Source organism: Micromonospora sp. NPDC050795, from assembly GCF_044456785.1.
Lineage (GTDB): Bacteria > Actinomycetota > Actinomycetes > Mycobacteriales > Micromonosporaceae > Micromonospora.
Genome location: NZ_JBITGE010000044.1, coordinates 1 through 48,609 on the forward strand (window position 1 = coordinate 1; position 48,609 = coordinate 48,609).

Annotated in this window: 40 protein-coding genes; 14 read left to right on the forward strand and 26 right to left on the reverse strand. The window is 70.9% G+C overall.

Translation table 11 applies throughout. The features are described from left to right. Positions 1-90 precede the first annotated feature (90 nt). Positions 91-1,467: an FAD-dependent oxidoreductase gene (locus ACIBEF_RS28510; RefSeq protein WP_396796328.1), complete on the reverse strand. Its 1,377-nt coding sequence runs from the start codon at positions 1,465-1,467 to the stop codon at positions 91-93. A 237-nt stretch (positions 1,468-1,704) separates the two neighbouring features. On the opposite strand from ACIBEF_RS28510, the gene ACIBEF_RS28515 reads away from it, so the two are divergent. Beyond that, positions 1,705-3,081 (forward strand): serine hydrolase domain-containing protein, encoded by a 1,377-nt coding sequence (locus tag ACIBEF_RS28515; protein ID WP_396796329.1) that lies wholly within the window; start codon positions 1,705-1,707, stop codon positions 3,079-3,081. A gap of 86 nt (positions 3,082-3,167) precedes the next feature. Further along, positions 3,168-4,496, forward strand: a complete 1,329-nt coding sequence (locus ACIBEF_RS28520) for an alpha/beta hydrolase (RefSeq protein WP_396796330.1) — start codon at positions 3,168-3,170, stop codon at positions 4,494-4,496. Positions 4,497-4,556: 60 nt separating this feature from the next. On the opposite strand, the gene ACIBEF_RS28525 is transcribed toward ACIBEF_RS28520, so the two are convergent. Next, the gene (locus ACIBEF_RS28525; protein WP_396796331.1) at positions 4,557-5,777 is read right to left on the reverse strand and encodes an MFS transporter; all 1,221 of its coding nucleotides are present in this window, start codon (positions 5,775-5,777) and stop codon (positions 4,557-4,559) included. A gap of 41 nt (positions 5,778-5,818) precedes the next feature. Between ACIBEF_RS28525 and ACIBEF_RS28530 the strand changes: the two genes are divergently transcribed. Further along, entirely contained in the window at positions 5,819-6,928 is a 1,110-nt protein-coding gene (locus ACIBEF_RS28530) for an ROK family protein (protein WP_396796332.1), read from the forward strand. A gap of 97 nt (positions 6,929-7,025) precedes the next feature. Here ACIBEF_RS28530 and ACIBEF_RS28535 read toward each other — a convergent pair whose 3' ends face one another. The 3 genes from ACIBEF_RS28535 to ACIBEF_RS28545 form a co-directional block, all read right to left on the reverse strand. After that, on the reverse strand, positions 7,026-7,409 hold the full coding sequence (locus ACIBEF_RS28535; RefSeq protein ID WP_396796374.1) for a MerR family transcriptional regulator: 384 nt from the start codon (positions 7,407-7,409) through the stop codon (positions 7,026-7,028). A gap of 110 nt (positions 7,410-7,519) precedes the next feature. Continuing rightward, positions 7,520-7,972 (reverse strand): hypothetical protein, encoded by a 453-nt coding sequence (locus ACIBEF_RS28540; RefSeq protein WP_396796334.1) that lies wholly within the window; start codon positions 7,970-7,972, stop codon positions 7,520-7,522. 57 nt (positions 7,973-8,029) lie between these two features. Beyond that, the gene (locus tag ACIBEF_RS28545) at positions 8,030-9,280 is read right to left on the reverse strand and encodes an Ig-like domain-containing protein (protein ID WP_396796335.1); all 1,251 of its coding nucleotides are present in this window, start codon (positions 9,278-9,280) and stop codon (positions 8,030-8,032) included. A 212-nt stretch (positions 9,281-9,492) separates the two neighbouring features. Here ACIBEF_RS28545 and ACIBEF_RS28550 point away from each other — a divergent pair, with 212 nt between their 5' ends. Beyond that, positions 9,493-10,017, forward strand: a complete 525-nt coding sequence (locus ACIBEF_RS28550; protein ID WP_396796336.1) for a hypothetical protein — start codon at positions 9,493-9,495, stop codon at positions 10,015-10,017. A gap of 226 nt (positions 10,018-10,243) precedes the next feature. Beyond that, a complete protein-coding gene (locus tag ACIBEF_RS28555; protein WP_396796337.1) occupies positions 10,244-11,377 on the forward strand; it encodes a DUF1996 domain-containing protein in 1,134 nt (377 codons plus the stop codon). A gap of 75 nt (positions 11,378-11,452) precedes the next feature. Here ACIBEF_RS28555 and ACIBEF_RS28560 read toward each other — a convergent pair whose 3' ends face one another. The 8 genes from ACIBEF_RS28560 to ACIBEF_RS28595 all read right to left on the reverse strand — a co-directional run bounded on the left by ACIBEF_RS28560 (position 11,453) and on the right by ACIBEF_RS28595 (position 22,661). Next, entirely contained in the window at positions 11,453-12,430 is a 978-nt protein-coding gene (locus ACIBEF_RS28560) for a hypothetical protein (protein ID WP_396796339.1), read from the reverse strand. Between the two features lie 32 nt (positions 12,431-12,462). Then, on the reverse strand, positions 12,463-13,992 hold the full coding sequence (locus tag ACIBEF_RS28565) for an OmpL47-type beta-barrel domain-containing protein (RefSeq protein ID WP_396796340.1): 1,530 nt from the start codon (positions 13,990-13,992) through the stop codon (positions 12,463-12,465). An 8-nt stretch (positions 13,993-14,000) separates the two neighbouring features. Next, positions 14,001-17,939 carry a ThuA domain-containing protein gene (locus ACIBEF_RS28570; protein WP_396796341.1) on the reverse strand — a complete coding sequence of 1,313 codons (3,939 nt, stop codon included), beginning with the start codon at positions 17,937-17,939 and terminating at the stop codon, positions 14,001-14,003. Positions 17,940-17,962: 23 nt separating this feature from the next. Continuing rightward, a complete protein-coding gene (locus ACIBEF_RS28575; RefSeq protein ID WP_396796343.1) occupies positions 17,963-18,967 on the reverse strand; it encodes a multicopper oxidase domain-containing protein in 1,005 nt (334 codons plus the stop codon). Positions 18,968-19,271: 304 nt separating this feature from the next. Next, positions 19,272-20,111, reverse strand: a complete 840-nt coding sequence (locus ACIBEF_RS28580) for an amino acid ABC transporter ATP-binding protein (RefSeq protein ID WP_396796344.1) — start codon at positions 20,109-20,111, stop codon at positions 19,272-19,274. Positions 20,112-20,116: 5 nt separating this feature from the next. After that, entirely contained in the window at positions 20,117-20,911 is a 795-nt protein-coding gene (locus ACIBEF_RS28585; RefSeq protein WP_396796345.1) for an amino acid ABC transporter permease, read from the reverse strand. Positions 20,912-20,988: 77 nt separating this feature from the next. Further along, positions 20,989-21,807 carry a basic amino acid ABC transporter substrate-binding protein gene (locus ACIBEF_RS28590; RefSeq protein WP_357224121.1) on the reverse strand — a complete coding sequence of 273 codons (819 nt, stop codon included), beginning with the start codon at positions 21,805-21,807 and terminating at the stop codon, positions 20,989-20,991. A gap of 176 nt (positions 21,808-21,983) precedes the next feature. After that, positions 21,984-22,661 carry a hypothetical protein gene (locus ACIBEF_RS28595; RefSeq protein WP_396796347.1) on the reverse strand — a complete coding sequence of 226 codons (678 nt, stop codon included), beginning with the start codon at positions 22,659-22,661 and terminating at the stop codon, positions 21,984-21,986. Between the two features lie 214 nt (positions 22,662-22,875). Here ACIBEF_RS28595 and ACIBEF_RS28600 point away from each other — a divergent pair, with 214 nt between their 5' ends. The 3 genes from ACIBEF_RS28600 to ACIBEF_RS28610 are packed head-to-tail and all read left to right on the forward strand — an operon-like array spanning position 22,876 to position 25,850. Further along, a complete protein-coding gene (locus tag ACIBEF_RS28600; protein ID WP_396796348.1) occupies positions 22,876-23,511 on the forward strand; it encodes a SipW-dependent-type signal peptide-containing protein in 636 nt (211 codons plus the stop codon). Positions 23,512-23,520: 9 nt separating this feature from the next. Beyond that, on the forward strand, positions 23,521-24,153 hold the full coding sequence (locus ACIBEF_RS28605) for a SipW-dependent-type signal peptide-containing protein (RefSeq protein ID WP_357198983.1): 633 nt from the start codon (positions 23,521-23,523) through the stop codon (positions 24,151-24,153). Positions 24,154-24,164: 11 nt separating this feature from the next. Then, on the forward strand, positions 24,165-25,850 hold the full coding sequence (locus ACIBEF_RS28610) for a signal peptidase I (protein ID WP_396796349.1): 1,686 nt from the start codon (positions 24,165-24,167) through the stop codon (positions 25,848-25,850). On the opposite strand, the gene ACIBEF_RS28615 is transcribed toward ACIBEF_RS28610, so the two are convergent. Genes ACIBEF_RS28615 through ACIBEF_RS28625 form a run of 3 tightly spaced genes read right to left on the reverse strand, consistent with a single transcriptional unit; the run spans position 25,829 to position 29,049 of the window. Further along, a complete protein-coding gene (locus tag ACIBEF_RS28615) occupies positions 25,829-26,758 on the reverse strand; it encodes a sulfotransferase family protein (protein WP_396796351.1) in 930 nt (309 codons plus the stop codon). The two genes, ACIBEF_RS28610 and ACIBEF_RS28615, sit on opposite strands and share 22 nt — an antisense overlap. Before the next feature lie 3 nt (positions 26,759-26,761). Beyond that, the gene (locus tag ACIBEF_RS28620) at positions 26,762-27,781 is read right to left on the reverse strand and encodes a sulfotransferase (RefSeq protein WP_396796352.1); all 1,020 of its coding nucleotides are present in this window, start codon (positions 27,779-27,781) and stop codon (positions 26,762-26,764) included. After that, a complete protein-coding gene (locus ACIBEF_RS28625) occupies positions 27,778-29,049 on the reverse strand; it encodes a glycosyltransferase family 4 protein (protein ID WP_396796354.1) in 1,272 nt (423 codons plus the stop codon). Before ACIBEF_RS28625 ends, ACIBEF_RS28620 begins: the two co-directional genes overlap by 4 nt. 258 nt (positions 29,050-29,307) lie before the next feature. Here ACIBEF_RS28625 and ACIBEF_RS28630 point away from each other — a divergent pair, with 258 nt between their 5' ends. Genes ACIBEF_RS28630 through ACIBEF_RS28640 form a run of 3 tightly spaced genes read left to right on the forward strand, consistent with a single transcriptional unit; the run spans position 29,308 to position 32,520 of the window. Then, on the forward strand, positions 29,308-30,270 hold the full coding sequence (locus ACIBEF_RS28630) for a hypothetical protein (protein WP_396796355.1): 963 nt from the start codon (positions 29,308-29,310) through the stop codon (positions 30,268-30,270). Beyond that, positions 30,263-31,042, forward strand: coding sequence for a sulfotransferase family protein (locus ACIBEF_RS28635; protein WP_396796356.1), 780 nt, complete (start codon positions 30,263-30,265; stop codon positions 31,040-31,042). The genes ACIBEF_RS28630 and ACIBEF_RS28635 overlap by 8 nt, the downstream gene beginning before the upstream one ends. Continuing rightward, positions 31,039-32,520 (forward strand): hypothetical protein, encoded by a 1,482-nt coding sequence (locus ACIBEF_RS28640; RefSeq protein WP_396796358.1) that lies wholly within the window; start codon positions 31,039-31,041, stop codon positions 32,518-32,520. Before ACIBEF_RS28635 ends, ACIBEF_RS28640 begins: the two co-directional genes overlap by 4 nt. A gap of 18 nt (positions 32,521-32,538) precedes the next feature. Here the strand turns inward: ACIBEF_RS28640 and ACIBEF_RS28645 are convergent, their stop codons facing one another. From ACIBEF_RS28645 to ACIBEF_RS28675, 7 genes are all read right to left on the reverse strand, one after another. Then, positions 32,539-33,390, reverse strand: coding sequence for a sulfotransferase family protein (locus ACIBEF_RS28645; RefSeq protein ID WP_396796360.1), 852 nt, complete (start codon positions 33,388-33,390; stop codon positions 32,539-32,541). Further along, complete coding sequence (locus ACIBEF_RS28650; RefSeq protein ID WP_396796361.1) at positions 33,387-34,943, reverse strand: oligosaccharide flippase family protein; 1,557 nt, start codon at positions 34,941-34,943, stop codon at positions 33,387-33,389. Before ACIBEF_RS28650 ends, ACIBEF_RS28645 begins: the two co-directional genes overlap by 4 nt. 31 nt (positions 34,944-34,974) lie before the next feature. After that, the gene (locus ACIBEF_RS28655) at positions 34,975-35,988 is read right to left on the reverse strand and encodes a Wzz/FepE/Etk N-terminal domain-containing protein (RefSeq protein ID WP_396796362.1); all 1,014 of its coding nucleotides are present in this window, start codon (positions 35,986-35,988) and stop codon (positions 34,975-34,977) included. Between the two features lie 24 nt (positions 35,989-36,012). Continuing rightward, positions 36,013-37,437 (reverse strand): O-antigen ligase family protein, encoded by a 1,425-nt coding sequence (locus tag ACIBEF_RS28660; RefSeq protein WP_396796364.1) that lies wholly within the window; start codon positions 37,435-37,437, stop codon positions 36,013-36,015. A gap of 213 nt (positions 37,438-37,650) precedes the next feature. Continuing rightward, a complete protein-coding gene (locus ACIBEF_RS28665; RefSeq protein WP_396796365.1) occupies positions 37,651-38,943 on the reverse strand; it encodes a glycosyltransferase family 4 protein in 1,293 nt (430 codons plus the stop codon). A gap of 247 nt (positions 38,944-39,190) precedes the next feature. Next, on the reverse strand, positions 39,191-41,467 hold the full coding sequence (katG, locus tag ACIBEF_RS28670; protein WP_396796366.1) for a catalase/peroxidase HPI: 2,277 nt from the start codon (positions 41,465-41,467) through the stop codon (positions 39,191-39,193). Beyond that, positions 41,464-41,919, reverse strand: a complete 456-nt coding sequence (locus ACIBEF_RS28675; RefSeq protein WP_354969622.1) for a Fur family transcriptional regulator — start codon at positions 41,917-41,919, stop codon at positions 41,464-41,466. The genes katG and ACIBEF_RS28675 overlap by 4 nt, the downstream gene beginning before the upstream one ends. Positions 41,920-42,117: 198 nt before the next feature. Between ACIBEF_RS28675 and ACIBEF_RS28680 the strand changes: the two genes are divergently transcribed. The 3 genes from ACIBEF_RS28680 to ACIBEF_RS28690 all read left to right on the forward strand — a co-directional run bounded on the left by ACIBEF_RS28680 (position 42,118) and on the right by ACIBEF_RS28690 (position 45,136). Further along, entirely contained in the window at positions 42,118-42,525 is a 408-nt protein-coding gene (locus ACIBEF_RS28680) for a YciI family protein (protein WP_396796367.1), read from the forward strand. An 8-nt stretch (positions 42,526-42,533) separates the two neighbouring features. Further along, a complete protein-coding gene (locus ACIBEF_RS28685) occupies positions 42,534-43,679 on the forward strand; it encodes an RNA polymerase sigma factor (RefSeq protein WP_396796376.1) in 1,146 nt (381 codons plus the stop codon). A gap of 431 nt (positions 43,680-44,110) precedes the next feature. Beyond that, positions 44,111-45,136 (forward strand): glycoside hydrolase family 11 protein, encoded by a 1,026-nt coding sequence (locus ACIBEF_RS28690; protein WP_396796368.1) that lies wholly within the window; start codon positions 44,111-44,113, stop codon positions 45,134-45,136. A gap of 64 nt (positions 45,137-45,200) precedes the next feature. On the opposite strand, the gene ACIBEF_RS28695 is transcribed toward ACIBEF_RS28690, so the two are convergent. The 3 genes from ACIBEF_RS28695 to ACIBEF_RS28705 all read right to left on the reverse strand — a co-directional run bounded on the left by ACIBEF_RS28695 (position 45,201) and on the right by ACIBEF_RS28705 (position 48,438). Next, positions 45,201-46,625: a protein kinase gene (locus ACIBEF_RS28695; RefSeq protein ID WP_396796369.1), complete on the reverse strand. Its 1,425-nt coding sequence runs from the start codon at positions 46,623-46,625 to the stop codon at positions 45,201-45,203. Positions 46,626-46,745: 120 nt separating this feature from the next. Then, on the reverse strand, positions 46,746-47,639 hold the full coding sequence (locus ACIBEF_RS28700) for an SGNH/GDSL hydrolase family protein (RefSeq protein ID WP_396796371.1): 894 nt from the start codon (positions 47,637-47,639) through the stop codon (positions 46,746-46,748). 124 nt (positions 47,640-47,763) lie between these two features. Continuing rightward, a complete protein-coding gene (locus tag ACIBEF_RS28705; RefSeq protein ID WP_396796372.1) occupies positions 47,764-48,438 on the reverse strand; it encodes a DUF6891 domain-containing protein in 675 nt (224 codons plus the stop codon). Positions 48,439-48,609: the final 171 nt, after the last annotated feature.

Here is a 48,609-nt window from a genome sequence, read left to right on the forward strand (position 1 = left end):
TGCGGAACCTTCGACAAGCTCCACCTCACCCGGAGGTCCTCACCCATTTCAAGATCTACGCCCCGTCACCAACGTCCATGGACAGAACACCTAGCGTGCGCGCCGGTTGGCGCGCAGGGCCCCCAGGAGCACGCCGGGGCGGGCCAGGGAGTGCGGGTGTTCGCGCATGGAGACGACGTCGTTGAACCGCCGCGCGGTCACCACGTCCGTGACGGTCGCGGCGATGACCTGGCCGCTGGCCCAGCGGGAGAACCGGTAGCCGCGCGGGTAGGGCCCGTCGACGTGGGGCAACGCCAGGTCCGCTGAGGTGGAGAGCGACCAGGCCGCGTCCACCACGACCTTCTGGAGCGCGAGATAGTGGCGCGCGGGCGCCCGCAGATCCGGGCCGGACCGAAGGTACGTCGACAGGCAGGCCGCGTGCAGGGCCGCCGCCGTCATGCCCTGCCCGTACACCGGGTTGAACGACGCGACGGCGTCACCGACGCTGATCAGGCCGGCCGGGAACCGCTTGAGCGCGTGGAAGTCCCGTCGTCGACTGTCGGCATGGTGGTAGGTCTGGACGTCGCCGATCATCTCCTGGTCGGCGACCTCGCCGAACTCCGGTGGGAACTGCTCGCGCAGGCGGCGGACGAAGTCATCCGCGGTACGCCCCGGGCGGTCGTTGCCGTAACCGGCCATCATGGCCATCCACCGGCCGTCCTCGATGGCGAAGAACGCGGCCCCGGCCACGTCCATCCCCGATTTCGGCGTGTTCAAAGCCAGGACGACAGTCGAGGCCGGGGTGACCTCCGGGCGGCGGAACAGGGCGGTCGCGTAGTTGAGGTGCACTGTCATCCGCCGGGTGACCGGCCGGTCCCAGTCGGCCTGCTCCAGCCAGTCCGAGAGTCGGCTGGACCGCCCCATGGCGTCCACCACGAGGTCGGCGCGTTCGACCCCGGGCACCCCACCGACCTCGCAGCGGACCCCGGTGACCGCGGTGCCGTCGAACACGAGGCCGGTGGCGCGGGCGGTGATCGTCTTGACGTTGGGCAGCCGGAGCACCTGCTGGCGGATCAGGCCTTCCAGCAGCGGCCGACTGCCCGCCAGACTGTCGGCGTCGTCGGGGACGACGACCTTCAGGCGCCCGTCGAGGTAGTTGCGCCGGGCCTCGGGCGGCGCCTCGACCGCTCCGCGCGCCACTGCGTCGTCGCGGAATCCGGGGAACAGCCGCTCCAGTTGGAAGAGGCCGCCGGGCAGCAGCGCGTGCAGCTGTGTCCCCTGGGGTACGCCGGGCCGCGCGCCGGTCACCTGCGGGTCGTCCCGGTCGATGATGACGACGGTGTCGGCGTGGTCGGACAGCACCCGGGCGGCCAGCAGACCGGCGACACTGCCGCCGACCACAACGGCCGTGCCCATCGTCGGGGTCAGCTGGTCAGGGGGTCGCGGCGCGTTCAGTTCCGCGAAGACCCGGGACGGGGAGAGGGACATCGTGCTCTCCAAGGGGGTAGCGGGGGTGTGTGCCCTCCCCGGCCACTGTCAGCGACTGTGCGCGGACAGACCGGTGGACGGTCGTTCGACGTATTGCCCGCCGATCGTCGCACAACCACCTGAAAGGCAACCGGCTGTGTCCGCCAGATGACCGCCTGTTGGCCGATCGGCCGGACGGGTCCGACGTTCGGGCGGGTCAGGTGGCGCGTCCTCCGGCCGGCTGTCACGATCTCCGGCATGTCCGTCGCACGTCGAACTCTGCTCGGGGCCGGCCTTGCCGCCGCGACCTCCGCCCTCACCGGTTGCGGTGCCACCGGCGCGCCGGACTCCGGCTCGGCCGGGCCTGGCGAGGCGGCGACCGCGAAGGGCGCCACCGGCAGCCGGGTCGGATTCGGAGCGGCGGGCGACGCCGGGCCGCCGCTCAGGGCACCGGACGCACCGGTCGGGGGCAACCCGCCGGTGCGTCAGGCCCCCTACGCCCAGGACGTGACCGCACTGCTCCGGCGACACCTGCCCGCGACCCCACAGACCGTGCAACACAAGGGTTTCCCCGGTGCCGTCGCTCTCGTCGTGGTGGGCGGGAAGGTGACTGTGCACACCGCGGTCGGTGAGGCGCTGCGGTACACGGCGGGCCCGAAGCTGCTCGCGGCGAACCAGCGCGTCGCGATGCGCCGGGACTCCATCTTCGACCTCGCCTCGGTCACCAAGGTGTACACGGCCATCCTGCTGTTGCAGCAGGTCGACAAGGGTCGCGTCGACCTCGGCGCTCCGGTGCGTGACTACCTGCCCGCCTTCACCGGCACGGGCAAGGATCAGATCACTGTCGAGATGCTGCTCACCCACACCAGCGGTCTTCCCGTCGGCGCCACGGTCACCGGCCTGCCCGACAACGCGGCCCGCTGGAACGCCGTGCTCGGCACACCGCTGGTCTCCGGCGCGGTGCCGGGGAAGACGTTCCGCTATTCCAGCGTCGGGCTCATGGTCGCCGGCAAGATCGTCGAGAAGGTCACCGGCCAGCGGCTCGACCAGGCGCTCAAGACCAACCTGACCGGCCCGCTCGGTCTGCGCGACACCGGCTTCAACCCGAACAGCTGGCTGTCGGCCGCCGCGAAGGCCAGCCGACTGGTCGCGACCGACGCCCGCTCGTCCCGGGGGCTGCTCCGTGGCGTCGTCCACGACGACGTCGCCAACCACCTGGGTGGCATCGCCGGTCACGCCGGCATCTTCGCCTCCGCGACCGATCTCGCGGCGATCGGTCAGTTGCTCCTGAACGAGGGCGCCCACCGGGGCAAGCGGATCCTCGCCGCGGCGACGGTGCGCCGGATGCTCACCAACCACAACGCCGGCAAACCCGCCATCGACCCCGAGCGCCCCAACCGGACCTCGGCGCACGGCCTCGGCGTCGTGCTCAACCAGAGCTGGTTCATGGGCGGGCTCGCCTCGGCCCGAACCTTCGGCCACACCGGATTCGCCGGCCCCTCGCTCCTGGTCGCGCCCGACCGCAAACTCGTCCTGGCGCTGCTCACCAACCGCGCGCACCCCAACTGGAGCTGGTCGAACCCCGACCCGGTCCGCGCCGCTGTCGGCGACCTGCTCGCCACGAAGGTCAACTGACCGAAAGGTGTGGACCATCGCGCCCCACCCTGACACGATACTTGCGCTAGCAGTGCAAATACTTCGTCCGTCCTGGTGGAGGATCGATGCACACGTCTCGCCGGAGCCTGCTCTCCGTGGTGGCCGGGGTCGCCCTCGCGGCCAGCCTGACCGCCGTCGCCGTGCCACGCGCCGCCGAAGCCGCCGCCACACCGACACACCGTCCAGTGATCTTCGTACACGGCAGCGCGGGATCAGCGGCGCAGTTCGAGACCCAGGCCAAACGGCTGGCCAGCAACGGGTACCCGATCGACATCATCGAAGCCCACGAGTACGACTCCCCGAACATCGCGACGATCCTGCCCCAGGTGTACGCGGGACTCGACGCACGGATCTCCCGCCTGCTGGCGGCCACCGGCGCGGACCGGGTCGACCTCGTCGCGCACTCGCTGGGCACCTTCGTCTCGCAGGGCTATCTCAACAGCTCGCCGGAGCGCGCCGTCCGGGTCGCGCACTACGTCAACCTGGACGGGCGCACCGCGACCTCCCCGCCGGGTGGTGTGCCCACGCTCGCCCTCTGGGGCGAGGGTGACCCGGCCCGCGCCGTCGTCGGCGCCACGAACGTGCACCTGGCGGGCCAGTCGCACACCCAGACCGTGTCGTCGGCGGAGTCGTTCACCGAGATCTTCGGCTTCCTCCGGGGCCGCGCGCCCCACACGACGCGGATCGTGCCGCAACTCTTCGGCGCCGCCCGGGTCTCCGGCCGCGCCGTGCTCTTCCCGAGCAACGTCGGTGTCACCGGCGCGACCCTCGAGGTCTACCCGGTCAGCCCACTGACCGGCGGCCGACTGTCACACCGGCCCGCGCATCGGCTGCCGCTCGGCGGCGACGGCTCGTTCGGCCCCCTCCCGGTGCTCGCCACGGCCCGCTACGAGTTCGCCGTCGTACGCCCGGGCGCCGCGACGCACCACTTCTACTTCCAGCCGTTCCTCCGCTCGGACTCGTTCCTGCGCCTGGCGACCAGCGAGCCGGGCGAGGGCCTCAGCGGCCTGGTCGAGACCAGCGACCGGCACACGGCGCTCACGATCCAACGGCAGAAGGAGTGGTGGGGCGACCAGGGCGACGCCGGCGACCACCTCTGGATCAACGGCAGGGACGTCCTGAACGCGGCGAACACACCACGCGCCAAGCGGACGATCGGCATCTTCGCCTTCGACGACGGCAGCGATGGCGTCACCGACCTGTCGGCCCCGCTGCCGGAGTTCTTCAGCCAGACCTTCATCACCGGCATGGACGTCTTCATCCCGGCGACGCCGGCACACCTCGGCCTGGTACGCATCACCGTGGGCCAACGCGGCGGCGGCCACGAGGTGATCAACGTGCCCAACTGGAAATCGAGCACCGACCGGGTGACGGTCAGCGTGGACGACTTCTGACCGCAGCTCGCGGACGGCCCGGCCACCTCGGGTCGAGACGGTGGCCGGGACCCGCACTCGTCAGACGGTCGCCGGGACCCGCTCGCGCACTCGTCGCCCGACGGCGAAGCCGACCAGCCCCAGGATCAACCCGACGGCCGCCAGAGCGACACCCACCCGGGCCGGCGCGAGGTAGCCGAATCCGGCGGCGATGGCGACACTGCCCAGCGCGGCGCCCAGGCTGTTCGCGATGTTCATGGCCGACTGGTTGATCGCCGCGCCCATCAGTTGCGCTCCCGGGGCGACGGTGATCAGAAGTGCCTGCAGGACCGGACCGAGATACAGGCTGGTCGCACCGACCAGGAACGCGCCCACGAACAGGCCCACGCTCGTCGACGCGACAAGGCTGAACACGGCGATGCTCACGATCATCGCCACGAAACCGATGACCATGCTCCGCTGGAGGTCGCGGTCCGCCAGCCAGCCGCCCAGGGCGTTACCGACGGTCATCCCCAGACCCACCGCGACCAACGTCCACGGCACCGTCGCGGCGGAGAGACCGGCGACGTCGGTGGTGACCGGTGCGATGTAGGTGTTCACCGCGAAGAAGCCGGCGAAGCCGACAGCGCCGGTCGCGGCGACCAGCCAGACCTGCGAGGTCCGCAGCGCCCGCAACTCGGCGGCCGGCGAGCCGTCGACCGCCGCGGCGACCTCCGGAACGACCGCCAGCACCGCCAGCAGGGTGAGCAGAAAGAAACCGGCGATGACCAGGTACGCGACCCGCCAGTCGACCGTCTGCCCGAGCCGCGTGATGAGGGGTACGCCGACCAGGTTGCTCACCGTCAGACCGCCGAGCACTGTGGCGAAACCACGGGCCTCGTTACCGGGGCCCATCAGGGTCGCCGCGAGCAGACCGGCCGCACCGAAGTACGCGCCGTGCGGTAGCGCCGCCACGAACCGGGCCACCAGCACCAGTTCGAAGGTGGGGGCGAGCGCGGACGCGACAGTGCCGACGGCGAACATCACGAGCAGCCCGAGGACGAGCTTCTTGCGGGGCAGACGCGCGCTCAACGCGGCGATCAGCGGCGCGCCGACGACCACACCGAGCGCGTACGCGGTGATCATCCAGCCCGCGCGGGCGACGGCGTCCGACGACGAGCGCGCGTACTCGTGCGGGAGCAGACCGCGGGCGATGTCGGGCAGCAGCCCCATCGCCACGAACTCGGTCAGGCCGACCGCGACGCCGCCCAGTGCCAGAGCGGCAAGCGCCGCCAGCCGTCGACCTCTACTCAACTCGATCACCGAAAAAATTTAGCAACAGCGTTGCGTAATAGGGTGGTGAGATGACTCGCGTCACTGCCGACGTCACGTTCCTCCGCGGCTACAACCAGGCTCTCGTGATGGCGGTGGGGCGCACGGCTCGCACGTTCGAGCGCGCGACAGTGGTCGAGGCCACCGGCCTGACACCACAGGCGGTCTCCAAGGTCATCGCCCGGCTGACCGCCGACGGCCTGATCCGCCCCGCCGGCGTCCGGCGTCCGGGCATCGGCAAGCCCGCTGTCGTCTACGAACTCGTCCCGGACAGCCGGTACGCGATCGGCGCCCACGTGGCCCGACGCACGCTGCGGCTCGTCCTGGTCGACCTGGCCGGCACCGTGCACCACTCGGCGGTCAGCCCGCTGCCCCGCGACTTCACCCCGGAGCAACTCCTCGACGCCCTGAGCGCCGGCATCGACACGATGGCCGGCACCGGCGACCTGCGGGGCCGGCTCACCGGGCTGGGCATCGGCATGATCGGCCCACTCGACCACGCCAACGGCCTGGTCCGGGACGCCCACGGCCTGCGGCACTGGCACGACGTACCGCTGCGCGAGATCGCCGAGAAACACCTCGGTCTCCCCGTCCACCTGGACAAGGACGTCACCGCGGGGATCACGGCGGAGGCCTGGCGACACGGCGCGACGTTCGGCGACGCGGCCCTCATCATGGTCGAGTCGGGCATCGGCGGAGGCTTCTGGCTGGGCGGCGCGGCCCATCGGGGGGCACACACCAACGCGGGCGAGTTCGGCCACACGGTCGTCGACCTGACCGGGCCCCCCTGCGTCTGTGGCCGGCACGGGTGCCTGGAGATCGTGCACCACCGCGCCGTCGAGGCCGGCGACATCGCACACGCCGCCCGCGTGCTGGCCGTCGGCGTCGTCAACCTGCTCCAGACCCTCGACCTCGCCCACGTGGTGCTGACCGGCGCGGACCTCCTGCGGCACCCGCAGACGTATCTCGCGGCGGTCACCGAGGCCGTCGGGGCGGACGCCCGGCGCGCGGACTGGCTCAGCACCAGGGTGACCCTGTCCAGCCTCGGCGCGGACGTGATCGCCGCGGGCGCCGCCATGCAGGTCCTCGACCAGCACTACGGCATCCCGGAGCTGGCCCATTGCGTGATCGTTGGCAGCTGAGCAGCTCGACACGCCAAGCGACGCCCCGGCTGAGCCGCCACCGATCGCCCAGAGGTCAGATCGCGGCGGGTGGTGACGATGGGGCCTCGCCGCGTCGCTACGCCACCACGGCGTCGGTGCCCATATGAGTGCATCCGCTGGCCGGGCTCTCGCTGTCCGCGATGACCTCGTCGAGCCGCTGGCGCGCCTGCCGGAGTTGGGTGATCTGCCGATCGATGCGGTCGCGTTCGGCGCGCAGCAGGGCCCGCGACTGCGGTGTGTTGACCTTCGCGTCGACGCAGGGCAGCAGGTCCAGGATGGTTCGGCTGGACAGGCCGGCGGCGTACAGCATCTGGATCAGATACACCCGGTCGATCGCGTCGTCGAGGTAGTGGCGCTGACCGCCACCGCTCCGTGCGGCAGTCAGGAGGCCCTGCTCCTCGTAGTAGCGCAGGGCTCGTACCGACACCCCGGTCTTCGTGGCGAGTTCCCCGATCCGCATCGACCCCTCCCCCAGGCCGGTGACGTCAGCCACACAGCCTTCTTCCTCACGCGAGCGTCAGGTTCACCGTAGCTCGCGCACCGACTTCTGCGCGGCGACGGTGCGGTCTCTCACTGGCAGACGCGCCACTCGCCGTCCTCCTTGACCAGCGCCACCCCCTGCGTGAACCTCGCACCGGTGGCCGCCTGGACCACCTCGACCTGGACGGTCCCGGTGACCCGCCCGTTGTAGTTGTTGACGTTCACGCCGGTGATCTCGTAACTGCTGATCGTCAACTGGGCGCTCTGGATCCGGGCGAAGTCCTCCTGCGACATGGTGTCGCGCACCCGGTCGCACAGCCGCCCGTACGCGCCCGCGTAGTTGCCGGCCCGCACGTCGTCGAGGTAAGCCGTCGCGGCCCCCCGGACCGGTTCGACGGCGTCCTTGACCGAGCGGTAGAGCCAGAGGCCGACGCAGGTGCCGATGACGCAGCACAGTGCCAGTAGGGCGCCGACGACGATCAGGACCGTACGAAGCGTCCGCTTGGGCCTCGGGCCGGGAACCATTGTCGGCTCGTACGTCATGGCCCGGAGGGTAGGGCTGCCGCGCCAGCGGCGAGAGCCCGCCGGGCGCCCGGTGGTTCAGCCTCCGGAGGCGGGCGGCCCCGGCGTCGGCACACCACCGGCGACCGCACGGGCGGGTGGCGCCGACGCCGGGGCCGGTCGCAGATCCGCGGGTACGGGCAGCGCGCTGCCCTTGATGAACTGGCCCCAACTGGTGTTCCAGGCCGTCCAGCCGTTGCCCGACTGGAGCCGGACCTCGGTGCCGGTGAAGGTGACCAGGTCACCGACCCGGGTGACGCCCATCAACCAGTCGGCGTTGGCCGCCGAGATGTTCGTGCAGCCGTGCGAGACGTTGCGGTGTCCCTGATCCGACACCGACCAGGGTGCCCCGTGGATGAACTCACCGCCCCAGGTGAGCCGTTGCGCGTCCTCGACGTTCACCACGTAGCCGCCGTTCGGCTCACCGCGCGTGTCGAACGTGGTGTACTGGTGCTTCTCCATGATCACCATCTTGCCGCTGGACGTGGGGGTGCTGCGCTTGCCCAGGCTGACCGGGATCCTGCGGATCAGCTTGCCGTCCCGTAGCACGCGCATCTGCTTGGTGGCGTTGTCGACTTCGAGCGACACCTGCCGTCCGATCCGGGACGTCGCGGTGCGGTCGGCGTCACCGACGTGGCTCTTCCCGATCGGCAGACCCGTCAGGCCCGCCCGGACACTGATGGTCGTGCCGGGTCGCCAGAAGTCGGGAGCCCGGTAGTAGACCTGGCTGCCGTCGTCCACCCAGGACCAGACACCCGGCTGCGGCGGGTTCGTGGTGACGAACAACCGACGTTGCACATCGGCGCGGGCGGACCTGGCGACAGGCGGATCGAACCCGATGGTCACCGGCATCGCGGTGCCGTACGTCTGTTTGTCGGCGAAGTACAACGTGCTGCTCACCTGCGGCTTCGTCGACGCCGCCGCGGTGGTGAAGCTGCTGGTGCGGGTGGTGGTCCGCCCGGAGTCGCCGGTGGCGGTCACCGATGCGGTGTACGTGTGCTGCGGGCGCAACGGGGCGCTCGGCACCCAGGCCGAGCCGTCCTCGCGGGGCTCCGCCCTGACCGCCGCGCCCGCCTCGTCGACGATGCGCACGGCGGTGATCTTTCCATCCGTGACGAGCGGAACCACCTCGGCGCTGAGCGGCACGTTCCGGGAGAGATCGGCGGGCGTGACGGTCAGTTCGGGCGAGGGCACCACCTGCTCGGCGGGACGTACGGCGGCCTTTCGCTCGGTGGTGCACCCACCGAGGACCAGCGGTGACGCCGCGACGGCCACCGCGACGAGCGCCATACGCCTCCGTAAAACCATCGAACGTCCCCCGGCTTCCGTGTGCTCCGTGGCGGCAATTCTCTCCGCGTCGACGGCACCCCGCGCTGTTTCCGGAAATCACGCCGCGAAGGGGGGAACGTTCGGCACGGCACGCGGTCCGGCCCCTCGGTTGCGCTCCCCTTCCGTGATCCTCGGGGCATCGAAGCGTGATGCCGCCGTGGAATGCTGCCACCATGCGCGGAAGACGACGTCCATGGATTCTGCTCCCGCTCCCCCTCCTTATCCTGACCGCCTGCTCGCCTGCGGAGCAGCCGATTGTCGCTCTCGCTGCCCAGGACGGCCGGCCGACCGGCGTACTGGTCACCTGCGACGACCGTGACGCCAATATCCGTGTGTTCGAGAACGACCATAAGGGCGAACCGGGCAAGCGGTCCCTGATCAAATGGCGCATCGCCGGCCCGCCCGCGAGCGAGGTCGTCGAGGTGGCGCTGTTGGGTCAGCCGCCGGAGGGCTGGGAGGTCGCCGACGCTGTCGACAGCCCTGCGACCGAGGCGGACGTCGAGCTGCTCACCGAATTTCGGGCCGGGGTCACCTACACCCTCGACGGGTCAAGCCGCCCCGAGGCCCTCTCGGTGGACTTCACCCTCGCGGACCTGCCACGGATCGGCCCGGACCAGGTGTTGGCGCCGAGCGGACACAACTCGACGAAGGTCATCTCACGGGAGGCCTTCCTGCGCAAGGCACGCGAGCGCTGCTGACCCGACACAGCCGACCACTCAAGAAGTGGAGTGGCGCCACAGTCGCCGATTACGGTTTTTGGAGAGAGATCAGGGAATTGAGATCGAGCCGACATCACGGCGACTCCACAAAGCTGACCAGGCAATCGCTGAGCGCTATTTAAGGGAGAATTAATCGTTCCAATTGGGAGCGAGCAGGGGGTCCACTCGTATTCTTCCCTCTCGGAAGAAAGGTGCGCCCCCGTTGATGAATCTCCGTTCCACCCCTCGACACCGTCGTTCCGTCACCGCCCTGCTGCTGGTGAGCCTGGCGCTGGCCGGCGGATGCAAGGAGGCGCCGGGAACCCCCGGCGCGTCCGGCCCGTCCAGCGACACCGGCATCGGCTCGTCCGGCCCGGACGCGCCGACGGCCACCGCCCCGGGCGACCCGTCGGCCACGCCGAGCGCCCCGGGCACCTCGGCCACCCCGTCCGCGCCGGGCAAGCCCGGAACGCCGGCGACCAGTGCCGCCCCGCCCACCGCATCCGGCGGCTGGATCACCATCGACGCTGGCGCGCAGGCCGCCGCGACGAAGGCGTTCTTCGCGCGCAAGCCCAAGGCGGTGACCGGTAACCCGGTCAAGGTGCCCGAATTCAACGTCGGCTGTACGACCAGCCACCACAACAGCGACGACCCGATCGTCCTGCCGAAGCTGGTGGGTGGCTCGCACAACCACACCTTCTGGGGCAACAAGTCGACCGACGCCAACTCGACAGCCGAATCGCTGCGGGCGTCCAAGGCGACCACCTGCAACTCGCCGGACGACCAGTCCGCCTACTGGGTGCCGACGATGTACCAGAACGGCAAGGTCGTGGACCCGAAGGAGGTGACCGTCTACTACGGTTCCCGGCTGAAGGACCCGAGCAAGACCCAGCCCTTCCCGTTCGGCCTGCGAATGATCACCGGTAACGCCAAGACCCAGGTCGACACCCCGGACAAGCAGGGCAACCACTTCTGGTGCGCCGGCATCGGCGGCGAGATCGGCCGCAGCGCCGACAAGACGTTCCCGGTCTGCGCCAAGACGGCGAACATCGTCCGGCAGATCATCTTCCCGGACTGCTGGGACGGCAAGCACCTGGACAGCCCCGACCACAAGGCGCACATGGCCAACGGGGACCACACCGGGGCCTGCCCGAAGAGCCACCCGGTGCCCGTTCCGTCGGTGTCCTTCGTGATCTCGTACCCGTTGAGCGCGAACACGGACGGCATCACCCTCGCGTCCGGCACGTCGTTCTCCATGCACGCGGACTTCTTCAACGCGTGGAAGGACGAGGCGCTCGCCGCTCGGGTGCGCAACTGCCTCGACCAGGGCGTCAAGTGCAACTCGGCCGGTAACTTCTAGCCGATCCGGTACGACGGCGACGGCGGCCGGTCACCCCCGGACCAGGGGGTGACCGGCCGCCGTCGCGTCGATCAGTTAGAGCGTCGCGGCACCCGCCTCGGTGGCCTCCTGCACCGCCGAGGTACGGCGGACCTCGGCCCGTTGGTCGCCGGCGTCCTCCCGGTCCGGGCCGGCCACCCGGGCCGCCCGGTTGGTGGTCGCCGCCGCCTGGTCGCCGGTCACGCCACCCCTGATCCGGTTGTTGGCGGCCACCTGGGCGACCGGGTCGTTGCCGGTGACGGTCAACTGGCCGTTGATGATGTTGTCGTCCACCGTGACACCACCGGTGGTGCTGGTGATGCTGACGTCCCCGCCCCAGTAACCGCCGGAGGCGCAGCTGTCGAGCCCACCGTTCGGGCCGAGTTGCACCCCGCCCAGGTTGCCGGCGAAGGTGGCCCGGCCCTGGACGGCGCTGCCACAGACCACGCTGCCGGTGGCGCTGTTGAGCACCGACAGCGTGCCGTCGACGAACGAGTCGTGCAGGTCGGTGTAGTAGGTGCCGGTGCTGCTGAGGTTGCGCTGCACCTGGGTGCCCCGGTCGAGCCGGACCTCGCCGGCGCCGACGGTGACGTGCCCGGTGACCGTCGACGCCTCGGCGAACAGGAAGCTGTCGATGGTCGTGGAGCCCTTCGGCCGTACGGTGACGGTGCCGGTGCGGGCGTCCTTCAGGAAGATGCCGTACCCCCCGGCGGCGAGCACCACCTGGCCGTCGACTGTCGTCTCGGTCGCGTCGACGTAGCCGTCGGCGGCGACGCGTACCTCACCGCTGACCCGGCCACCGGTCACTACCAGGTTGCCGCCGGCCGCGACGGTGACGTTGCCGGTGATCGTGGTGCCGGTGAGCGCGCAGGACTCGCCGGCGGGCACGAGCAGGTCGTTGGGCACGGTCACCGCGCCGCCGGTGCCGATGCAGTGGGTGACCAGGTCGGCGTGTGCGGTGGGCGCCACGGCCAGCACCGAGGCCGCGATGACGGCGCTCACGGTGGCGAGCTTGGCGACGGTACGTCCGGGCATCGTGGTACTCCCTGTCGGTGAGGTTCGAGGACTCATGCGCCGACGTCCGATCGGGCCGCGGCCCGGACGATGGCGCCCTGCTGCCGCCGGTCGAGCGTGCCGCCGGTCACGAGTGCGGCGGTGACCGCTTCGACGTGTCGGACGAATTCGGCGTGGCCGGGGTAGTCGGCGTGTTCGTCGACCAGATCGTTGATGGTGCAGCCGTCGCCGGTGTCCACGTTGGGCACACCGGTGTCGCCATCGTCGATGACCACGGTGGCCCGGGTGTCCGAGTCGGGGCAGCGGTCGGTGCTGTCGGCCACCACGGTGAACGACGTCGACTGCTCGGTGGAGGAGGTCCCCGCCACGTCGGTCGCCCGGTACCGGACTGTGTGCGCGCCGGGTGCGCGGACGGCGACCGGAGCGGCGTACGCCGTCCAGCCTCCGGTGTCGAGCGCGTACTCGATCGTCGCCACACCCGACTCGGTGTCGCTGGCCGTGACGGTGACGGTCGCGCCGCCGACGTACCCGCCGTCGTCGTTCCGGTCACCGGCCACCGTGGCGGCGACGGTGGGCGGGGTGGTGTCCTCGGCCTGCGGCTCGACGACCGTGAAGTGGGACATCTGCTCCGTCGAGGTGTTCCCGGCGACGTCGGTGGCCCGGTAGTGCAGCATGTGCATCCCGGCCGTGTTCACCACGATCGGGTTCGTGTACGCGGTGAAGGCCGCCCCGTCCAGTGCGTACTCGATGGTGGCGACACCGGATCCGCTGTCGGTGGCGGTCAGTGTGGCGGTGGCCGTACCGATGTAGTTGCCGTCGCCGTCGCGGTCGCCGGCCAGCGTGGCCGTGACCACCGGCGCTGTGGTGTCCTCCTCCCCCGGCTCGACGATCCGGAACGCCACCGAGCCGACAGCGCTGGTGTTGCCGGCCTGGTCGGTGGCGCGGAACTGCACCGCGTGGTCGCCGATCGCGGTCACCCGCACCGGCTCGGTGTACGGTAGGAAGCTGGTGTCGTCGACCTGGTACTCGACGGTCTGGATCCCCGAGTCGGCGTCGGTGGCCGTCACTGTCACAGTGGCAGCGCCGAGGTAGTTGCCGTCCGGGTCCTGGTCGCCGGAGACCGCGGCGGTCACTGTCGGCGCGGTGGTGTCGCCACCGCCGCCGCCCTCGGTGACCACCAGTTCACCGACCATCGAGCTGTGGCCGGGGATCGAGCAGAAGTACCGGTACCGGCCGGGGGTCAGCGTCACTGTCGCCTGGTGGCGGCCGTCGTTGGCGTCGAACGGGCTGGCCAGGATGTTGACTGTGACGTCGTGGTTGTAGCCCTCGGTGCTGGTGTCGAAGGTCAGGGTGTGCGGCATCCCGGTGGTGTTGCCGGTGGCCGCGCTGTTCTCCCAGATGATCGTGGTCGCTCCGGCCACCGCCGTGGTGGGCGCGGACCTGTATCGGGTGATGCTGTCGTCGGCGGTCCAGGTCAACACCTGGTCGGCGGCGACGCGCGGGGCGGCGGAGGCGGGCGTCACTGCCAACGGGATCACCGTGAGCAGGAACGCCGCCAGCGCGGCCGTCAGTCGTCGGGTCATCGTCACTCCTAGAGTTCTCGCGCACGGATGTTGCGGAACTCGGTCAGGTCGTTGTCACCGTGGTTCTGCAGGCCGATGAAGCCGCGCAGGAACTGCCGCAGGTCGGTCGGCGGGTCGCCGGCCCGCGACGACTGCTTGCCCGGCGTGTTGTCGAATTCGTTGATCACCACGCCGTTGCGGATCATCGTGTAGTGCTGCCCGACGGCGCGGATCTCGTAGTCGTTCCACTCGTTCTTCGGCGTCACGCCGGCCTGGGCCAGCGGCACCGGGTCGAAGTTGTAGACCGAGCCGGTCTTCTGCGGCTCACCGGTGTCACCGTCGTAGATCTGGATCTCGTGTCCGCAGTAGATCGCCATCCAGGCCGGCGAGGTCCGCGCCGATCCGACCGTGCCGCAACTGTCCGGTGGCCGCTGGTCCAGGGGCGTTCGCAGGTCCGGGAACCGGATGAAGACTCCCGTGTTGGCCCGGCCGGTTCCTGGGGCGATGTCCCGGAACTGCAACTTCAGCGAGAAGTCGCCCAGCTCCCTGGTGTGCCAGAGCATGCCCAGGCCACCGCTGGAGCGCAGCGACCCGTCCGGCTGGATGCCGAACTGGCCCGACGGCGCCTGCTGCCAACCGCGCAGCGACTCGGCGGTGCCGTCGAAGAGCGGCTCGTACCCGGTGTGTCCGTCCCGGCCGATCTCCGACGCGGCGGCCAGGCGCGTGAGGGTGCCCGCTTCACGGGTGCCGAGCAGATCGTCGTCCTGCAACGCGCGGGCGACCGCGGTGACGTGCCGGACGAAACCGTTGTGGTCGGTCCAGGTGCTCTCGTCGTCGATCAGGTCGTTGGCCGTGCAGCCCTGCCCGACCGTGCGACTGGGCACCCCGGTGTCGGTGTCGCCGAGCCATATCGTCGACCGGTCGTCGGGCACCGCGCAGCCCACCGTCACGGTGGTCTGCACCGTCGCCGTCTGACCGTCGGCGTACGTGACAGTCAGCTTCGCGGTGTAGGTGCCGACCGTGGCGTACGTGTGCCGGGGGTCCGCCTCGGTCGACGTGGCGCCGTCGCCGAACTCCCAGCGGTGGCTCACGCCGCCGGAGCGGGAACCGGTGAAGGCGATGGTCAGCGGCTTGTTCTGCACAGCGACCGAGGTCGCCGCCGGTGCCGGGGTGGGCGCCCCGCCGGTGTAGGTGACCCGGATCAGCTTCTGGTTCGCGTGCAGGCTGAAGAAGCCGCCGCCGTAGTCGAGCAGGTAGAGCGCGCCGTCCGGGCCGAACTTCGCGTCCATCCAGCTCTGCAACCGGGTGTCGCCGTTGCCACCGGGGATGATGGCCCGCAGCGACTCGGCGTACACCGGTGGGGCGGCCTGCGGCACGCCGGCCGGGTCGACGGTGACCGCGACCCGGTTGGCGGCGTTCGACTGGTCGCCGATGAACCACTTGCCGTCCCAGTGCTCCGGCCACGCCACTCCGCTGGCGGTGTCGACGAGGCTCCGGTGGTACGTCGGACCGGACATGATGGCCTGCCCGCCGCCGCGCAGGTACGGCTGCGTGTAGGTGGCGTCGGCCGCCACGTAGGTCGGCAGGCCGCTGCCGTCGGTCCGCTTCGGGAACACCGGGCCGCCACCGTCGGGCGAGTACCAGATCATGTTGTCCCGGGCCGCCGGGATGTCCTCCAGTCCGGTGTTGCGCGGCGAGGTGTTCTTCAGGTTGTCGCAGTCGTACCAGCCGGTCAGCACTGTCGCATCGGTGTTGCTGCGGTCGCGGTACGGCTGCCGGTTACCCATGCAGTACGGCCAGCCCTGGTTACCGGCGGAGGTGATGATGGTGGCCGTCTCGTACTTCGCCGGGCCCAGGGTCGGGCTGGGCGACGAGGCGTCCGGGCCGACCCAGCCGGCGGTCAGCCACTGGTGCACCGGGTCGATCTGGAGGCGGGCGATGTTGCGTACGCCCATCACGTAGATCTCCGGCCGGGTCTTCTCGGTGCCCGGTGGGAACAGGTTGCCCTCCGGGATGGTGTACGTGCCGTCCGGCTCCGGGTGAATCCGGATGATCTTGCCGGCGAGGTCGTTGGTGTTACCCGACGTGCGACGGGCGTCCTGGAACGAGATGCCCTGGTACTCCTGGGTCCAGTTGTTGCCGGCGTAACCCTGCGAGCCCTCCGAGGAGTTGTTGTCGCCGGAGCCGACGTAGAGGTTGCCCTTGGCGTCGAACGCCATGCCGCCGCCGGCGTGGCAGCAGCTGTGGATCTGCACCGGGAACTGCAACAGGTCCTTGCGCGTGGCCTGGTCGATGGTCTGCGCCTGCCGGTCGTAGGTGAACCGGGAGACGGTCCGCTGACCGACCCGCTTCACCCGGTCGACGGAGTCGTGCGGCATCCAGTAGACGTAGAGCCAGCCGTTCTCGGCGAACGCGGGGTCGGGCACGATGCCGAGCAGACCCTCCTCGTCCTTGACCAACTCGGAGCCGCTGCCCCGGTTGCCCATCACCTCCAGGGTGGTGAGCAGCTTGACCTGTTTGGTTCGCGGGTCCCAGGAGTGGATGGTGCCGCAGCCCAGGCCGACGTTCGGGTTGTTCCAGTCCGCGATGGGGCCGCTCGGGCAGGCCGCCTTGCCGACGTAGAAGACAGTGCCGTCCGGCGCGATGGTGAGCCCGTGCGGCTCGCCGATCTGGTCCAGCTGCCCGGTCTGGTTGGCGGCGGTGAGTCGCTCCACCTTGTAGTTCGCGGCGATGGTGGCCTGGCAGTCACCGCGCACCCGACCGGTGGTCCAGTTGAGGGCCCCGGTGAGGTGCGTGCGGAACGCCTCCTCGCCGTAGCTGCCCTCGGTGTGGCCCATGCCGGTGTAGAACGACCGGCCGCCGTCGTAGTCCCGGCACCAGGACACCGGATGGAAGGCGCCGTTGGCGGCCGCCCCCGGGTTGTAGTGCCGCTCCTCGACCTGGGCGAGGGTGTGCACCGTACCGATCGGGTTCGGGTCCCAGTTCTCCCAGCGGTCGGACCGGGTGATGGTCAGCGGCAGCGACGCGGTGGCCGGGTGCTTGCGGTCCAGGATGTTCACCACCGCGCGGTTCACCGCGGGCGGCTCCGGAGCGGTGGTGCTGCCGGTGAACAGGCGCAGGTCGGCGAGTTGGACCAGCGGTTCACCGCTGTTCGCGGTGACGTTGAGCCGGTAGCGCGTGAACTCCTGCGGTGTGGCGATGTCGAACCGGCGGGTCTGGAAGCGGTCCGGGAAGGTCTGCCCGGTGCGGCGGTCCAGGTCGGTCCAGCTCTGACCGTCGGTGGAGCCCTGCAGGGTCCAGTCCTTCGGGTCCCGGCCGGCGGAGTCGTTCGCCGACGTGAGCGCGTACCCGGTGATCTTTTTCGGTGCGCTCAACTCGTACGCCACCCAGGCGGTCGGGGTGCGGACCAGCCACTTGGTGTTGGCGTCGCCGTCGGTCAGCTTCTCCTTGGTCTCGTTGGGCGGGTTCTCGCCGCTGGCGGTCACCCGGGTCACCGGCTCGGCGACCGGGATGGCGCCGGCCGGGCGGGTGCCGATCAACCCGGTGAACCAGGTGGAGTCGACCTGGGCGCGGGCGGCGTCGGCGATGCCGACGAAACCGCCGCCGGCCTTGACGTAACTCTGGAGCGCCGACTCCTGGTCGCGGTTCAGCGCGGCGCCCGTCGCGGAGAGGAAGACCACGCTGCGGTACGCGGACAGCCCGGCCGCGGTGAAGACGCCCGGGTCGGTGGTGGCCGTGACATCGATGTCATGACCGGCACCAAGCTGTCTGATGGTGTCCACCGCGCGCGACACCGGGTCCTGTTGCTCGGCCACCGGGCCGTGGAACACCAGGACCGCTGTCTGCTGCGGTTGGGCCGCCTGCGGGGCGGCCGCCGTTCGTGGTGCGGCCGCGGCCGCAGCCGTCGCCGGGAGCAGTGTCGCCAAGGCCGCTACCGCGGCGAGGGTTCGTCGTAGTTGTCTCGTCATGCCCGTCCCCACTTTCGGTTCGGTCAGCTTCCGTGCGTGTGGGTGTGGCCCTGGAACCGGTGGATCGCCTCCTCGGCGCCCGGCGGCATGCTGCCGTCGGCGTTGCGCACCAGGAAGATCCCGGCCATGCCGCCGTCGGAGTGCGTCTGCACGTGGCAGTGGTACATCCACGCGCCAGGTCCGACGCCCTCCCCGGCCAGCACCTGGAAGCCGAACGAGCTGCCGGGGTTGAGGTCCTTGTTGTCGACCACCAGGCTCGGGTCGCTCGGCCCCTCCAACATCCCGGTGCGGTTGTCCGCCCAGCGGTGCGCGTGCAGGTGGAAGGTGTGGAACAGGTTGCCGTGGCCGATGGCGATCCACTCGACGCGCTCGCCCAGGTTCGCCTCGAACATCGGGGTCGCCGGGGCCATCCTGTTGTTGATCATCATGTCGTGGAACACGGCCGTGAACTGCTTCGACGGCAGGATGTCGCCGCGCCGCCGGACGATCAGCGCGCCGTACAGTCCCTTCGCGACACCGCCGGTGCCGTGGTCGGTGCCCATCGCGTGATCGTGGTAGTGCCAGTAGCCGGCGCTGCCCGGCATGTACCGCCGACCCGCCGCGGCCACCATCTCGTGGGAGCGCCAGACGTACGTCCGCGTCTCACCCGGGTTGTTGAACGAGGCGTTGAACGGGCTGCCGTCGGACTCGGTGCTGTAGTCCACCCCGTGCGGATGGATGGACAGCCGCTGGTTGGTGGTGTTGACCAGGGTGATCTCCAGCGTGTCACCCTCGTACATCTCCAGGATCGGACCCGGAACGGTGGCCTGACCAGGCGCCAGGCCGTACCCGAACAGGTTGCCGGGCAACTGCTCGGCGTAGATGGTGATCTTCTTGGTGACACCGGCGGCGGCCCGGGCGGGGCTGCCGCCCAACGCGCTGCCGATCGTTGGGGCGGACGCGCCCAAAGCCCCGGCGGCGAGCGCGCCGGTGGCGATCAGCGATCTGCGGGACAGGTGGCGGTGAGGGCCACCAACGTGATCGTCCATGGGTCTCCGTTCCCGACCGGGCGAAGACGCGACGAGGGCAGGGTGCATCGACCGCCGAGCTCGGGGCGGTGGCACGACTGAGGGTGAGGCTCGTCGCGGACTTTGCTCGGAAGACTCAGAACTTTCGATGGATGACAGCAACTTATGTAATCCATCGACGAAAGTACAGGTCTGATTGCAAAAAGATTACCTTGACATCACGACGTCCGTCGATTGACATGAAGCTGACACGCAGGGCGCACAGAACGGCGCCGGGCTGCCCTCGACTGAGGCAACCCGGCGCGGGGACGTACGGCAGCTGTGGTCAGAGGTGGTGGCGGTCGTCCGCCGGCAGGCTGGAGGGCTGCGGCGACGCGGGCGACTGGTCCGGCTGACCGAGCTGCGCCACGTGGGTCGGGTCAAGGACCCGGGAGAGGAACGCGCGGGTCCGCTCGTGCTTCGGCGCGCCCAGCACCTCCTGCGGCGGCCCCTGCTCGACCACCACGCCACCGTCCATGAAGACGACCCGGTCGGCGACGTCGCGGGCGAACGCCATCTCGTGGGTGACCACCATCATCGTCATACCGTCCTCGGCCAGCTTGCGCATGACGGTGAGCACGTCGCCGACGAGTTCCGGGTCGAGCGCGGAGGTCGGCTCGTCGAAGAGCATCAGCTTCGGCTCCATCGACAGCGAGCGGGCGATCGCCGCCCGCTGCTGCTGCCCACCGGAGAGCTGCGCCGGGAAGGTGTCGGCCTTGTCGGTCAGCCCGACGCGCTCCAGGTTGGTCCGTGCGATCCGCTCGGCCTCGGCCCGACCTCGCCGGAGCACCCGGCGCTGGGCGATGGTGAGGTTGTTCAGGACGGTCAGGTGCGGGAACAGGTTGAACGACTGGAACACCATGCCGATGCCGCGGCGGACCGCGTCGATCTCGACGTCCGGGTCGGTCATCTCGACCCCGTTCACCCAGATCTTGCCGGCGGTCGGCTCCTCCAGCAGATCGACGCAGCGCAGCAGGGTCGACTTGCCGGAACCGGACGGACCGATGACGCAGACCACCTCGCCCTGGCCGACCTCGAAGTCGATGCCCTTGAGCACCTTGAGCGGCCCGAAGGACTTGTGCAGGTCGCGGATCTCCACGGCGGGGCGGGATGGGGTAGTCGTCATCGGGGTCACCGAGCCTTGGCGTAGCGGAGTTCGAGGCGTCGTACCACCTGCGACAGCGGCAGGGTGATCACCAGGTAGGCGAGGCCGGCCACCAGCAGCGGGGTCGCGTTCACCCGGTCGTTGAGCATGTCCCGGCCGAACTTGGTGATCTCGATCGTCTGCGCCGTCACCCCGAGCACGTACGCCAGCGACGAGTCCTTGGTGAGCAGGATGAGCTCGTTCGTCAGCGGCGGGATCACGATCCGGAACGCCTGCGGGACGACGATGGTGCGCATGGCGGTGAAGTGCGACATGCCGAGGGTGCGCGCCGCCTCCATCTGCCCCTTCGGCACGGCCTGGATGCCGGCCCGGATCGTCTCCGCCATGTACGCCGCGGCGGTCAACCCGAGGCCGATCGCTATCGAACCGAACACCCCGCCCGGAATCTCGCGCTCCGGGAAGGCGATCGGGATGCCGTACCCGACGAGGAAGAGCACCAGCAGCGCGGGCAGACCCCGGAACAGCTCGATGTACGCCGTCGACACCCAGCGGTACGGCGCGACCCGGGACAGGCGCATCAGCGCCAGGATCGTCCCGAACAGGAGGCCGAAGGCGAACGCGCCCAGCGTGTAGAGGATGGTGTTGCGCAGCGCGACGGTGATGATCGTCGGGAACATCGACTTGATGATGTCGACGCGGAAGAACGCGTCGGCCAACCTGTCCCAGTCCGCGGCGACGAGCACCGTGGCGATGATGGCGATGAAGACCAGGTACTGGAGCCCGAGGGACAGCCGCTCCCGCTGGCGGCGTCGCAGCTTCACGTTCGCTCGTTGCCTTCCCGGAGGTTACCGACGTCGGAGGGCGCGCGGGACGCGCGCCCTCCGGTACTGCGTGGCGCTCAGGCGCTCGGCTGCTTGCCGATCCACTTCTCGTAGATCGTGTTGTACGTGCCGTCCTGCCTGGCCTTGGCCAGCACCTCGTTGATCTTCTTGAGCAACTCCGGGTTGGCGTCCTTCTTCACGGGGAAGCCGTACTGCTCGCCGGTGTCGAACTCGGCGGCCACCTCGAACCCACCCGGGTTCTTCTTCAGGTACTCGGTCCAGACCGGCAGGTCGTTGATGGCGGCCTCGACCTGGCCGTTGGCGACGGCCTGCTGGAGGGCGGCGAGGTCCTCGAACTCGACGAGCTTCAGGCCCTTCTCCGCCTCGAGCTTCTTGGCGTAGTCACGACCCGTGGTGGCCGCCTGGACGCCGAGCTTCTTGCCCTTGAGGTCGTCGAGGGACTTGTACGTCTTGCCGGTCTTCACCAGCATCGCCTGGGTGGCGTCGAAGTACGGGTCGGAGAAGTCGATGACCTTCTTCCGCTCCTCGGTGATGGTCATGCCGGCGGCAGCCGCGTCGCACTTGCCGGTGTTGAGGTCCTGACCGGACTTGATGCCCTCGAACGGGGTGTCGACGATCGTCTGCTCGACGCCGAGTTCCTTGGCGACCAGGTCCATGATCTCGACGTCGAAGCCGGTCACCTTGCCGCTGGCGTCCTTGGACTGGAACGGCGGGTAGGGCAGGTGGGTGCAGACGGTCAGTTTGCCGGCCGTGACCAGCTTGACCCCGCTTGCCTGGACCTCGCTGTCGTCCTTCTTCGCGCAACCCGCGGTCAGCGCGAGGGCGGTGACGGCCACGACGAGGCCGGCCTGACGGACGACGCTTGGGAACCTCACGGCTGTGCCCCTCCGATTCGGCTTCCAATTCACAGAAAGCCAATCTGGTTCATAGACTTTGCGATAAGCGACCGTACCCGATCCGGCGCGTCGCCCCCAGATCACGCCGTGACCGCTCGGCGGACCCGGCGGGGTGCCCTCAGTCGACAAACCCGACACTTGCCTCGCAAGGTGCCTCAGCCACCGGTTCCCTCGGCCGCTCCGTCCGGGGTGAGGGCTCCTTCGTGGGGGTCTGTGTCCAGGAACACATGCTGGTGACCCTGGCCGGAGTCGACGCTGATCTGGTCGAGCTGGGTCGCCGCGACCGACCAGATCGTCGCGGCCTCGGCCGCCTGCCGCGCGGTGACGTCCAGCAGGGCCGCCCGTTGCGCCGCTGGAACGCCGGCCGCCAGTGCGTAGGCGTCGACGGCCAGCGACGCCTGCTGGACCGCTCCGCGCAGGCCTCCGCGCGCCACGTTGGTGGCGGTGGTCCCCGACGGCGGCTCGGCGAACGGCTCCGCCGCCTGACGCATGACCTCCTGCCACTGGCGCGCCTGCGCCGGGTCCGGCGCACGTCCGGCGGTCGTCTCCGTCTTGATGGCGGCCAGCACCGGGGCGACCTGGTCCCGGACGCGCCGGGCCGTCTCGATCAGCTCCACGATCTGCTGAGCGTCCCGCTTCGCCTCGTCCTGCTTGATGCTCGCGATGGTCGCCTCGGTCGCGTCCGGACGACCCAACTGGTAGCCGATCAACCCACCCAGCAACGCGGTGACCAGTGCGATCACGCCCGCGACGGCCACGAAGCGCACCGTGCGGCGGTGCCGCACATCGGGCTTGTCCAGCTGGTAGGAGGGTCGGCCGGTACGGCGCGCCATCGCATCTCCTCACATCGATGGTGTGGGGCCAAAGATTAACTGCCCCCGTGACGTCCGTCGATAGGGCCGGTCGGTGCGCTCACTCCCGTTCTGCACCCTCTCGTGGCTACTTGACCGCTTTGGGTGTTTTGCCCCTCTTTGGGTGCTTATCGTGTTGCTTGCGCCGCTGGCACCGGCCCACGACAACCAACCGCGTTGCACCGAGGAGGACAAATTGACTGAACCGACAGGGACGGCAGTGGAGAACCCGAGCAGTCGAGGCCGCCGTCGCAAGCTGAAGGCCATCCTGGCCGGAGGGATCGTCCTCGGCCTCGGTGCGACGATCACCCTCGCCGCCTGGAACGACTCGGAGTACGCCACGGGCACGTTCACGGCGGGCACCTTCAGCATGGAGGGCAGCACCAACGGCACCACCTACGCCGAGCACCCCACCGCCGGCACGGCCGCCGCGTTGACCTTCAGCACCGGCTTCGACGACATCAGTCCCGGTGACGTGGTCGCGGCGCCGTTCGCCGTCCGACTGACCGCGGCCACGACGTACGACGCGACAGTCACCGTGGCGTCGGCGACCCCCGCCCCAGCCGGGTTCGTCGGCCTCACCTACGGCATCGCGACCGTCCCCGCCTTCGCGGACTGCAGCGCGACGCCCACCACCCCGACCTGGATCGTGGCGCAGGGCACCCCGCTCAACTCGGTGGCCGGCGCGGTGCCGTTCAACCTGACGCAGGGCACTCCCCCCACGACGCCCGGCGCTCCGGTGAACCTCTGCTTCGTCGTCACCGCGGGGGGCACCCTGGTGCAGGGCACCTCGGTTACGGAAACCTGGCAACTGTTGGCCGAGTCCGTCTAGGTGATGGCCGTGGTCAACCGTCGGACGCCGGCCGGAACACCACGGCTTCGCCGGACCCGTGCCGTACTCGCTGGCGCCCTCGTTCTCGGCCTGGGAACGACGTCCACGCTCGCCGCGTGGACCGACAGCGAGTACGGCACCGGGTCGTTCGGCGCGAGCGTCTTCGGCACCGAATCGCAGACCGCCTCCAGTAGTTGGGCCAGCCACACCCCGGTCGCGAACGCCGCGACGCTGGCGTTCAACGCGACGGCGATGTCCCCCTCGGTGTCGTTCTACGCCTTCCTCGACATCCGGACGACCTCGACGACGAATGTCGGCGGCACGGTCGCGCTGACGAGTTCGTCGAACAACTCCGGTGCCCTGCTGCCCGCGCTCGAGTACCGGGCGGTGCGGACCCCCACGACCAGCACCACGTGTGCCGCCGCCGCCTTCTCCGGTTCACCCACCTGGATCGTCGGGCCCGGCTACTCCGCCATCACCGCGGTGCCCGGCTCACCGGTGTCGTCCCCCATCACCGTGCCGGCCGGCGCGACGCCGCAGCTGAGGTTCTGCTTCGAGGTCCGGGTCCAGTCCGGCGCCAGCAACACGTACCAGGGCACGACCGGGGTCGTCACCTGGGAATTCACTGCCACGTCTACGTGAAGGATCTGCAGATGGTGGGACGCGAACGTCGACGGAACAGCACCCTCGCCCGGGTCGGCGACCTGGTGCTGACAGTGCTCGCCGTCGGTGGGACGGCCTGCGTCGTCCTCGTCCCGCTGGCGTTCTTCTTCGACATCTCGCTCATCCTGTTCAAGACCGGGTCGATGAGCCCGACCATCCCGGCCGGGTCAATGGCCGTGGTGCGGGAGATCCCCGCGTCCGAGGTCCACGTGGGAGACGTCGTCACCGTCGACCGCACGCCGCTGCCACCGATCACCCACCGGGTGGTCGACATCGCCAACGGCGGTGGAGCCACTCGCCTGCTCACCCTTCGGGGGGACGCGAACCAGTCGAACGACGCCGCGCCGTACGCGGTGAGCCACGTGCGGCTCGTGCAGTGGTCGGTGCCCAGGCTCGGGTACGCGGTGCGAGCCGTGTCGAACGTCTACGCCACGAGTCTCATCACGATCGGGGCCGCGGTGATCGTGACATGGGCGTTCTGGCCGCGCGGGGGCGAGCCGGGGAGCCGACGACAGCGCGCGTGGCGCCGTCGGCGACCGGATTCGGCTATGCCCGACGAGGCGGGGGCAGCGCCGGAGGTCGGCACCCAGCCGAGCGGCACGGGAACGCGTGGTGACTCGACAGTGGGGCGCATGTGGGTCGTGCTGGCGGTGTTGCCGGGCGTTGCCGCCGCGGTACTCGCGACGCCCGGCCAGGCCCGCGCGGACACCACCGAGGAGGTCATTCGGAGCAGGTACCTCACGCTGGTCTCGATCGGCGACGACGATCGCATGACGAACCTGGCGCCGGAGCAGCCCGTGCCCTGGCAGGTGGGCGTCTCGGCGCACGCGGAGCAGCCCGGCGAGGTGACCATCTCGCTGTCCGCGCTGGGTCCTCTCGCCGTCCGTCCGGACGGACTCCAGGTGATGGTGGCCGTCTGTGCCATCCGCTGGGTGGAGGGTGCCTGCCCCACCGGCCAGGGTGCGCAGGTCCTCGCCGACGGTCCCGCCACCAGGCTGGCCGCGCACCCGGTCACCATCAGCTCGATGCGCGCCGATCAGCAGCGTTGGGTGCTCGTCACGGCGAGTCTGCTCGCCAACGCGGTGGCCTCGGGGTCGGCGGACCTGATCGTCACGGGACGGTGGCGGTGCGCTCGTCACCGGCCTGCTGCTCGTGCGCGCCGCGCGCCGGGTCAGGGTGGGTCGGCTGTGAGGCGCCTGCGCGTGCGGTCTCGGCCGGCCCGGGAGCGAGCCGGCCACGTCCGGCGGCGCTGGCTCGCGGGTGCCGCCGCCCTGCTGCTCGCCGGCACCGCCGTCGTGCTGGCACCGCCGCAGTCGACGTTGGCCGCCTGGACCGGCACCGAGTACGGTCGCGGTTCGCTGCAGGCCGGCACGGTCAATCCACCGACCAACCTGCAGTGCACGGCCGGCGTGCTCACCCCGCCGACCTTCACCTGGACCCTGCCGGTCGGCGGCCTGACCCGCAGCGGCTTCACCTGGTCGTTGTCGGGCGGCTTCACCGGCGGCGGGACTCTCGGCGCCAGCGCCACCTCGGTCACCGTCCCCGGCGGGCTGCTCGGCATCGGGACCGGCACCTTCAACCTGGTCGCGAACGGCCCCGGCGGCTGGACGTCGACACCGGTCACCGGAACGGTCGGCATGGTGACGGCGATCCTCTACTCCTGCAGCGTTCCGTAGACCGGGTAGCCCCACTCAGCTAGGGACTTCTCCAGCACCCGTTCGGTCGCGGCGAGCTGCGCCGGGCTGAGTTCGTCCCGGTACGCCTCCGCCCGGCCCACTGTGAAGTCGTACCGGGAGAAGCCCTTCTCGAAGGCCGTCGACCAGCCCAGGCCGAGGAAGTCGAGCATCCGGCCGACCTGCTCGCGCGGTTGCTCGACCAGGTCCTCGTAGCGCACGTCCAGCCACTGGTCGGCCGGGTGACGCAGCCGGGCCTGCGCGAAGGCGTCCATCAGCATCTTCCAGCCCAGCGCGGCGAGTACCTGGAAGGAGCGACCGGATTCGGCCCACTCCTCCCGGAGGTCGGACGGGAGCGGACCGTAGATCCAGTTGTCCGGCCCGCGCCAGCCGTCCCACCAGCCCATCTGGAGCCACGAGTTGGCCACCGCCCGGCCGTCGCGCACCACGTTGACCACCCGCAGCTCCGGGTACGCGGCGTGCAGCAGGCCGGTCCGGGGCCACCCGGTGACGTGCTGCACCAACTGCTGACAGCCCTGCCGCGCGATCCGCTCGTCGAAGAAGGCCCGCAGCCGCCGGGCCACGAACGGGGTCAGGTCCTCGGCGACCAGGTCCCGACACGGCCGGGAGAAGCCGGCCAGGACCTGCCGGTCGAGCAGGTGGTACGCCTCCGACGGCGCGACCCGGAGCCGGCCCCGCTCCAGCAACCGTCGACTGTGCCGCAGCGAGGTCATCCCCGCCGGGCGCGGCGCCGAACGCCGGTAGAGCGGGCCGTTGAACCTGCCCTTCGGGTTGAGCCGGGCCAGTTTGTCGTCCAGACCGGAGACGAAGCCGACCGCTGGATGCCGGGAGAGCAACTCCTGGACCAGTGTCGAACCGCAGCGACCGGTGCCCACCACCAGTGAGAGCATCGTTCAGCCTTTCTGCCGGGTGGCGGGTGACAGGGAGACGGCCGGGTCCGCGGCGAAGCGGGCGGCGGACGAGATGGCCGCCGGGCGGCGCAACGGGTAGCCGAAGCGGGTCAGCGCCACGGCGGTCAGCCCGGTCACCACCGCGTACGCGCGGGTGGGCAGCCCGGTCAGCCATTCGCTGTCGGCAACCACGTCGACCAGTCCGGTGCGGTGCCGCGACGGGTTGCCGGCCACCGAGTGGGTGGGCGCGAGCAGTACCGTGGCGGGCGTCGGAAACGGAAGCTCGTCGGGAATCGCGCCGACGAAGCCGGCGATCCGGGCGGTGACACCGGCCGGGTCGGCCACGAAGTCCTCGTACCGCACCCGCAGGTAGCGGCCCGGCGCACGGCGACGGTCGCCCCACAGCCGTACGGTCGCGGTGTTCCAGGCCAGCCAGAGCAGCGCGGCCTTGCCGACCGGTGGGCGGCTCATCAGCTGGTCGTTGGCGCGCCCGTCCAGCGGGCGTCGGCGACGCCACGAGTACGCGGTGGCGCGCGGGTCGCGGACCACGTGCAGGACGTACAGGTCGATGCCGGGCAGGCCGCCGAGCAGGGCCCCGTACGGCGGCAGCTTGGAGGAGTCGACGATGACGCCGTCCGACCGGCCCGCCAGGGCGTGCTCGGCGATCGAGGCGTAGAGCCGGGCCAGGTGCGTGTCGTCGGGGTGGCCGGCGACCGGCGGCTGCCCCCGACGCTGGCGGCGCAGCAGTGCGGGCAGTCCGCGCAGCCGCAGCCGCTGGGCCAACCGGGCGGCGATCCCGGCCGGGTCGGCGTCGGTCAGGTCGGCGCGCACCCGGGCCCAGAGCGGGCAGTCGGCGACCGGGGCACCGCAGCCGCAGGGTCGGTTCTCCAGGATGCCGCGCCGCCACAGGTACCGCAGCTCGCCGGCCGCGAAGAAACCCGGCAACTGTCCCAGGACCGTGGTCACCAGCGTGCTGCCACTGCGACCGCTGCCGGCGAGGTAGAGCACCCGCACCGGGCTCACCGGGCCGCTCCCCCACCGGCGGCGGCCCGGCGCGACGGCAGCGCCTCGGCGGCCTCCTCGTACAGCCCACGGATCCGGCCCAGGTGCCGGTCCGGGGCGAACTGGGCGGCGATCTTCGCCCGGCCCGCCCGGCCCATCCGGTACGCCCGGTCCGGGTCGGCCAGGAGGTCGTTGAGCGCGTCGCCGAGGGCCGTCGGCGCGTCGGCCGCGACAACGCGGCCGTCCACCTCGGGCTCGACCAGCTCGGGAAGCCCGCCCAGGTCGGTGGCGACCACCGGAACACCGCAGGCGAACGCCTCCAGCACCGCCATCGGTTGGTTCTCGTGCCATCGCGACGGAACGGCGACCACTGCCGCCGACCGGATCAACTCGTGCAGGCGCGGCTTGTCGAGACGGCCGTGGAACCGGACCCGGCCGGGCACCCGCCGCGCGGCGAGCACCTCCAACTCCGGCCGGGCCGGACCGTCGCCGGCGATGTCCACGATGACCCCGTCCGGCAGCGCGGCGGCCGCCTCGATCAGCACGTCGACCCCTTTCTCCGACGCCAGCCGCCCGGCGAAGACGACACCGCCGCCGGGGGTCTGCTTGGCCGCGACACCGGTCAGGTCGACGAAGTGGTTGACCACCCGCAGCCGGTCCGGGTAGACGCCCGCTCGGCGCATCACGTCGGCCAGGAATTCGCTCGGGCTCACGAAGAGCTGCACCGGGTCGTACGCGTCGAACTGCCGGTGCAACCAGGACTCGACGGCGAGCAGGCCACTGCGCGACAGCGATCCGTCCTTGCAGCGGCGACGGGCCGCCTGCAACGGGCCACCGGTGACGCACGCCTGGCAGGGGCGGCCCCGGTCCAGCAGCTGGTAGCTCGGGCAGGCGAGCTTGTAGTCGTGCATGGTCAGCACGCACGGCACACCGGCGGCGCGCGCGGCGGCGAGCACCGACGGGGAGAGCTGGTGGTAGATGTTGTGCAGGTGCAGCACGTCCGGCCGAAAGTCGTCGATCACCCGGGCCAGCCCGCGGCGGCTCGTCGGTGACCACAGCATCCGGCCGACGGCCACCGCGCGGGGCCGCACACCGCTGGGCGCCGGTTCCAACTCCACTTCGGACGGGAACCGCGCGGCGTACGGCAGCGGCGACTCGTTCTCCGGGTGGCTCATGCCGAAGTAGGCGACCGTGTCGCCGGCGACCCGTTGCAGGTCGGCGAGATCGAGCAGATACCCCTCCGCGCCGCCACGGCGGTAGAGGAACTTGTTCACGTGCAGCACGCGCATCGACTCGCCCTGCTCACATCGATCGGGCGATCCGGGCCCGGGGTGATGACCGGGGTCTGCCCGCCCCGACCAGGGCCCACGGTATGCAGGGCGGGTCGGCGAGTCCAGCTCACGTTTGGCATGTGGCTGAACGGGTGATCTTCGTCTGCCCGTGCGGTCCGCGGCCTGGCCTACCGCCATGATCTCCCGATAGCCTGGCTGCCGCCGGTCACACCCGCTCTGGTGCAGAGCCGGGGCCGGTGTCCGACGAGGAGGACCGTGGCAGCCGACGACGAGGTCTCCGCGCTCGCGTACACCGCGCGCCGGGTCCGGCGGCATCTGCGCTGGGCTCGTACCGAGGGGATCGGACGGCTGATCGAGGAGGACCGCCTCAACCCGGTCGACCGGATCGGCACCGCACTGGCGAAGCGACGCTGGCGGCGGCGGGCCGGCCGGACGCCCGGCTCGGCGATGCCGGTCTACCTGGTCGGTCTGCAACGCTCCGGCACGAACATGCTGGTCCGGGGCCTGGACGCCGCCGGGGAGGTCGAGGTCCGCAACGAGAACGACGGCACCCTCTTCCACCGCTTCCACCTGCGCCCCGACCCGGTGCTGACCGCCATCCTCCAGCGGAGTCGGCACGCGTACGTCCTGGTCAAGCCGCTCTGTGAGAGCCACCGCGTGGACGAGTTGCTGGCCCTGCCGGGGCTGACCCCCGGGCGGGCGCTCTGGGTCTACCGCGACGTCGACGACCGGGCCCGCTCCGAGGTCGCCAAGTTCGGTGACGCCAACCTGCGGGCGCTGCGGGCGATCGCCGACGGCAGCATCGGCCGCCGGTGGCAGGGGCAACGCCTCGACGCCGACACCGTCGAGCTGATCCGGGCCCACGACCCGCAGGGGTTGGATCCGCACAGCGGCGCCGCGCTGTTCTGGTACGTCCGCAACTCGCTGTTCTTCCAGCTCGGCCTGGACCAGCGGGCCGACGTGCTGCTCTGCCGCTACGACAGCCTGGTCACGGAGCCCGCCGCGCAGCTCCGGCGGCTCTGCGCCTTCCTCGACTTCACCTACCATCCCCGGCTGCACGCGCACATCGCCCCACGCGCGTCGCACGGCCCGGCGCACCACCGACGGCTACCGATCGACAGGCGCGTCCGGGCCCTCTGTGACGAGCTGACCGACCGGCTCGATCGCGCCGCGGCCGACGCCCGATCCGAGACGACGAAGGCGGTCGACAGTGGCTGAGACCGGAACCCGTACCGCACCGATCTTCCTGGTCGGCTGCCAGCGGTCGGGCACCACGATGGTGCGTCTCGTCCTGGACTCGCACTCGCGGATCAGTTGCGGTCCGGAGACCCGGTTCCTGCCGGACCTGCGACGGATCGTCGGCCGGGACTGGGAGCGACTGGCCCGCTTCGGTTTTCCGCGCGAGGACTGGTTGCGCCGGATCCGGGACTTCTTCGGCGGCGTGCACGCCGACTACGCCGCCACGCGGGGCAAGGCCCGGTGGGCCGACAAGACCCCGCTGTACGCCATGTCGCTCGACTTCGTCACCGAGGTCTTCCCGGACGCCCAGATCGTGCACCTCATCCGGGACGGACGCGACGTGGTGGTCTCGCACCGCAAACGGTTCGGCTACTGGTCCGCGGTGAAGTGCGTGGTGAAGTGGCCGCGCTACATCCGCACGGCTCGGGCCGTCGGCGCCACCCTGCCGGCGGACCGCTACTACGAGCTGCGGTACGAGGAGGCGGTCAGCGAGCCGGAGAAGACGATGCGCGGCCTCTTCGAATTCCTCGGCGAGCCCTGGGAGGACGGCATCCTCGACTACGACAGCAAGCAGCACGACGTGGCGCAGAAGTACACCACCGAGGCGCAGCGGCGACGGGCGGCGGTGGGCGACACCGCGCCCATCTACGGCTCCCGGGTGGGTAGCTACCGCCGCGAACTCGACCCGTTCCTGCGCCTGCTGGTCTGGGTCTTCGCCGGTCCGACCATGCGCGCGCTGGGCTACCGGTGACCCGCCCCGGCCGGCTGTGCGCGGCCACCGTCGCCGTCGCCGTCACGCTCCTGCTCACCGCCGGCTGCACCGCCGGCGACGACGATCCGCCACCGGCAGCCACCCCCTCCACGACGGTGGCACCCGGAGCCGCCCCGCCGGGGCGCGCCGCCGACCCGGTGAGCAACCCGTTCGGCGCGCACTGGGACTGGTCGCGGTACCAGCAGTTCGAACCGTACCTGCGCCGGCTCGCCGGTTCGGCGACGTACGAGGAGATCTCCTGGTGCGAGATCGAACGGACCTCGGGGCAGGTCGACTGGGCTGGGCTGGACGAGATCGCCTCGCGCAGCCGGGACCTGGGCGTCACGCTGCACCTGAAGATCCGCACCGGCGTGTGCTGGGCGACCGGTGGCAAGGCCCGCTACACCCGGGGCGCGGCGAACAAGACCGAGTCGGCGATGCCGACCGACCTCGGCGCGTACCAACGCTTCGTCCGCTCGGTGGTGCAGCGCTACAGCCCGTACGGGGTGCGGGAGTACGCCATCGAGAACGAGGTCAACGCGCCGAGCTACTGGGCCGGCAGCCCCGAGGACTACGCGCGGCTGGTCCGGGCCGCCGCCGAGACGATCCGCGCGACCGACCCGAAGGCGCTGGTGGTCGACTCCGGCATCAGCAGCGTCGCGTACGGCATGGGTGTCGCCGACCGGCTGGTGCGCGCCGGTCGGATCCCCGAGGCCGTCGCCGCCTACCAGGCGTACTTCCAACGTCGGGTCGGCACCCGGGGGCAGCAGATCCCGGCGGTGAACGGGGAGGCGCAACTGCGCCGGGCGCTCGGCACCGAGACCAACAGCCGCAGCCTGCGCTTCCTGGCGGTGACCGAGTCGCTGCTGACCGACCGCACCGTCGACGTCCGGCAGGTGCACTTCTACGAGCACTTCAACGGGGTGGCCCCGCTGCTGGACTACCTGCGCGCCACCACACCACCGGGCACGCCGATCCAGGCGTGGGAGGTCGGGCAGTTCTGGCGCGACGGCGACGGTGACCCGGCCAGCCGGGCGGCGGAGATGGTCAAGACGGTCACCCTGCTGGTCGCCGGCGGGATCGGTGAGATCAGCTGGCTGCCGTTGGCGTACAACCCGAACAACGCCGCCGGTAGCGAGGTCCGCTACGGCCTGCTCGACCCGGACGGCGCCGAACGGGACGCCGGCCGGATGCTGGCCGCCCTGGCCGACGCGGCGCGGGACGCCACAGTCACCCCGCTGCCCGCCCCGGTGGCCGGCAGGCTGCACGGGGTCGCGTTCGTCCGGGGCGGGTCGAGCACGCTGGTGCTCTGGTCGGCGTCGAACACGCCGGTCACCGTGCCGGCGACACCGGGCGGACGGACCGGGACGGTGGGTTCCCCGCTGGGCGCGGCCGGCGGCGGCACCACAGTGACCGACGTCCCCGTCCTGCTCCGCGCCGACCAGCCGGTGGACCGGATCCTCGCCGCCGTCCGCTAGGACGGAGACCGCCGTGCCCTAGCCGGGCCAGGGGTCCGGCCAGCCCAACAACGCGGCCAGGCGCGCGTTGTGCGGCGCGAAGTGCTCACCCAGGCGCTCCCGCAGCTCCGGCGTGAGCTCGGAGACACCCGGGTCGACGCGACGGGTGTGCCGGGTGAACGCCTCGGGGGTGAAGGCCGGCAGGCCGAGGAAGCGCAGCATGTCGGCGTACGTGCCGGCCGGGTCGGTGTGCAGGTCCTCGGTTTGGGCGACGTGGATCCGCTCCCGCGGGACCTGCGCGAACCAGCGGTCCAACTGCTCGGCGTAGCGACCCCGGGCGGCATACGAATAGTTACGCAACGCCCGGTGCGCGGCGGCGCTGTCCGGGCCACCGCGCGTCGCCCGGGCCAGCCGCTCCTCCTCCGCGTCGAGGGCGTCGGCGAAGGACAGCGGCTCGACGCCGTACGAGCGGGTGTGCAGGTAGTGCGAGTAGGCCCGCTGCACCGGATCGCGCAGCAGGACGACGAAGCGCGCCTGCGGCAGGGTCGCCGCGACCCGGGCCGGCACGCTCGGATGGAACAGGTAGTAGGGGCTCGCCTCGAACGTCCGCTCACCGGGACCGAGGTGCGGAAAGTGCCCCCGGTACCACCGCACCCCCCGACCACTGTGGATGCTGAAGTACTGCAACTCCTTACCGCTGGCCGCCCGGACCAGCGGATGCGCGGCGAGGTGGTGGTACAGCGACGTGGTGCCGCAGCGCTGCCCCCCGATCACCAGGAAATCGGGCAACGGACCGGGCTCGCCCGGCTTCGCCGCGCGCCCCCACGCCCGCGCCGCGCGTACCCCCCGACGCAGCCGGTCGGTGACCTGCCGCCGCGCGCCGCCGGTCACGAGCCGACCTCGGCGGGGGTGGGGTTGGCGGCGCGACGGCGAGCGCCCCGGCGGGTCACCGAGCGCAACACCATGACGTCCTCCCGACTGAGCCCGAGTGCGAGCACCACGGCGAGGTACACCGCCACGATCGCGGCCAGACCGACCACGAGCTGCACCGTCCCGCCCCCGAGCAGCCACCGCACACCGAACCCGGCACCCATCGCGACCAGCGCGGCGACCAGGCCCTTGACCATGCCCGCCGTCACCGGCACGGTGTGCACCTGCGCGCGCACCTGCCAGACCCGGGCGACGTTCACCGCTGCCAACGACACCGCCCAGGCCACCGCCGCGCCGAGAATGCCGTACGCCGGGATGAGCCAGAGGTTGAGCAGGACGTTGAGCAGCAGGGCCGCGAGGTTGTCCACCATGTTGACCGAGACCCGGCCGGACATGTTCAGCAGCGTCCCGCAGGGCCCGGTGGCGGCGTTCACGAGTTGGCCGAGCGCCAGCACCACGGTCACCGCCGCACCGCCGGCCAGACCCGGCCCGCCGACCACGCGCAGCAACTGCTCCGGAAAGACCAGCAACGCCACGAAGGCCGGCAGCGACAGCCGGAGCACCCAACCGGTGGCGACCCGGTAGATCCGGCGTACCTCGTCCAGTCGACCCTGGTGGTAGAGGTGCGCCAGGTGCGGACCGAACGAGGCGTTCACCGGTGCCAGCGCGAACACCGCGATGGTGACCAGCCGGGTCGCCACGTGGTAGACGCCGATCGCGTCGGGACCGTAGTCGAAGAAGCCGAGCAGCAGCGCGTCCACCCAGATCAGCCCGGTGGACGACAGCGAGGAGACCCAGCTGACGGTGGAGAACCGGAACAGTTCGCCCGGCCGGTACGCGGGCCGGGCTGCGGGCACCCGGCGCACCATCCGGGCGAGCGCCACGAGGGCGAGCCCGGCCGCGCTCCAGCTCGCCGCCACCAGCGCCCAGAACGCGCCGGTCAGGCCGGCCCCGAGGGCGAGCGCCAGAGCGGTGAGCACCAGCCGGGCGGCCGGCTCGTAGACCTGGCCGATGAGCGCGTACGCCCGTTGTGTGCGCCACCCGCGGGTGGCGGCGAGGGCAGCCTCGCAGATGGTGGCGGCGGGCAGGCTGAGCGCCGCCAACCGCAGTCCGGTGGTGAGCTGCGGGTCGTGCAGGGCGTCGGCGAGCCACGGCGCGCCGACCACCAGACCGAGGGCGATCACTGTGGACGCCACTGCCGAGATGCCGATCCCGAGCCGGATCGCGCCCCGCAGGGCGGCCGGCTCGTCGTCGGCGAGGTGCACCGCCACGAACCGGGTCAGCCCGGCCCGGAAGCCGGAGAGCGAGAGCAGCCCCAGCAGCGACAGCACGGCGTAGACCTGGGCGTACCGGCCGAGTTCGCGTACACCCAGGACCCGGGCCAGCAACAACATGACCAGGAACAGCGCCACCTGGCTGAGCACGGCGCTACCCAGGTTCAGCACACCGCCGCGGGCCATGCCGCGTACCTGCTGGTCGCCGGTCTCCGGCGCGGCCGGCGACCGGCCGGTCACCTCGCGCACCCGGCGGCCGGTTCTCCGACGGTCACGGCCGTGCCGCGCCCACGGTCTCCGCCGGCGACGAGACGGCCGCGGTGGTCGCCGCCGGAGCCTGCGGCCGGGCGGCGGAACGACCCCGGGACAGCAGTTCGAGTACGCCCACCAGCAGCACCCCGAGCAGCAGACCCGCACCACCCACCGGCAGGGCGGTACGCACCAGCTCGGTCATCCGGCTCACCTCGTGCGCCTCGCCGATGCTGGTCACCTGCTGAGGATCGGCGGCCTGGGCCTGCGCCCGCGCCGCCTGCAACCCTTCCCGCGCCTGGGACAGGGCGCTGGTCGCCGCGTCCCGCTGGGCGATCAGGGCCTGGTAGTCGGGGAGCTTCGGCCCCAGCTCGTCGAGCTTCTTCTGGGCAGCGGTGATCGCGGCGGTCGCCGCGTCGACACCTCGGCCGTTGCCGACCGCCTGCATGGAGAGCTGCTGCTGGCGCAGGCTGGTCAGCTCGCCCAACGTGGCCTGGTAGATCCGGTCCGGCTGGGAGACCTTGTTCGCCTTCTCCCACTCACCGATCGCCTTGGTCGCCGCGGTGACGTCGGCGTTGGCCGCCTCGACCTCACCGGTGGCGATGCCGACCTGGGAGGAGAAGAGGAAGGCCAGCGCCCGGGTGGTGGTCGCGGTCAGCACCGGCGCGACAGTCGCCCGGTCGCCGGCGGTGTAGGTCACCTCCAACTGGCTGCTCGCACCGACCTGGGTGACGGCGAGCCCGTCGCGCAACCGCTCCGGCGGCACCCCGGTGTCGGCGGCAACGTCGGCGAGGACGCGGGGCGAGGTGACCGCCGCGCCGAACGCCGCGACGAACTGGTTCGCCGCCTGCGTACCGGTGTACTGCGTCCCGGCCACGCCGCCCACCAGGGCCGGCGCCGCCACGTACGCGGTCCCGCTGAACTGCTGTGGCGCTGACAGGACGATGGCGGCCGCGGCACCGGTGGCGAGCACCGGCACCCCCACGAGTACCCAGAGGCGCCGCCGGGCGACCCGCAGGTAGTCGACGATCTCCACTTTTTCCCCAATGCTGTCGTTCAGTCAAACCGGGACGGACGTGCCTCGTTGCTGCTCGCCGGTCAGGTTCGGAGCCGGTTGGCGGGCGATCACGCTGGCCGCCGCGGCGAACGCGACGAAGTACCAGAGGGTGACCACGTTGGAAATGACGTTGGACGCGGCGCTGACCGCCACGAACGCGGCGGCGCAGCCGGTGAACCCGACCGCGACGCCGCGCTCGAAGCTGCCCGGAGGCGCGCGCCGCAGCGCGGTCCGGGCGGTGTGCAGAAGGGCGAACAGCATCAGCAGGTACGCCCCGAGACCGAGCAGCCCGGTCTCCACGTACGCCCGCAGGAAGTCGTTGTGCGGCTTCTTCGCCTCGTCGGTCTCCCGCTGGGTCATGTTCGGCCCGATGCCGGTCACCGGGTTCCGGTCGGCGAGTGTGACGATCTCGGTCCAGTAGCCGATGCGCCAGGCCAGGGTGTTTCCGGTCGGGTCTCCGCCGACAGCGCGGGACGTGCCGAGTTGGGCGAAGCGTTCGCCGACGGCGGGCACCAGGGCCACCCCGGCGACCGCCACCACGCAGAGGGTGACCAGCATCCGCTTGCTGCGATGCAGCGCGGCGACCACCACCAAGCCGATCGCCGCACCGAGCAGGGCGCTGCGGGTGTTGGTGAGCAGCAGGAACAGCAGCGAGAGCGCGAGCAGCACCCCGAGGGACGCCCGCAGGCGACGATCGAGGAAGCGGTACACCGCGAACCCGAAGATCACCATGAACATCAGGTAGCGGCCGAACGTGGTCGACTGGCTGAACGTGCCGCTGATGCGGGTGAAGTCGCCCTTGACCTCGGCCGGCGGGTTGCCGAGCAGCGACAGCACGACTGTGTAGCCCAGCGCCAGCACCAGCGAGGCGTAGCAGGCGAGCAGGACCCGACGGATCGCCGCGGTGTCCGGCATGAGCTGTTCCAGCACCACGAACATCACCACCACGGTGAGGATCCGCAGCGCCTCCAACAGGCTGTTCGCCGGCCGGCTGGCACCGAGGGCGCTGACCAGGCTGCTGGCACCGACGAGCAGCATGGCCCAGCTGAGCGGGGAGCCGCGTAGCCGCCCGTGCCGGCTGAGCTGCGCGGCCAGCCAGAGCCCGGCGGCGAGGAGGAACAGCACGGCGAGCAGGGTGGAGGGGTCCACCGCCCGGGCCGTTCCGCCGGATTCGGCCTGGCCGGCGCTCGGGCCGGTCAGCTTGAACAGGTCGACGCAGCAGCGCACCGCGAGCATCAGCAGCACGTACCCGGCGAACCGGGTCAGCGCGAGGACGGCCACCGCGATCCCCACGACCGCCGCGAGCGGCAGCACCATCCCCCTGCGGTCACCGGCCGCCATGGAGACACCCGCGACCACCGCCACGACCGCGGCGGCCAGCGCCGCCGCGCCGGTGAGCAGGCGGGTCGGGTCGAGCCGCCTGGTCATGAGCGGAGTGACCTGCTGCGTGTGTTGTTCCACTGATCCCACTGAACTGAATCGACGCTGCTCGGCCGCTGCCGGGCGCGGCCATCCGATGTCCTCCCGGCACAAGATCGGTTCAACCTAGTCCTGTCACCTCGGCGGCAGAAGGGGCCGTTGCACCGACTGCCCCGTCCCCCGGGGGGCTGATCCGACACTGCCCCGGCTGGCGCCGTCCGGTCAGTCGACGGTCGCCGTGGATCGTGCCCTGGCCCGGCGGCCCGGCTCCGGGGCCAGCCGGAGATAGAGCTGCTCCAACTCGCGGGCGGCGGTGTCCCAGCTGTACCTGCTGGTGATCTGCTCGCCCAGCGCCACCGCGCCGGCCCGTTCACCCGGCAGGTTGGCGAGCAGCGACGTCAACACCCGGACCAGGTCGTCCTCGTCGCCGTCGCGGAACAACCGTCCGCCGGCGGTGTCGGCCCTGAGCACCTCGACGTGCGGCGCGATGTCGCTGGCGACCACCGGCAGCCCGTACGCGGCCGCCTCCAGCAACGTCAACGGCAGTCCCTCCAACCGGGACGGTTGAACGAAGCCGGCGGCTCCGGCGTACAGCTCGGCGAGAAGGTCGTCGTAGGCGAACCCGGTGAAGACGATCCGGTCGTCCGCCCCGGCTTCCCGGCGCAGCCGGTCCACGAAGTCGTCGGTGAACGACGACCCGCCGACGATCGCCAGGCGCATCGGGGTCTCGGTCCGGCGGAAGGCCCGGATCAGCAGGTCGGCCGCCTTCTCCGGCACCAGCCGACCGACCAGCAGCAGGTAGCCGCCGGGGGTCAGCCCGAACCGGTTCTGGATCTGACGGGTCCGCGCCGGTCGGGCCGGGTTCACGCCGTTCGGGATGTAGGTCGTCGGGCGGCCGAACCGGGCGCCGTAGTGGGCGGCCAGCCCCTGGGATACCGCTACCCGCTGATGCGGGACGTACCCGCTGAACCAGTGGGCGCTGCTCAGCACGGCCCGCGCGGCGAGCCCCCACTTGCCCCGCTGGTTGTCGAGCCCGTGCACCGTCAACACCACGCGCGCCCGGGACAGGGCACGCGGAAGTGGGGCGACCAGGGCCGGCCCGAGCCCGTGGTAGTGCACGATGTCGGGCCGGGCGGCCATCGCCGCCATAGTCGAGGTCGCCGCGTGCACGATGGCATCCAGGTGCTTGCTCGCTATCGTGTGGGTCTGGCGCAGCCGTACGCCCCGGTAGCCGTCGGCGGGCGTCTCGCCGTAGCTCCGGCGGCAGTAGACGGTGACCTCGTGGCCGTAGCTGGCGAGCCGGCTGGCCATCTCCTCCACGTGCCGTTCGATCCCGCCGTAGGTCGCCGGCATCCCCTTCTGGCCGATCATCGCGATCCGCAGCGGACGCCAGGCGACGGCTGTGTCGGCGACGCCCGCTCGGGACCGCCCGGCGGAGACCACCCGTTGCCGGGGTATCGCAGGCCTTCCGGCGTGCTGGTCCACGTCCTCGGCCTGCAGGTCGGGATGGGCCACGTTGACTCCCTGCGTGACTAGGTCCGCGCCCGCCGTCCGGGGCAGGGTCAACACCTTGCCATGGATGGGCCCGTCCGCCACCTGATCATTGAGACAGAAAAATCATCCATGGGATTCGCCGCGAAGGGAATGGCACCGGGGGTGACATCGAGGTGACCGGCGCTGGTGCCGCGTCGAACGGCACGCGAACGGCGACGAGCCCCGGTCGATCACGTGCGGATCGGCCGGGGCTCGTCGGTGGTACCTGTCAGGCGAGATCGAACCGGTCGAGCTCCATGACCTTGGTCCAGGCGGCCACGAAGTCGGCGACGAACTTGTCGCGGGCGTCCTGGCTGGCGTAGACCTCGGCGAGGGCGCGCAGCTGCGAGTTGGACCCGAAGATGAGGTCGACCGCGGTGGCGGTCCACTTCACCTCATCGTTGGCCAGGTCGCGGATCTCGTACACGTGCTCGTCGGACTTCGACGCGCTCCACCGGGTGCCCGGGGAGAGCAGGTTGGCGAAGAAGTCGTTGGTGAGCACGCCCGGCCGGTCGGTCAGCACACCGTGCTGGCTGCCGCCGACGTTCGCGCCGAGGGAGCGCAGGCCGCCGATGAGGACGGTCATCTCGGGCGCGGTCAGGTTGAGCATGTACGCACGGTCGACGAGCAGCACCTCCGGCTGGGTCTTCTCGCCGGGACGCAGGTAGTTGCGGAAACCGTCCGCGCGCGGCTCCATGACCCGGAAGGCGTCGGTGTCGGTCTGCTCCTGGGTCGCGTCGGTACGGCCAGCCCGGAACGGCACGGTCACCTCGACGCCGGCGTCCCGCGCCGCCTTCTCGACGGCGGCCGAACCGGCCAGCACGATCAGGTCGGCGATCGAGATCTTCGCGCCGCCGGCTTCGTTGAACTCCCGCTGGATGCCCTCAAGGGTGGTGAGGACGGTGGCCAGCTGCTCGGGCTGGTTGACCTCCCAGCTGCGCTGCGGCTCGAGGCGGATGCGCGCCCCGTTGGCACCGCCGCGCTTGTCGGTGTGCCGGAAGCTCGCGGCAGACGCCCAGGCGGTGGAGACCAGCTGGTCGATCGTGAGACCGGACTCGAGGACCTTCGCCTTGAGCGCGGTGATGTCGGCGTCGCCCACCAGCTCGTGGTCGACGGCCGGCACCGGGTCCTGCCAGAGCTGCGGCTCGGCCACCCACGGCCCGAGGAAGCGCTCGACCGGGCCCATGTCGCGGTGCAGCAGCTTGTACCACGCCTTGGCGAAGGCCAGCGCGAACTGGTCGGGGTTCTCCAGGAAGCGGCGGGAGATCTTCTCGTACGCCGGGTCGACGCGCAGCGACAGGTCGGTCGTGAGCATCGTCGGCCGGTGCTTCTTCGCCGGGTCGAAGGGGTCCGGGATGATCGCCTCGGCGTCCTTGGCGACCCACTGCTTCGCGCCACCGGGGCTGGTCGTGAGCTCCCACTCGTAGCCGAAGAGGATCTCGAAGAAGCGGTTGCTCCACTGCGTCGGAACGTCGGTCCACGTCACCTCGAGACCACTGGTGATCGTGTCGGCGCCCTTGCCGCTGCCGTGGGTGCTCAGCCAACCCAGGCCCTGCGCCTCCAGCGGCGCGCCCTCGGGCTCCGGACCCACGTGGTTGTCGGCGACGCCGGCACCGTGGGTCTTACCGAAGGTGTGACCACCGGCGATGAGGGCGACGGTCTCCTCGTCGTTCATCGCCATCCGGCCGAAGGTCTCGCGGATGAAGTGCGCCGCCGCGGCCGGGTCCGCGTTACCGCGCGGGCCCTCCGGGTTGACGTAGATGAGCCCCATCTCGGTCGAGCCGACGCCGGCCGCCATCTCCTTCTCGGTGGCGTAGCGCTCGTCTCCCAGCCAGGTGTCCTCGGGACCCCAGAAGATCTCCTCGGGCTCCCAGACGTCCTCGCGACCGAAGCCGAAGCCGAAGGTCTTGAAGCCCATCGACTCCAGGGCGACGTTGCCGGCGAGCACGAGCAGGTCGGCCCAGGAGATCTGCTGACCGTACTTCTGCTTGACCGGCCAGAGCAGCCGGCGGGCCTTGTCCAGGTTGGCGTTGTCCGGCCAGCTGTTGAGCGGCGCGAACCGCTGCCCACCGTCGCCGGCGCCGCCCCGACCGTCCTCGATGCGGTACGTGCCGGCGGCGTGCCAGCTCATCCGGATCATCAGGCCGCCGTAGTGGCCGAAGTCGGCCGGCCACCAGTCCTGCGAGGTGGTGAGCACCTCGACGATGTCGCTCTTGAGGGCCTCGACGTCGAGCTTCGCGAACTCCCTGGCGTAGCTGAAGTCCTCGCCCAGCGGGTTGCCCTTCGACGAGTGGGCGTGCAGCACCGAGAGGTCGAGCTGGTTGGGCCACCAGTCCCGGTTGGTGCGCGGACGACCACCGGTCTTCGGGGTCGGCGAGTCGATCGCCGGGTTCTCACTCTCGCTGCCGTGCGCGGTCACCGAGTCGTGCGCGACCGGGCAGCCGGCCGCTGCCTTCTGGTCCACGCCCTGCGCACTGACGGGGCCGTTGTCCTGGGTGTCGCTCATGTACTTCCTTCCGAGCTTGCGGATCTCTGGGGCGTGCGTTCGGTCGCGCAGTCGGGACAGGTGCCCCAGTAGACGACCTCCGCCTCGTCGACCACGAAACCGTGGTCGCCCGAGGCGGTAAGACAGGGAGCGTGGCCGACGGCACAGTCGACGTCGGCGATGGCGCCGCAGGAGCGGCACACGACATGGTGGTGATTGTCCGATATCCGGGACTCGTATCGGGCGGTCGCCCCGGCCGGCTGGATGCGCCGCACCAGCCCGGCGTCGGTGAGCACCCGCAGCACGTCGTACACCGCCTGGTGGGAGACCGTGGGGTGGTCCGCGCGGACCAGCGCGATCACCGCGTCGGTGCCGACGTGCGGGTGGTCACGCAGCGCCGCGAGCACCGCCAACCGGGGCCGGGTCACGCGCAACGAGACAGCCCGTAGCTGCGCCTCGAAGTCGGACATCACGGGTACGAACATTAGCTCACTATTTTGGAACGAATCAAGTTTTGCACCGTCCGAGGTGCCTCAACGGCGGACGATTCACCCGAGGTTAACCTGCGGGAGGAAGAAATTCGGACAGCCATGTCGAGAAGTGCCGAGCGGCTCCGTCCCCGCAGTGGACGCGACCACGACGGGTCGCAGCCAACACCAAGGAGCACCACGATGGCCAAGTACCTGCTGCTCAAGCATTACCGGGGCGGCCCGACCGCGGTGAACGACGTGCCCATGGACCAGTGGACGCCGGCGGAGATCTCAGCCCACATGCAGTACATGCGCGACTTCGCGGCCCGACTCGAGGAGACCGGTGAATTCGTCGACGGTCAGGCACTCGCCCCGGAGGGGACGTTCGTCCGGTACGACGGCGAGGGCCGCCCGCCGGTCACCGACGGCCCGTTCGCCGAGACCAAGGATCTCATCGCCGGCTGGATGGTGATCGACGTCGACAGCTACGACCGGGCTGTCGAGCTGGCCGGGGAGTTGTCGGCCGCGCCCGGGGCGGGCGGGAAGCCGATCCACGAGTGGCTGGAGCTGCGCCCGTTCCTGAGCGAGCCCCCCACCATCACGGAGTGACGGCTCCGATGGACGAGACGCTGCTGCGCAACCTCACGCCGAGCGTCCTCGGGATCCTCGTCCGCCGCGGAATCGACTTCGCGGCGGCCGAGGACGCCGTGCAGGACGCCCTGGTCGAAGCGGTCCGGGTCTGGCCGGCCGACCCGCCGCGCGACCCGTTGGGCTGGCTGACCACTGTGGCGTGGCGACGGTTCCTCGACGCGGCCCGAGCCGACACCGCTCGCCGTCGGCGCGAGGATCTCGTCGAGGAGGAGCCGGGGCCGGGGCCCACCCCCACCGCGGACGACACGCTCCAGCTCTACTTCCTGTGCGCCCACCCGTCGCTGACGCCGTCGTCCGCTGTCGCGCTCACACTGCGCGCCGTCGGCGGGCTGACCACCCGGCAGATCGCCCACGCCTACCTGGTGCCCGAGGCGACCATGGCGCAACGCATCAGCAGGGCCAAGCGCACCGTCTCCGGGCTGCGGTTCGACCGACCCGGTGACGTCGCCACCGTCCTACGCGTCCTCTACCTGGTCTTCAACGAGGGCTACTCCGGTGACGTGGACCTCGCCGCGGAGGCCATCCGGCTCACCCGGCAGCTCGCGGCCGCGATCAACCACCCCGAGGTGACGGGGCTGCTCGCCCTCATGCTGTTGCACCACGCCCGCCGCGCCGCCCGGACCGCCGCCGACGGCAGCCTGGTGCCGCTCGCCGAGCAGGACCGCAGCCGTTGGGACACCCGGTCGATCGCCGAGGGCGTCGCGATTCTGCAGGCGGCCCTGGCCCGCGACCAACTGGGTGAGTTCCAGGCCCAGGCGGCCATCGCGGCGCTGCACGCGGACGCGCCCACCGCCGCGGAGACCGACTGGATGCAGATCGTGCAGTGGTACGACGAACTGACGCGCCTGACCGGCAACCCGGTCGTCCGGCTCAACCGCGCGGTGGCGGTCGGTGAGGCCGACGGTCCCAGGGCCGGCCTGGCGGCGCTCGCGGCGGTGGACGGCGCGCTGCCCCGGTACACGGCGGTGGCGGCGTACCTGAACGAGCGTGACGGCGACCTGACAACGGCGGCGCGGCTGTACACCGAGGCTGCCCAGCAGGCCCCCAACCTCGCCGAACGCGACCATCTGACCCGCCAGGCCGCCCGACTCAACGACCTACGGCGTCGCTGACCCCTCGGGCAACGGGAGCGTCCGCCAGTGCCGTTGACCAAGGCCAGGGCACCTGGTCCGGAAAGTCTCCGGAACTTTCGGCGGCCCCATCCCGGCCGATGTTCGGCTGTTGGGACGCCACGGCAGCCGACCTGACCTCTGATCCACTACTGACCTGTACGGATGCCGCTCCGGTGATGGCGGAGGTGTTGCTGCTCTGTTTCCGGAAGTTGTTGACAAGTCGACGGCCGGGTTAATACGGTCGCCATCGACGGCGTTCGATTGTCGTCAGCACCAGCCACCACGCCCCACTTCTCCGATCATCGTGCAGGACGACCGGCCCCACCACCACCGAGCGGTACGACGCCGTGGCCGTTACCCGACCACCGGCAGCCTGCCGAGGCGTACCGCGCCGCTGGCCCCCGCCAGCCGTCAGAGGAGGCAACAGTTCCATGACCGACACCAGCCACACCAAACCGAGAGGCCGCGCCCGTCTGCGGCTGCTCCTGGGCGCCGCATGCGCCGCCGTCGTGGCCGTCGCCGGCACGATGACGGCCACCAACGCGTACGCCGAGGCCGACCGGACCCTCACGTCGAACCTCACTGGCACGCACAACGGGTACTACTTCTCGTTCTGGAAGGACAGCGGCAACGCCAGCATGACGCTGCGCGCCGATGGCCGGTACACCAGCAGTTGGGACAGGAGCACCAACAACTGGGTCGGCGGCAAGGGTTGGGCCACCGGCACCCGGCGGACGGTCACCTACTCGGGCAGCTACAACCCGGGCAACAACAACACCTACCTCGCCCTGTACGGATGGACGCGCAACCCGCTCATCGAGTACTACGTGGTGGAGAACTTCGGCAGCTACAACCCGAGCAGCGGCGCCACCCGCATGGGCACTGTCACCACTGACGGCGGCACCTACGACATCCTCCGCAGCCAGCGGGTCAACGCCCCGTCGATCGACGGCAACCAGACGTTCTACCAGTTCTGGAGCGTCCGCCAGCAGAAGCGCTCGAGTGGCACCATCACCACCGCCAACCACTTCGACGCCTGGGCCCGGGCCGGCCTGAACCTCGGCACCAACCACAGCTACCAGGTCATGGCCACCGAGGGTTACCAGAGCCAGGGAAGCTCCGACATCACCGTGCGGGAGGGCAGCGGCGGGAACCCGACGACCACTCCGCCCACCACCGGCAACCCGGGGAACGGCAACTGCAACGCGACGATCTCCGCCGGCCAGCAGTGGGGTGACCGGTTCAACCTCAATGTCGCCGTCAGCGGCACCAACAACTGGGTGGTCAGCCTCGGCCTCGGTGGCGGCCAGAGCATCCAGAACAGTTGGAACGCCTCCGTCAGCGGCAGCAGCGGCACCGTCACCGCGAGGCCGAACGGCAACGGCAACAACTTCGGGATCACGGTCATGGCCAACGGCAACTGGAACTGGCCGACGATCACCTGCAGCACCGGCTGACCCGATCGACTCCTGACCCACGGTGCTGGCGTGGCGGCCTCGGCCGTCACGCCAGCACTGTGTCCTAGACCTCCGGCGCCGCGTTCTCGTCCGCTGCCGGTGCCCCCGGGGACGGCTTCTTCGTCGGCTCCGTAGCCGGCTCCTCCTCGCTCTCCTCGGACGCTGTCGCGGTCGGCACCGCCGTCGTCCCACCCGTCGGGGCTGCCGTCGGCTCCGCTGGCGGGCTCTCGGACGAGGTGGGCTCGGGCGCACCCCCGGTGCTCTCGCCGGAGGGCGTTGGCTGGCCGACCGGCCCGGCACCCGCCGACACGCCTGCCGTCGGGGTCGGGGAGCCAGGCGCGCGGACCGGCAGGCCCCCGGAACCGCGGGTGGCCGGTTCTCCGCCACCCACGCCCAGGTCGGGCTCGCGCTGCGAAGGGCCCGTCGGCGACACCGCTGGCGGCGTCGACGGCCCGTCGGTCGGGCCCGTCATCATCCCGGTGGGATCGGCGAGCACCAGGACGGCGGCCGCCGCGGCTATCGATCCGAGAACCACAGCGAGCACCTTGGGCCCAGGGCCGCCCGACCGCCTCGCCACACCGCCGAAGACCGACCGCTGAATCTCGGTGCGTTCGACCGCCGCCCCGACCGGCGCTCCGACAGCCGTCCGCAGCTGATCGGCCGGATCCGCGAGCATCTGGGCCGCCACGGCCATTGTCGCCGCCGTCGGGAAGCGACGGGTGGGGTCCTTGGCCATCGCGGTGGCGACCAACCGCTGGACCGCCTCCGGAACGTCCCCGGGCAGCGGCGACGGTTCCTCTTCGAGATGGCGCAACGCCACCGCCACCGCGTTCTCGCCCTCGTGCGGGGGCCTGCCGGCAAGACAGTGGTAGACGACCGCCCCCAGCGCGTAGATGTCGATCGCCGACGTCGTCTCGCTCCTGGTGACCTGCTCGGGCGCCATGTAGAGGGCGGTGCCGACGACCTGGTTCGTCCCGGTGAGGCTCGCCGCCTCCTGGGTCACCGCGACGCCGAAGTCGACGAGCACGACGTGCCCGTCCGGCTCGATGATCAGGTTGCCGGGCTTGACGTCCCGGTGGACGACGCCAGCGTCGTGCGCGGCCTGGAGCGCGCGGGCGGTCTGCGCGGCGATCGACATCGTCTCGGCCACACCCAGCCGGCCCGTCTCGGCGATCCGCTCGGACAGGGGCTGCCCCTGCACGCACTCCATGACGATGTACGCGAGCACCGGAGCGTCGGGCTGGGACACCTCACCGTAGTCGTAGACCTGCGCGACACCCGGGTGACGCAGGGCCGCCATCGCCCGGGCCTCGCGACGGAACCGTTCGCCGAAGCCGGGATCGGTGACCAGCCGAGGTCGCAGCATCTTGATCGCGACGCAGCGGTCCAGGGTTTCGTCGACCGCCCGCCAGACGTCGCCCATTCCACCGCTGGCGATGCTCTCCAGCAGACGGTAACGGTCCCCGACGACTTCCCCCACAATCGGCATGACATCGTCGGTACCCCGGACTGCCCGATCCCAAGCACCGCGACGTCGGCCGAGCCCGGTGCCCCCATGGAGCGGCCCCGCCGCTTCCGACGGGGCCGCTCCAACCATTCGGGGGCCTGATCAGCTGTTCAGCCTGGCGATCAGGGCGGTGGCCATGCCCTGCTCACCTCGGGCGTTGGGGTGGAACGGCGCGGCCGAGTTCTGCGGCACCAGACCCTCGATCCAGCGGGTGCCGCTGCTCTTGCACGCGTCCCGGCCGATCGACGGGGTGTAGACGTCGGCGTAGGTGGCGCCGTTGGCGCTCGCGACGCTGGCCAGCATCGCGTTGAGTGACTTCTCGACGCCACGCAGGTACGGCACGTCCTGGTAGGCGATCGGAACGACCGGCCAGCAGCCGTAACCGCTGTCCGGCAGGATCGCCGGATAGCCGAGCACCACGACCCGCGCGCCCGGTGCGGCCTGCCGGACCGCCTGGAGCACGGCGGTGATCTTCGATGTGGCGGCGACGATCCGCGCCTGCAACTGGTCGACTCCTCCGGCGGTGTACCGGTTCTTGCACGGAGATCCCAGCGGGCTGCTGACGCTCGCCTCCGCGCAGTCGCCGATGATGCCGGAGAAGCCGATGTCGTTGCCGCCGATCTGCACCGTCACCAGCGAGGTGTTCGAGGTCACCGCGTTGAGCTGCGGTGGCGTCGTGATGCCCAGTTGGCCGCTACCGCCGTAGAGGATGTCGTCAGTGGTGGCGCCGGAGCAGCTCACGTCGGCGAACGACGACGAACCGGCGGACGCCGCCACCAGCGACGGGTAGTTGCGGTTGGACCGTAGGCAGTTGAGGTCGACCTGGGTGGGGATCAGCGGGCCTGCGGTGTACGAGTCGCCCAGCGCTACGTAGCGGCCGGTGGGCACGGCGGCGCTGGCGGGGGTGGCGACGGTGAGCAGCACGCCGGCGGTGGCGAGGGCGAGTGCGGCCAACCGGGTGGCTGCCCGCAGGAGGGGCAGGCGGGGACGGGTCATGGCGCCTCCCAGGAGGGAATCAGGGGTGGTGGTGCCCGAGATCCTGTCGCCGCCGAGGCCGCCCCGTCAATATCGATGAACCTCACTAAACATCTGCCCGGAGTGTGGGATGGAACGATGGCGGTCAATCCAGCGGCGCATACCACTGGGCACCGGTGACCTTGATCCGCCGGGACTGCTTGCGGTTCCACTCCACCCGCATGCCGTGCTTGCGCAGCACCGGGAACGCGACCTCGTCCAGCAGTCGTTCCAGGTCGGCCTGGTAGCTGGCCTGCTGCTCGGCCTCCGACAGGCCCGCGTAGGCGGCCTCGTCGAAGTCGGCCGGCGGATAGACGCCGTAGCCGAGATAGACCTCGCCGTCCTCGCTCGCGAGCAGCGACTCGGTGTCCTGCTGGTGGTACCAGAGAAACCCGCGCCAGTGCCGTGAGTCGTCCCGCTCGTCGTCGATCTCGGCGCTCGCGCAGGTGCCACAACAGCTGAAGTTCTCCCGGGCCAACACCCCCAGCCCGTTGAGCTCGACGAAGGCACGGGTGAGGTTGCCGCGCACCTCACCCCACTCGCGCTGCTGCTCCCGCCGAACCGCCAACGCCGTCTCGTGTGCCGCCCTGAGCTCATCGTCAGTCGCGCCGCAGCGCTCGTCGTCGTCGTCGAAGAAGTCGACGAACTCGTCCGCGTCGCTCTCACCACGCACCACCCAGGCCCACAGCTCGTCCTCGATGGCGGTGCGGCCCGGCTCCGGGATTCGATCGGTGAGGAACCTGACTCCGGCAGGGCGATCGTTGTACGTCCACTCAGTCACGCCGAGATCTTCACATGGGCCTGTGACGACCTCGGTCGGAGAACGGCCGGCGCGGCGGCCGTCCCCGCAGGCACGCCCTAGCCCGTGTTTCATAAAGCTCGGAGGTACTGGTTGATGGCGGCGATGGTCAGGGTGGCTTCGTAGCGGACGGCCAGTTTGTCGTAGCGGGTG

What these genes read in the sequence shown, in the direction of transcription:
- katG (WP_396796366.1), bottom strand. Translation starts at nt 41,467, where the DNA reads ATGAGCGACACCCAGGACAACGGCCCCGTCAGTGCGCAGGGCGTGGAC.
- ACIBEF_RS28575 (WP_396796343.1), bottom strand. Translation starts at nt 18,967, where the DNA reads ATGGACGATCACGTTGGTGGCCCTCACCGCCACCTGTCCCGCAGATCG.
- ACIBEF_RS28660 (WP_396796364.1), bottom strand. Translation starts at nt 37,437, where the DNA reads ATGACCAGGCGGCTCGACCCGACCCGCCTGCTCACCGGCGCGGCGGCG.
- ACIBEF_RS28700 (WP_396796371.1), bottom strand. Translation starts at nt 47,639, where the DNA reads ATGACCCGTCCCCGCCTGCCCCTCCTGCGGGCAGCCACCCGGTTGGCC.
- ACIBEF_RS28520 (WP_396796330.1), top strand. Translation starts at nt 3,168, where the DNA reads ATGCACACGTCTCGCCGGAGCCTGCTCTCCGTGGTGGCCGGGGTCGCC.
- ACIBEF_RS28515 (WP_396796329.1), top strand. Translation starts at nt 1,705, where the DNA reads ATGTCCGTCGCACGTCGAACTCTGCTCGGGGCCGGCCTTGCCGCCGCG.
- ACIBEF_RS28510 (WP_396796328.1), bottom strand. Translation starts at nt 1,467, where the DNA reads ATGTCCCTCTCCCCGTCCCGGGTCTTCGCGGAACTGAACGCGCCGCGA.
- ACIBEF_RS28610 (WP_396796349.1), top strand. Translation starts at nt 24,165, where the DNA reads ATGGTGGGACGCGAACGTCGACGGAACAGCACCCTCGCCCGGGTCGGC.
- ACIBEF_RS28685 (WP_396796376.1), top strand. Translation starts at nt 42,534, where the DNA reads ATGGACGAGACGCTGCTGCGCAACCTCACGCCGAGCGTCCTCGGGATC.
- ACIBEF_RS28560 (WP_396796339.1), bottom strand. Translation starts at nt 12,430, where the DNA reads ATGCCCGGACGTACCGTCGCCAAGCTCGCCACCGTGAGCGCCGTCATC.
- ACIBEF_RS28695 (WP_396796369.1), bottom strand. Translation starts at nt 46,625, where the DNA reads ATGCCGATTGTGGGGGAAGTCGTCGGGGACCGTTACCGTCTGCTGGAG.
- ACIBEF_RS28545 (WP_396796335.1), bottom strand. Translation starts at nt 9,280, where the DNA reads ATGGCGCTCGTCGCGGTGGCCGTCGCGGCGTCACCGCTGGTCCTCGGT.
- ACIBEF_RS28595 (WP_396796347.1), bottom strand. Translation starts at nt 22,661, where the DNA reads ATGGCGCGCCGTACCGGCCGACCCTCCTACCAGCTGGACAAGCCCGAT.
- ACIBEF_RS28580 (WP_396796344.1), bottom strand. Translation starts at nt 20,111, where the DNA reads ATGACGACTACCCCATCCCGCCCCGCCGTGGAGATCCGCGACCTGCAC.
- ACIBEF_RS28530 (WP_396796332.1), top strand. Translation starts at nt 5,819, where the DNA reads ATGACTCGCGTCACTGCCGACGTCACGTTCCTCCGCGGCTACAACCAG.
- ACIBEF_RS28565 (WP_396796340.1), bottom strand. Translation starts at nt 13,992, where the DNA reads ATGACCCGACGACTGACGGCCGCGCTGGCGGCGTTCCTGCTCACGGTG.
- ACIBEF_RS28615 (WP_396796351.1), bottom strand. Translation starts at nt 26,758, where the DNA reads ATGCTCTCACTGGTGGTGGGCACCGGTCGCTGCGGTTCGACACTGGTC.
- ACIBEF_RS28550 (WP_396796336.1), top strand. Translation starts at nt 9,493, where the DNA reads ATGCGCGGAAGACGACGTCCATGGATTCTGCTCCCGCTCCCCCTCCTT.
- ACIBEF_RS28570 (WP_396796341.1), bottom strand. Translation starts at nt 17,939, where the DNA reads ATGACGAGACAACTACGACGAACCCTCGCCGCGGTAGCGGCCTTGGCG.
- ACIBEF_RS28535 (WP_396796374.1), bottom strand. Translation starts at nt 7,409, where the DNA reads ATGCGGATCGGGGAACTCGCCACGAAGACCGGGGTGTCGGTACGAGCC.
- ACIBEF_RS28555 (WP_396796337.1), top strand. Translation starts at nt 10,244, where the DNA reads ATGAATCTCCGTTCCACCCCTCGACACCGTCGTTCCGTCACCGCCCTG.
- ACIBEF_RS28690 (WP_396796368.1), top strand. Translation starts at nt 44,111, where the DNA reads ATGACCGACACCAGCCACACCAAACCGAGAGGCCGCGCCCGTCTGCGG.
- ACIBEF_RS28625 (WP_396796354.1), bottom strand. Translation starts at nt 29,049, where the DNA reads ATGCGCGTGCTGCACGTGAACAAGTTCCTCTACCGCCGTGGCGGCGCG.
- ACIBEF_RS28680 (WP_396796367.1), top strand. Translation starts at nt 42,118, where the DNA reads ATGGCCAAGTACCTGCTGCTCAAGCATTACCGGGGCGGCCCGACCGCG.
- ACIBEF_RS28540 (WP_396796334.1), bottom strand. Translation starts at nt 7,972, where the DNA reads ATGACGTACGAGCCGACAATGGTTCCCGGCCCGAGGCCCAAGCGGACG.